Source organism: Colwellia sp. BRX8-5, from assembly GCF_014077325.1.
Taxonomy (GTDB): Bacteria; Pseudomonadota; Gammaproteobacteria; order Enterobacterales; family Alteromonadaceae; genus Colwellia_A.
Map to the genome: position 1 here is coordinate 1 of NZ_JACGVR010000025.1, position 57,626 is coordinate 57,626.

Consider the following 57,626-nt stretch of genomic DNA (forward strand, 5'->3'; position numbering starts at 1 on the left):
AAGGCTTTTCGAACGGTTTGACTACAAATATGATAATACGGCGTATCAGATAAACTAATTTGTTGTGAACGAGGCTTTGGCATAACTATCACCACACTTATAAGAGGGTAAATTAAGTGTAGTTTGTTGTTGAAAAAACAAACAAGTTATTATGGGTGGCTTAATTAGTGTTGTGAACGAGGCTTGGGCATAATAATTACCACACTTAACAGGGGTAAATTAAGTCTAGTTTATTGTTGAAAAAACAAACAAGTTATTATGGGTGGCTTAATAATATTTCAGCATGGCGAAATGACAACCTAAAATCGAGCTTTCATGTGTTACACGCATAATGTCTGAGATTGATCTCTTCAGATCACTTTTACTACAAAGACGACATATCTTAATTTTAATAAGTAGTCCGCTTAGCCACCACAGCGGTCGTTCACGTGATTGTAATGGCATGACTTCAAAGTGCCAACAGTGCTCAAATACTTACTAGTCTTGTTGCTTATAAAATGAAAGCATATCTTGCCTTAGTTTTGCTGCATCAATACTTTTTTCTTTAAAAATCTCATCTAGTTTTATTTGAGCTTCTGCGTCAAAATAATCGTATGAAGCAACAATAAAATATCTACCCCCTAACTTAAAAGCATCTTCTACAGGAATAGAAGTTTCAATTTTAGTAATTAATGATAAGTATGCACCAATAGAATATGCAACCAATTGTTTAGCTTCTTTAACTAATACACCAGATAAAGATTTATCAACATTTAATCTCCATCCATTGTTCGTATTATCAAATGTCAGTGTATTCCCTTCAGCATCCTTTAATGTGAATTGCTCGTTACTTTTTGACTTTAAGGTATAATCACTCAAATCAATGGGAGAGGTGCTGAACTTAAAAGCATCATTAAATTCAAGGAAAGCTTCTTCACCATACGTAGAAGTATATAAAGTTGAGAACTCATTATTAAGTGCCATTAATTTTAAAGTGTCTGCTAATAACAGTTTCGTTTCTGCGGCACCTTTAAGCAAGCTTGTACATGTTAAATGTACCTTTTCTAAGCAAACGGTTTTGAACTGATTGAGGACTTTATGATAATCGGTACTTGCTTGTGTGTAAGTTGAAATAGTAATCAGTAAAGCAATGATAACTCGAATCATATAAGTTCCTTTTTATTAACTTTCTTCAATCAGTATTGAGTTGGGGTTATCGCTCTATGCTGACATTAAGCTTTTCAAGTGGTTACGTCAACTATGAGCATTTCAGAAGACATATATTTCAACTAATCAATAATTCATCTCATGATTGGCAACTCGGCCACCACAGCGGTCATAGAGATTTTAAATCAAGGTTACAACTCCTCTACCAATATAGTCTTTCAATTAGATAATAAATAACTTAGATTATTAAAGATAAAAATAATGGATCTCAATAATGAAAAGTTCATGGATAATATTGTTTGGCCTTTTACTAGTAATGCCGAATTATGCAGTATCAAACACTCTTGATAAAATACTTCAGCCTCAAACTTACGTTTGCCCTCCATGCCCTCATGTGAAAAGCCTTTTTAAAACAGAAGTCTTCGAACATAAAGGCATATGTAGTGTTTGCGGTATGCATTTGGTTGAAGACACTCAATCAAAAATTACAAATGATATTGATATCCATAATGGGTCAGGTAATTTCGTCATTGAAGGAAGCAATCATGCTGAAAACAGACCTATACCTGTTTTCTACTATAAGCCTAAGAGTTTTAAAAAGGATTCTCGTGTTTTAATAGTCATACCAGGAGCAGGTCGGAACGCATGGGATTATCGAGTTGCTTGGATTAAATCTGCTGAAAAACACGGTGTTTTGATTCTTTCACCTCACTATTCTGAGAACCATTACCCAAGGTTTTGGAATTATAATATTGGACGAATGATTTCAGATGTAGCAATAAATAAGTCAAAGTCGGCAATTGAAAGCTTTAAGATGAACAAAAATCAACAAGACTGGATATTCAGTGATTTTGATAGAATGTTTTCCAATGTAGTTATAAAGCTAAATATGAAAGCTAAATCTTATGACTTATTTGGTCACTCTGCTGGAGGTCAAATTTTACATCGCCTCGCATTGTTCAATCCCAATAACAAAGCTAATAGGATATTAGCTTCGAACTCTGGTTGGTACACAGTACCTTCTTTTGAAAAAGATTTTCCTTATGGTTTAAGGAAATCATCACTAACAACCAATGAGTTAGAACAGGCATTCAATCAAAAACTCGTTTTGTTTATTGGAGAGCAAGATAATGGAAATGAAATGAGAGGCCATCTTGTAAGGAATGAAGAATTAGACCAGCAAGGAACTCACAGATTAAGCAGAGCCAAGCACTTTTATACTATGGCAAAGCAAATAGCAAAAGAAAGAAAGTTCGATTTCGACTGGAAATTTAAGGTTGTCGCTAATACAGGCCATGATTATAAAGCCATGAGCAAAGCGGCTTCTAATTACTTATATGAAGATGACATTTAGCTTATTGGATTTAATCATTTAGGCTGTGCGATAAGGGCCGATTTTACCCTTTATTACCATTGGCCGGAAACATTACTAACGGCAGTTCATGACAAAAAACAACCAAAAAATGCTTCTACGATTTTACTTTGTTGATGACACCTTTAGGCTAATAGTTACGTTCAATAATCGAATATGAATGGCAGCAATGAGCTTAAAGCGGACTTAGAAATTAATGAATGACTAACTATAATGTACATAAAATGATTATTAGTATTGCTGGCTGAAGATCAGAGGTTTTCACTAAAATGCAATTTCTAAAAAACAAGATAATCTGTTTATCACCTATTAAAAGTCAACTGTCGTATATGATGCCAATATCAAACATTATACTACGTCTGTGGAGCTTCACTCGGTATCGACATACACGAAAGTAATGATGCCATTGAATGGTCTTGCTGCTATAGGCATCGTCACACCTTATGATGATATACAAGGATGTACTTATGATGTTTCGCAAAAATAATCACCGTTCATCCTGAACATAAAAAAGCCCATGTTTAAATGGGCTTATGATATAACGTTACTCTCTGTGCTTTTACATGCTAGTTTTTAAACACAAATCCTATTTAGGGTCGTAGCAACATCAACAGATACCTTTTGCTGTTGCTCTGCATGCTGGGCAACAGAACTTAAGCCATTAGTGATATCTCGACTCAAAGAGGCAACTTCAGCCATATTGGTATTAACCGCTGCAGTTGATTGCTGTTGCTGTTCAGTGCCACTAGCAATTTGAGAGGTTAAGGCATTAACCTCTTTAAAGACTCGACCTATTTGCTCTAACGCTTCAACCACTTCGGCTGAATGCGTTAAACTGTCTTGCGTCAATGCTTGACCACGCGAAATCGCCGTTACAGCATTAGTTGATTTCTCTTGCAGACCTTCAACCATTGAATGAATTTCAACCGTTGCTTCTTGTGTTCTATGCGCAAGAGCTCTTACTTCATCGGCAACAACTGCGAAACCGCGACCTTGCTCACCTGCTCGCGCTGCTTCTATCGCTGCATTTAATGCGAGTAAGTTTGTTTGGTCGGCAATGCCACGAATAACATCCAGAACAGAACCGATATTTGAACACTCTGTTTGCAGTAGCGCTAAGTCTGTCGCCATTTCGGTAACTTCTTTAGAAAAAGCTTCAATGGTTTGCTGACTGGTATTTGAAGAAGTTGTACCTTGCGATAAAATGTCAATAACTTGATTAGTCGTCTCGCTTACCTGTGAAGCACTCTCTGAAAGTATACTAGACGTTGACGCGACTTCATCAATAGAGTGAGCCATAAGTTCTATTTGACGGGCAGAATCATCAACGGCTCTCACTGAATCAGTCATTTGTGTGGCCAGTAAAAATGACCCCTCTTTTAACGATTCAGACTCGGTTCGCAATTCAGCAAGCACATCGGATAAGTCTCCAATAAAAGCACTAAGCTCATTGGTGACTTGAGCGAGTTCATCATTACCTTCATCAACTAATGGGCCAGGAGGCGCCTGCTTGGTACTCACCACAAGTGTTAAGTAATGAAGTAACTTTGTTAATCGAGAAGACAGCTGACTTTGAGTAAATATATAACCTGATATTAATTGGGCAATCACTAATAGAGACAATATACCGATAACAGACGACTTACTTAACTCATCTGTAAATAGCAAAATAAATAATACAGCTAATAATCCAAAAACAGCAGTCGGTATAAGTAATTTCACGCTTAAGCGAGTAAACATAGAGTATCCATGATGTTAGTTTAAAAAAAATAGCTGAGATTAAAGCTACTTGTCTTTATTTCCTTATAAATTACCTATTATTTAGCAGTTTTGCTAATAATATTTACTAATTTATACCATTCGACAAAAATCAGCTGTTATTTTAACGATACCAAGTAACAATTGATTGTCGAACATTCAACGTTAACCGCCAGCACTTATAATATAATGATAAGTGCTGGCGGATAAATAAAAAGAAAAAGACAATAAATAGTTTAGCTAAAATCAAAGCCAAACTTTATTTTTATTGGGACATAAACCATTTAATTTTCCCTTTATAACGACATGATTAAAAGTATTGGCTATTTGCTTTGCTTAAATTCACCTAAATCGCCCTTTTTTAGCTAATAGATAAGTTGATTTCTTCTTAGTCAGCACACCAAACTCAGCTACTTTGATTGTTTTTCTTTTTAGTACAACTGCTTTAGTTTTTGTATTGCTAAAATTGTCGCTCACATACGGTTGAGATGACTCTGCCTAGTTAAGTTTTCATAATATCGGCAGTTATGGCTAAGTGCCCAACTAAATGGATATACATCATAAATAATTGATATCACATTTATCTTTCACTTTTTGGTGTATTCTCATAAAATCAATGAATAGATTATTTAACAAGGCATTCCGTGACTTCAATTCAACATTTGTTCGACAATAATCAGCAGTGGGCTGAAAAGATAAAAAAAGCAGACCCCGATTTTTTTAAACGCTTGTCAGAACAACAAAAACCGGAATATTTATGGATAGGTTGCTCTGACTCAAGAGTACCAGCCAATGAATTGCTCGGTATGTCTCCAGGCGAAGTGTTTGTTCATCGTAATATTGCTAATCAAGTTATCCATACCGATTTAAATTGCCTTTCTGTGATTCAATTTGCTGTAGAAAACCTAAAAGTTAAACATATAATAGTATGTGGTCACTATGGCTGTGGCGGTATTACAGCATCAATTGATAATAAGCGTCATGGGCTAATCGATAATTGGTTAGGGCATATTAAAGATGTTTATCGTTTTCACAAAGAGCGCCTTGATGCCGTTGAAGACCAGCAAACAAAGGTCAACTTACTTTGTGAACTCAATGTGATTGAGCAGGTAGCCAATGTTTGTCATACCACCACATTAGTCAGTGCCTGGAATGCCAATCAAGATGTCACCGTACACGGCTTTGTCTATAATATACACGACGGTATTTTGAAGAACTTAAACGTTTCTTCTAATGGTAAATAACCAATGACCTTAATAATGCCTGACTCACCTAACAGTAAACAACCTTTTGCTTGTGGCGAAGTCGCTTTAGTTGGCGCGGGTCCTGGCGATCCTGATTTATTAACCATACAAGCTTTTCGTTTTATTAAACAAGCTGAAGTCGCCATTTATGACCGATTAGTAAGTGCTGAAATATTAGCGTTATTACCTGAAAATTGTCAGCGAATTTATGTCGGTAAAAAACAAGCAGAACACAGAGTACCCCAAGATCAAATTAATCAGTTATTAGTTGATTATGCTAAACAAAACAAAAAAGTTTTACGCTTAAAAGGCGGCGATCCTTTTGTTTTTGGTCGAGGAGGTGAAGAAGCACAATATACCTTAAAAAATGGTATCGCTTGTCATATTGTACCAGGAATGACCGCGGCCTCTGCTTGCACTAGCTATGTAGGTATCCCTTTAACGCATAGACAAGTCGCACAAAGTTGCACATTTATTACTGGTAACGTCCAAGACAATGGTGAATTATCACTGCCATGGCACACGCTTAACGATAATAAACAAACCGTTGTCTTTTATATGGGGATCAAAAGCTTACCCATTATCAGTGAGCAACTAATCAAGGCGGGTCGTAAAGCTTCAACACCCGCAGCATTGATTTATAAAGGAACAAATCCAGAACAACAAGTTTACCGTGGTACGTTAGCGGGATTGAACCACTTAGTTGAATTACATGATATAAAACCACCAACATTAGTCATTATTGGTGATGTTATTAACACCTTTGATGAGAAGCGCTTGATGAATTTAGGTTATTTATCACCAGAATAATACTAAACACCCAAAAAATCTTTTAAGAAAATCAAGCTCCGCACTGCGCCAATATTAATCATATTGTTCGGTTTATATTAATAATTATAATAACAATTACCCACTCTTTTGATAATAAAAATAATAGGAATAGCGATTATGCAGGGCACCGAGAATATCCCAGGAACGGTTAACTTTTCAAACACAGATATAACGAGTAACGATTTACCAAGATTAGACTCTCTAAAATTTGAAATGTTATCGCCGCTTTATGCAAAAAGTAACCGCTATATCTCCTTATTTCTCACCCTGTTTATTATAAGTATTTTATTCATCGTTCAGCTACAACACTTTATTACCTTAACTACTGCAGTAAGTAACTTTCAAAGTTATGTTATTTGGATAATAGCACTGGTTGGCTTTATGAGTACCCTTTACACTATAGTTGCTGATAAAAGAAAGTTTTACGCACTTCGCCAACAAGATCTTAGTTATCAAAGTGGCGTTATTTTTCTCAAAACTGTTAGCCAACCCATGCTACGTATTCAACATGTAGAGCTAAAGCGTGGTCCTATTGACCGAAAAATAGGTTTGGCTAAACTGCAAGTTTTCAGCGCTGGTGGTGCACTGCACACTTTTGAAATCCCAGGTTTACCGTTAGAGAAAGCAGAGAGCATTCGCCAATTTATTCTTGATCACAAAGATGTTAACCATCATGGATAAATCAACACCGACGCTAGAGAGCGACGGAGAAGTAACAATTCCCCCTCTTGGCTCGAAACAAAACACCAAAGACTGGCAGCGTATATCACCTATCGCTATTATGTATTTTTTAGCAAAATTTGTGATGGGATTTTTAAGTAATATCGTCGTTTTTTTACCCGCATTATATTTAGGTTACGATAATTTTATTGCACATCCCCATTTGTGGCTACCAATAGGTTTAGCCATACTCGCCATTATTATGATCTCGACCTTTTTAAGTTTCTACTTCTTTCAGTATCGATTATATCAGGATCATATTGAAATACGCTCTGGCGTAATTTCAAAGAAATACGTTAATTTACCCTTTGCTAAAATTCAAAACGTAAAACTAGAGCAGCCGTTGTATTATCGACTATTCGGTTTTACCTGCCTCCAGCTTGATACTGCAGGCTCCGCTATGCAAGAAGCTAAAGTCGTCGCTTTAAAAGTAGACTTTGCCGAACAACTTAAAGTAGAAATTTTAGCTCAGCATAAAATAGCAAGTTCAACAGTCGCCGATGCCGAGACCGAAACAGTTAATGACTTAGCATCTAAGGATCAAAACAACGAAACTATTTTAAACACACGTAGTATTACAGACCTTATTATTCATGGCTTAACTAACAACAGAATCTGGATTTTCCTCGGTGGCTTAGCACCATTTTTTGATGATTTTGGTCGCTATATTGTTGAATTTTTTAATGGCTTAGGTATCGACCTTGAAAAATTCTTAACGTTTGCTGATAAACCCATGTGGCAAGTTGGTTTATACGCACTGACCTTAACTTTTATTATTTTATTACCTTTTACCTTATTTTCTATCGCCGGTTCTATTATTACTTTTTACCAGTTCACCTTAAGTAAAGTCGACGATCGTTATATTCGCCGTAGTGGTCTGTTGACCAAGTATGAAGTGATCATGCGGTTATCCCGCCTGCAAATGGTAGTTCGTCAACAAGATTGGCTTGATGTGATACTCAAACGAATTAACCTTAAATTTGAGCAAAGCAATAGTGCTTTAAATCAGTATCAAGCGAGTGCAGAAAATAATCGTATTATTGTTCCATCAATTAATCCTAGCGAATGTTTGGCGTTGGTTAACAACGTATACCCAACTAATAAAATGATGACTGTTGATTATCAAAGCATTAGTAAACGCTTTCTTTTGCGTAATCTTGGCTATATTCTCACCCCGATATTTATTTCACTGTTAGTCTTTTTCATCACTGTTGATAAAACTAATTTATTAATGGCTATAATTCCGGGTTATTTATTTGTTGGTTTGTTAATTTTTATGCGTTGGTTTCGTTGGGGCTATGCTAAAGATGAAGATTTTATTTATATCCGTAAAGGTTATTTTGGCGTCGACTATTACTGTTTTCCTATTTTTAAAACTCAACAAGTTCAGTTTAAACAAAGTTGGTTTCAAAAGCGCCACCAACTCAGTTCAGTAAGCATAGTATTAGCGGCAGGCGCTCAAGATATTCCTTTTATCAAACAAGAGTTTGCCTACCAATTACTTGATAATGCACTTTACCAAGTAGAAAGCAGCCGCAAATCTTGGATGTAACTAAGAGATGAACAGCACTAAAATATTCATTATCGGCTTACCTCGCACCGGCACCACCAGTATTTGTGCCGCTATGCTTGAACTCGGCTATACCGTCGCACACACAGCTTATACGCAAAAAACTTTTGATCATGCACAAGTGATCGCCGATACGCCCATTTTTGCTGATTTTAAACGTCTAGATACATTTTACCCTAACAGTAAATTTATCTATTTGTCCCGTGAGTCACAAAAATGGTTACCGTCGATTAAGCAATTACTTCAACGAATGTATATCAATGTCACCCGAGATGATGGTGGTTTTAATACGATCATTAAACGCTGTTACCAGAGTACATTTTCACCTTTTACGTCAGATAATATTGAAGATGATAATTTTTTATCATTATGCTACCAGCGGCATAAGAGTGAGGTTGGGCAATATTTTATTGCTCGCCCACAAGACTTACTGACTATAGATGTTAGCGAGTCAGACAGTTATCAGAAATTACTCAACTTTTTATCTTTAGCGCAAGGAAATGAGTCGGCAAGCTTTGAGCGGCTCAATACGGGTGGCAAAGTGACCGCCTGGAAAGATTTAATCAATAAAAATAAAATAGCGTCGACCAAGAATGGTCGAATAAGTTTACTAACTTATTTAGATGTATCAGGCGAATAACAACAGCACGTTGAGCTCTATAATAAAGTCAACATACTGCTTTTTCTAAACGTTACAAAGCTTCAATTTCAGCGAGTGCTTGACTAAACTCGGCTAAATCTAACTCAACATATGTATTATCATCTGTATCACTAGTTTCTTCTTGCCAATTAATACCAACAATAACGCCGTCTTCACTAAGGTCTTCTAACCAAAATTCCAACCAGTCACTTAAAGTTATTTTAGTCGGTACATATTCCTGCCATTCATCAACACAATGCTTCTGAGCGAGTTCTTGGCTTGACCATAATGGCATAACTTCAGTGTTTTCAAAATTAATAGAGTCAAGTACCACCCAATCTTCTGCTGACTTTTCTTGCAGTGCCCAGAACGATTGGTTGTTTTTAACGTCGACTAAAAAGGTGCTTAAGATTGTTGAATTCATGATTATTGGTATCAATTAATTAATGAGCAGTCTTTAATTATCTCACACCATCTCATTTGCTAATATAACAATTTATTGTAAAAGTATAAAAAACAAGCAAGTATGAATGAATATGGAACAATAATAATAAAAATACTATATGACTGAAGAAGTTAGATTGAAGACATTAAGCATTGATGAATTAGAAATTGGTATGTTCGTTACCACCGTAATGCTTAAACACAGCAAAACAAAAGTAAAAAACCAAGGCAGAGTTAACTCTCAAAGCACAATAATGTCTTTAAAAAAACAAGGCGTTACTCAAGTTATTATCAAACTTGAGTCTGATAAGGAACAAAATAAAAATTTAACAGCTAAAGAAGAGAAATTATCAACTGCAGAGTCAGTGACTTTACCTTGCTCATTAAATGAAGAATTTTCACGTTCGTGTGAAATCTATGATGATAGTAATAAAAAAATTCAAGATTTATTCAACCAAGCAAAAAGTCAAAAAAATCTATCACCACAGGCAATCAGTTTGCTCGCGTCAGAGATAACCAATTCGGTTATTCGTAATCAATATGCCATAACTATTTTAACGCGTATTCGCCATCACTCTACCTATCAATGGGAGCATGCCACTAACTGCGCCATCTTAGTCTGTGGCTTTGCACTTTTCCTTGGCTTAAATAAAGAAACCGCTGAAAAAATGGCATTAGGCGCTTTATTACATGATATTGGTGTTGCAAAAATACCCAAAGGGATCATTGAAAAACCAGATAAACTAACAATTAATGAAATGGATATTGTTAAAAAACACCTTGCATGGGGACATCAGCTTTGTAAAAAAGATGGCTTTAATGATCCTATTATTATGGATATGTTGATTAATCACCATGAACGATTAGATGGTTCTGGCTACCCTAGGGGTTTAAAAAAAGAAAAACTTTCTAAACTTGCTCGTATTACTGCAATTATTGATGTTTATGACGCTGTAACAGGTGATAAAGCTTATAAAAAAGGTCAACAACCCATTAACGCGTTACGTTATTTATTAGCAGAAAAAGGCAAGTTTGATCAGCAACTTGTTCAACAGTTTATTAAATATTTAGGTGTCCATCCAGTGGGCTCACTGGTTAAACTATCAAATGATAAAATAGCCATTGTAGTTGAAGGCAACAGAGCTGACCCGCTAAAACCTAAAGTAAAAATTTTTTATAGCTTAAAACTCCAAAATTATATTAATTCAAAAGATTGCGACCTTTCACTTGTCGCTATTACCATCGTTGGCTCGGCCCGAGCTGAAGACTATAATATTAACATTGCTAAAGTGATACACGACATTGCCAATAAAGCCTAACATACCTTAAATGTCCTTTTTTAGGCAAAAAAAAGCCGCGTAAGTTACGCGGCATAAAAACATTTGTAAGGGAATAACAAAAGTTTGGTAAGAGCATCGCCCTTAAGAACTAGAGTAATTATACTAATAAAATATTTAATGTAAATACTATACACTAATAAAATTGAAAATTAGCACAATTTTATTTCAAATATCATCTTAATAGTTATTAATAAGCCCTTTTAAACGGTGCTAATCAGTTAATCTTCTTGATAAGACAATAAAAAGCCGAGTAAGAATACTCGGCTTTTAGTTAACAACTTTTATTATCTGATTGATACGTTAAGGCGTCATCTCTTCTTGATCTGCGCCTTCTTTATCAATCACTTCTGGTATCAAGTCTTCTTTAGAAATACCAAAAGCGAGTGCAACTGAGCTTGCTACATAAATAGATGAATAAGTACCAACAAAGACCCCAAACAATAACGCGGTTGCGAAACCATGAATAAGCTCACCACCTCTAAAAAACAGTGCAGCTAATACTAATAACGTGGTTATTGACGTTATAAAAGTACGACTTAAGGTTTGTGTTAACGAAATATTGATAATATCTGCTGGCCCGCCTTCACGTAATTTACGAAAGTTTTCACGAATACGGTCAGATACAACAATCGTATCATTGAGTGAGTAACCTATAACCGCCAATATCGCTGCAAGCACCGTCAGGTCAAACTCAAGTTTTAATACCGAGAACAAGCCCAGTGTTAACAATACATCATGAAATAAAGCAAACACCGAACCTAAAGCGAAACGCCATTCAAAGCGGAATGCTACGTAAACGAGAATACAAATTAGCGCAGTTAACATCGCTAATCCGCCCTGCTCTGCTAATTCATCGCCGACGCTGCCACCCACAAATTCAATACGGCGCATTTCCATGGTTTGCCCTGTGCCTTCTTGTAAGGCACTAAGTACTTCATTACCGAGCATTTCAACGTTTAAACCTTCGCGCTCTGCTAAACGAATAACCACATCACGGCTAGTACCATATAACTGCACAACCGCATCTGGATAGCCATTACTGTCCATTACCGCACGAATTTTGTTTAAATCAGCCGCTTTTTCAAAACCCACCTCAATTAATGTTCCACCCGTAAAATCTAAGCCGAAGTTTAATTTATTGGTCATTAAAGAAAATACAGAAGCAAGCATCAATAAAACACTAAACATCAATGCTCCCTTGCGGTAACTCATAAAGGCGACAGTTTCTTTTAATTGTAAAATTTGCATAAATATCTACGCCCTATATTGAAAGTTTGTCGAGACGTTTTCCGCCCCAAACAGCATTAACTACGGTTCGTGTACCAACAACCGCTGTAAACATTGAGGTAAGAATACCGATAGATAACGTTATCGCAAAACCCTTAATCGGACCTGTACCAACAGCATACAAAATAAGTGCCGCAATAAGCGTGGTAATATTGGCATCAATAATGGTTGAAAATGCTGCCTCATATCCTTGGTGAATAGATTGTTGAATCGACTTACCTTCACGTATTTCTTCTCGTATACGTTCGAATATAAGTACGTTGGCATCTACTGCCATACCAACTGTTAGTACAATACCTGCCATACCGGGTAACGTTAACGTTGCCCCAGGAATTAACGACATCACCCCAACAATTAAGATTAAGTTAGCACCAAGCGCTAGATTTGCTACCACACCAAAAGCACGGTAATAAATAATCATAAAAATAAACACTAAGCCAAAGCCCATTAAAATAGCTTCAAAACCAAGCCTAACATTTTCAGCACCTAATGTAGGTCCAACCGTTCGCTCTTCAACAATTTGAATAGGTGCGACAAGCGCTCCAGCACGTAATAATAATGCTAAATTATGTGCTTCACTTTGGCTACCCGCACCAGTAATGCGGAAGGTTTTACCTAAACGTGCTTGAATGGTTGCTACTGAGATAACTTCTTCTATTTTTTCAAAAATAGTATTCCCTTCAGCATCTTTACGGTCAGTGGGTTTATATTCAATAAATACGGTCGCCATTGGCTTACCGATATTACTTTTAGTCCCATTGGACATTTTTCCACCGCCGGCAGAATCAAGCGAAATATTTACTTGTGGACGGCTATATTCGTCAAAGCTTGAGCCTGCATCAACAATATGATCACCGGTTAGCATCACACGTTTTTTCAATAAAACAGGTTTGCCGTCACGTTCATATAATAACTTAGAGCTCGCTGGCACTCGGCCATTGAGTGCAGCACTTAAATCGCCGTCGGTATCAACGAGTCTAAATTCGATAGTTGCCGTTGCATTTAAAATTTCTTTTGCTTTAGCTGTATCTTGCACGCCGGGTAATTCAATGATGATGTGTTTTTTGCCTTGGCGTTGCACAAGCGGCTCAGAGACACCCAATTCATTAACACGATTACGAATAATGGTAATGTTTTGTTGCAAGGCATATTCGCGAACTTCTTTAATTTTTTCATCGGTCATTTTTGCAGACAAAGTTAAATTATCCGCATTTTCTGACATTAAAAAGTCACGGTAGCGTTTTTTCAAAAAGTCATGTGCTGTAGTTAAGTCTTCCGCATTACGAAACTGAACATTGATGGAGTCGTTCGATTTTTTGACACTGCGGTAACGAATTTTTTCGCCACGTAAATCAGTACGAAAGTCATCAACTAAGGCGTCTTGCGCTTTAACTATCGCTTCACTCATGTTCACTTCCATTAGAAAGCTAACACCACCACTTAAATCTAAACCTAACTTCATCGGTGTACCACCAACACTTGCTAACCATGCAGGTGTTGCCGGCGTAAGATTTAACGCCACCGAAAATTTATCGCCTAAACTTTCCTCAAGCAAATCACGGGCACGAAGTTGTTGCTCGGTATCACTAAAACGGACAAGTAATTGGCCATTTTCAAGCACAATACTTGAGAATGAAATATTATCTGCAGTCAAATCGCTCTTTACGCTATCAAGCGTTGCAGCATTGGCTTCAACGCCACGTAAACCTGAAACCTGCACGGCAGGGTCTTCAGGGTATAAATTAGGTAAAGCATATAAAGCACCAAAAGCGACTATAAATAGCACCATCAGTGTTTTCCATAAGGGGTATTTGTTTAGCACAAGTTCATCCTTTTTATTAACGTTCTTTTAAATCATTGCAGGTTAGTCATAATGCTAAACTTGTTTAGCAAGAAGCTAAGCAAATAACTAACCCACTACGAATTACAATGACTTCATTGTGCCTTTAGGTAATACCGCATTGATTGCTGCTTTTTGAAGAACAACTTCAGTACCTTCAGCAACACTTACTACGATATAATCTTTTTCGTCTGAAACTTTCACAATTTTACCGACGATGCCGCCTTGTGTTAAAACTTCATCGCCTTTTGATAATGCTGACATTAGGCCTTTATGCTCTTTTACACGCTTAGCTTGTGGGCGGTAAATCATAAAGTAAAAAACTAAACCAAAAACGGCTAGCATGATCAACATTGATGTGCCATCGGCACCTGCTGGTGCGCCGGTTGCTGCGTGTGCTTCACTGATAAATAAACTCATAATTTCCTCTGATTTTTATTGTTAATAAATGGATAATTCTTTTAATTTGTGTAAATAGCTATTTTAGTTCTGGAACGGGTAATCCGCGTAACGCATAAAACTCGCTTACGAAGTCGTCTAACTTACCTTGCTCTATAGCCGCACGCAATCCTTTCATAACACGTTGATAAAAATGTAAGTTATGTAAGGTATTTAATTGTGAGCCTAGAATTTCATTACACTTATCTAAATGATGCAAATAAGCGCGTGAATAATTTTTACAGGTATAACAGTCACATTCGCTGTCTAATGGCCCTGTATCTGTTTTGTGGCTGGCATTACGGATTTTAATAACGCCGTTAGTCACAAATAGATGACCATTTCGGGCATTACGTGTCGGCATAACACAATCAAACATATCAATACCACGACGCACACCTTCAACCAAGTCCTCAGGCTTTCCAACACCCATAAGATATCGGGGTTTATTCTCAGGGATCAAGGGGGTGGTGTGATCAAGAATGCGGATCATATCTTCTTTGGGCTCACCTACTGATAAACCACCGATCGCATAACCATCAAACTCGATGTCTTTTAAACCTTTAACAGAAACTTCACGTAAGTCTTCATACATGCCGCCTTGTACAATACCAAACAAAGCTGATTGATTATCGCCATGAGCAACTTTAGAACGCTGTGCCCAGCGTAGTGATAATTCCATCGAACTTTTTGATTCTTCATGTGATGCAGGATATGGCGTACACTCATCAAAGATCATCACAACATCGGCATCTAAACTGCGCTGAACTTCCATTGAACGTTCAGGGGTTAGCATTATTTTATCACCGTTAATAGGAGAACTAAACTTAACCCCTTCTTCGGTAATCTTACGCATTTTACCTAAACTGAACACCTGAAAACCACCAGAGTCAGTAAGAATTGGTTTTTGCCAATTAATAAAATTATGTAAACCGCCAAACTGTTCAACAATTTCAGTACCAGGACGTAGCATAAGATGAAAAGTGTTGCCTAGAATAATTTCAGCGCCTGTTGCCTCAACATCTTCCATTTTCATGCCTTTAACCGTGCCATAAGTCCCTACTGGCATAAACGCTGGTGTTTCTACTGTGCCACGATCAAACGTTAAACGGCCTCGACGTGCTTTACCGTCAGTATTGATTAATTGATACTTCATCTTGCTTTTTACTGGTTTAGTCACTGGTGCTACTGTTTTATCTGTCATATAGACTTTCTCCAAACCCTCTAGCGAAACAGGCTAGCGGTTGTTTATTATAAATTATTAAACGCTTTGTACGTCATCTTAAATATTGTAATCTTTTTTCGTTAAAAACATCGCATCGCCATAACTGAAAAAACGATATTTTTCATGCACTGCATGTTGATATGCAGACATCATGTGTTCGTAACCCGAGAAGGCGCTAACGAGCATTAACAGTGTTGACTCTGATAAATGAAAATTAGTGATTAAGGCATCAATCACTTGAAATTCATATCCTGGGGTAATAAAAATATCAGTGTCACCATAAAAAGCGCTAAGCGGTAAAGCTTTATCTTTAGCCACCTTAGCGGCACTTTCTATCGAACGTACCGATGTTGTACCAACTGCGATAACGCGACCGCCATTCGCTTTTGTAAGGGCTATCTGTTGAACAACTTCGTCAGATACTTCAACATACTCAGCATGCATAATATGGTCGGCTATTTCATCGACTTTTACTGGCTGAAAAGTACCCGCGCCAACGTGTAAGGTAATAAAAGCGAGATCGACACCCTTAGCTTTTATTTTTTCTAATAAATTTTCATCAAAATGTAAACCTGCGGTAGGTGCAGCAACCGCACCAGGTTTTTCATTATAAACAGTTTGATATCTTTCACGATCGCTGTCTTCATCAGGACGGTCTATGTACGGAGGTAATGGCATATGGCCAATTTCTTCAAGCACAGATAAAACTGATTGTTCACCCTGTATTTCTAATTCAAATAGAGCACCATGGCGACCAAGCATAGTCGCAGAGACTTTGCCTTCTAAAATAAGTTTGTTACCCACTTTTGGTGACTTACTAGCACGAATATGAGCAAGAAAACGTTTTTCGTCGAGGATCCTTTCAACCAAAACTTCAATTTTACCACCACTTTCTTTTTGTCCAAACATACGTGCGGGTATTACGCGGGTATTATTGAAGATAAGTAGATCACCAGCATTAAGTTGTTCAATAATATCGGTAAATCCAAGATCAAGGATTTCACCACTATTACCGTTAACAGACATTAAACGACTTGAGGTACGATCCGCTTTCGGATATCGGGCAATAAGTTCTTCGGGTAAATCAAAAGAAAAGTCAGCTACGCGCATGTAAATACCAATTAGAATATCTATTTTAAGAGAATAAAAAACGCGTAATTTTAGTGTTCAGCGCCAACAATAGCAAGTAATAACGCCGATACAGTGGCAATAAAGGGTCAAGAGACCTTAAATATAAAACAGCTCTGTATTTACCTTGTTTATAATCATCATATTGGAAACTTTATCTCCCCTTTTTGACAATTTACCGTATGCTGAGATTATCGATAAATTTATAGTTGAAAATATCATGAACAATATTGCTTTTGCTCTCGCTAAAACCATCCTGAATGGCTTTGAGCGACATATCTATCTTTTTAGTGAAATTACTCAATCCGCAAAAAAACGCTTTGAACTCTGCCAATGGCAAGCGGTTCAAGATGCAGCAAAAAGTAGAACAGACTTTTATGATAAACGTGTTGAAGAAACACTTGAGACCATTAAAAAAGATTTTTTTGTCTCGAATCTTGATGAGCTTTTATGGCAAAACGTTAAGGTAAGTTACGTCGATTTATTAAAAGAACACCATCAACCAGAACTTGCAGAGAGTTTTTATAACTCTATTTTTTGTCACTTATTTGAACGTAAGTACTACCACAATGCTTTTATTTTTGTAAAAAGTACCGTTGAAAAAATAGAAAACATTGCCAGTCCGGTTATATACACGCGCTATTTGCCAAGTGAGTTAGGCCTAGAGCAAACTATTGCGGCTATTATGAATAATGCCAACTTCAACATTCCCTTTGTTAACTTAGAAAGAGACATGAAAAGTCTTATAAAGTCTTTTCGCGTTCAAGCACATAAAACACGATATAAACTTAGCGAATTGAAGTTCGATATTCTTGATTTTATATTCTATCGTAACAAAGGGGCTTATATTATTGGTCGCGTTATTTCTCCTGGCGGTGAAACACCTTTTATTGTCCCTATTGTTAATAATGAAAAAGAAGGAAAAGCAGCAGGATTATACATAGATGCTTTGTTAACCGAAGGGGCAAACATGGCGGTAGTTTTTGGTTTTGCCCGCGCTTACTTTTTTGTCGACTGTCAGCACCCCTTTGCTTTAGTGCAATTTTTAAAACGCTTAATACCTCATAAAACCTTAGCCGATTTATATTCAGCCATTGGTTTTCATAAACAAGGTAAAACACAGTTTTATCGCGATTTTCTCAATCACCTCGACGCAAGTGATGACAAGTTTGAATTAGCTGCAGGTATTAAAGGTATGGTGATGTCAGTATTTACCTTACCCTCTTACCCTTATGTTTTTAAAATTATAAAAGATAAATTTGCCCCAAGTAAGACCATGACTAAGCAAGAAGTTAAAGGAAAATATCGCTTAGTTAAATTACATGACCGAGTTGGACGAATGGCTGACACCATGGAATACTCTGAAGTTGCTTTTCCCAAAGACCGTTTTAGTGAAGAATTATTAACAGAGCTGCTCAATGTTGCTCAATCTATTATTCGTTTTGAAGATGAATTAATTATCATCAAACATTTATATATTGAGCGTCGTATGACACCGCTCAATTTATATTTAGCTAAAGCGAGTGATGAGGAAATTGAAGAAGCAATGTATGGCTATGGCAGCGCGATCAAACAGTTAATTGCTGCCAATATTTTCCCCGGCGACATGTTACTCAAAAACTTTGGCGTAACCCGACACGGACGAGTCATATTTTACGATTATGATGAAATAACCTATATGGATGAAGTTAACTTTAGGGTGAAACCAGAAGCCATTACCGAGGAACAAATTTATGCAGCAGAACCTTGGTACTCGGTAGCACCTGGCGACATGTTTCCAGAGGAAATTGCGACTTTTGCGTTGGCAAATAAGAAATACCGCAATGCTTTTTTATTACATCATGCCGATTTGTTAGAAGCCAGTTTTTGGCAACAATGCCAAAAAAGTGTGGCTACGGGTAAATTTGAAGATGTATTCCCCTACCCAGAGGCACTACGTTTTTGTAATAATTAATATTGTATCTGTGATTGTTTGCTTTACCTGACAATAATTGAGTTTAAAACAAACGCAATGTTGTTATTTTAAGCAAACAGTCATTTATTTCATTTTTTTTGACTTTAGCGCTTTACCTTTGCTATTGCTTGCGTATAATTCGAATCCGTTGCAGGGGTGTAGTTCCAATTGGTAGAACAGCGGTCTCCAAAACCGACGGTTGGGAGTTCGAATCTCTCCACCCCTGCCAATTATTTTCTTAGCTATTTCTAGCTAAGATCAATAGTATTATCTTTATAAATCATCGTAAACCTAATAGTTACTCAGTCATATCTAAATAAGAGCGGCCGTTATACTTATTAAAGTATAATTTATATTTAGGTGAAGAAATAAAAATATAACCTATAATATATTTATTGCTTCTAATAATATCTGACTGGAATAATTTGACACTTTTTAATACTGTGCCCCAAATAAAATCACCCTCTTTATTATTTTTTTCTTTATATTTTATAATATTTAGCGCTGTTGCTACAGAAATAACCAGCGAAGTAAATTTAGACACCGATTATCAGTCTATCCGTAATAATCCGTCGATTTCATTTCAGGAAAAAGAAAATAGCTATACTAAACTGCTTGAACAAGTAACGCCGTTTGAAAACAAGCGCTTTGAAGCACTAATTATTAATCAGTTGCATTACAATGCTATCCTTCAAGGAGATACTGTTAATGCTCAACGATGGCTAGATCACTATAAAAAAAACCTTAAGCAAATCATTTCAAAAAAATCCTTACTCGCGTTAAATCTTCTATTAAAAAAAAATCAGCTGTTTGAGTTACAAAATGATCAACAACATCTGCCAGCATTAAAAATTTCCTTGGCGTTATTTAATCAGATGAACAACGTAATAATAAAAAAAAATAACAGTATTTTAAATGATGATGTCTACCTGACCAACCGAGATGTTGCTGAAATTAATAATTTAACTGGTATTTCGTATTTCTCAATTGGCGACTATGACCAAGCACAACAGTATTTTATTACTAGTTTGCGTTTATATGAAGACTTGCAGGCTTTAAAAGGTGTCGCGGCGGCGCTTAATAATTTATCCCTAATTAGCTGGGCACAAAAAGATTTTCATGCGGCCTTAAAATATTTAGAGAGACCTATAGAGATATCACAACAGCTTAACGACAGTGCGCTTTACATCATTAACATTTCAAATCAAGGTATTTATTATACTGATCTCAAACAGTTTGAGAATGCAATCGTATCCTATAAAAAAGCGATTAATCATCCTGACAGTAAATATTTTCCTAAAGAGACATTAGGCGCCATTATTGGTCTCGCCGATGCCTACATTACAATTAATGAATTAACATTAGCAAAAAAGCAATTAGAAGAAGCGTTGCAATTAACTGCAGCAACCAAGAATAAAAAATCACAAATTAGTGCGGAAGGCTTTATTGGCGATATCTATCTACTGCAGGGAGAGCCTCTTCGAGCGTTAGCCATTTATAATCGCGCATTACTTTACTATCAGGAGACCAAACTTCAACAACTTGAAGCAGAGACTTATAAACGCATCAGCAAAGCTTATCAAGCGCAGGAAAAATGGCAACAAGCCTTTAATTTTTATGAAAAACATATCCTGTTAATTAATAAACTTAATGACGAAGCACAGCAAAAATCAATCAGGGTCCTACAAAATCAATATAAAGCAGAAGTAAAACAGAAAAAGATCAACTTATTACAAGCAGAAAATCAATTACAAACATTAGAGCTACAGTCAGCAAAAAATCAAAGTGTTGTGACCATTGTTATTAGTCTATTTTCCTTAATCATTTTATTACTTACGGTAAATCGTCATTATATACGAAAAGAAAAAGTACGTTTAACACGCCACAATAATGAAATCAGAGCCAATGAAGAACAGTTGACGTTATTGTCTATTGCTTTTAAGAATACGGCTGATGCGGTATGGATAACCAATAAAGACTTCGAAATTGAAGTAGTAAACAATGCTTACGTGACACATACCCACAAGCATAAATCTGAAGTAATAGGTCAAAAGGTAGTTTTTGCAGAAATAAATGGCCAGCCTGCTGATTTATCTGAAAAATTACGCACTCAGGCTATGGTGCATGGTAGTTGGTTAGGGGAGCTTTTTGATCAAAAATCTACCGGTGAAATTTATAGTTTAGAATTAGAGATTGAAGCGATAACAAACGATAATAATGAAATTATGCATTATCTTGGTGTTTTTAGAGACATTACTGAAAAAGTAAAAATACAACAGCAATTAAGTAAGCTTGCTACCCACGATGATTTAACCGAATTGCCGAATAGAACCCTGTTGCATGAATTGATTGTCCAATCTTCTTTGAACTCTCAGCGCTCTCAAAAATCACCAACCGTACTATTACTCGATGTAAATAGTTTCAAAAAAATTAATGACACTTATGGCCATAGTGCCGGTGATGAAGTTATCCGTGAAATTGCCGATCGTTTAAGTACGGTATTATACCCAAAAGACGTTATTGCACGTATTAATGGTGCTGAATTTTGTATTTTAGTTGAGCTTTCTGACCCTAATTATGGTGCTATCGCTGTTGCACGGAAAATACTGTCTTGTTTTGACACTGCATATGTATTTGATGACCACCAGTTGCCTGTTACAGCAAGCATTGGCATTACTCGATACCCTGAAGATGCTGATGTTCCTCAGGAGCTATTAAGAAAAGCAGCGTTAGCAATCTTTGATATTAAAGCTCAAAAAAAGAATAATTATCAATTTTTTGAACAGCGCATGAACAGTGAAGTTGCAGAACAATTAGCGCAAGAACAAAGGCTACTCACAGCAATAAAAAATGAGACCTTTGAATTTTATTATCAACCCTTTGTTGATACTAAATCTGGCTTGATTTCGGGTGCAGAGGCCTTAATCCGGTGGGTTGAAGCGGACGGTAATATTATTTACCCTGACAGTTTTATTCCCTTTTCTGAAAAGCTTGGTCTAATAGACCAACTTGATAAAATCGCAATAAATAAGGTCTTCGCTCAAGTTGCTTTATGGCAAAAACAAGCGTTAGACTTTGGACCTATTGCCATTAATTTATCAGCAAAAATGTTTTCTGATTCAGCAGCCCTTATTGCACTTTTAAAAGCGAAACTAAACCAATATGGCATCTCTCCCGCCAGGATAAAAATTGAAATTACTGAAGGCATGTTACTGGATAAAATAGATATCGCTATTTTAACCATGCAACAGCTTAAGGCACTTGGCTTTAAGCTTTCATTAGATGATTTTGGTACAGGTTTTTCTTCTTTAAGTTACTTAAAACAATTTCCTATCGACATTCTCAAGATTGACCGTTCGTTTATTATGGGAATGCATGAATCTTCAATCGATCAAAGTATTGTTCGCTCTATTATTAACTTAGCTAATAATTTAAATTTAAGTGTTATCGCAGAAGGCGTGGAATTAAGTGAGCATTTAGCGTTTCTCCAACAATTAAACTGTCAGGAGTATCAAGGTTATTATTTCAGTAAAGCCATTAGTTTTAAAGAGTTAGAGCAACTAGTCATGACTCAAATCAAAACGCTATAAAGTACAATGGCTTTATCTTTTAATTTGCGATTAATTGAGAGTCACAGGATTAATACACCACCAATAATAACGGGTATATTTGGTATTAAGTGAAAATTCTGTCATTATGTGCTTCTTACTTACGCTATGCTTTATCACCTTAATTTATGACCATGACTAAAAGACAGTTTTCGCACTTGCAGGCTATGGGTATTGAACTTTGGCAGTTAAAAAATAGCGAAAAAACGAACAATAGCGACCACCCTCTTTATTTAGACATTGAACTTGCTACATTAGTTGATACTCATATATTTACCGACATCCTGCATTCTTTAGGTTGCTCTATTGGTGAAGTAAGTTGCAATAATAATGCCTTATCGATAGGTTTATTAACCTGGCAATTTAGTGAACAGACTGATATATCACTAACAAAGCATCACTTGGTTACCCCGTCGATTAACGTTTTGAAAAATTCTCCGCTATTAAAACAAACACTTTGGCAAAAACTACAAGAAATTCAATAAAATGACCTTTAGCTATCATAAAATATCAAGTAACGACGTAGACTTATTAATCCCTATAGAGAATGCTTGTCACTCTCACCCATGGAGTGAAAAAACCTTTAACAGCTGTATTGGCGCGCGATATTTTGGTCATTACTTACAAGTGGATAATGAGTTAGTGGGGTTTTATATTGGCGAGCATGTCGCTGGTGAAGCAACGTTAATGGATGTTTGTGTATTACCAACACTGCAGGGCAAGGGTTATGGTAAAGCATTACTAGAACACTTTTTTATGCAATCAAAACAACTTAACAATACAGTTATTTGGTTAGAAGTTCGAGCAAAGAACATCAGTGCTCAAATGATGTATATCAATAGTGGTTTTATTGAAACTGGCAGAAGAACAGGTTACTACCCAAGTGCCTCTGGTTTCGGTTATGAAGACGCTATAGTCATGAAAAAAGTGCTCTAATACCTAATAAAGCAGGCATAAATGAGATTCCAGTTAATAGGGTTCAGTAAAAAAGCTGCTTCAACAATAAGAGCGACAAGAGTTAAAACCATCATACACGAAACAAAATAAAGCCTCTTTAATCATGACAATTAAAGAGGCTTTTACATATCACGGTTTCACGAATAAGCGTTTAAGCTATTCACACAAGTAAGTAAACTACCAATTTTCAACACCTTTCATGTCTGGTAATTCATGGGCGATACCCTTATGGCAATCTATACAGGTTTTTTCGCCAGAAGCCAGTGCACTTGAGTGCATTTTAACACTGCGATTACCTTGTTCTGAAAAGTCCATGTACTCAAAGTTATGGCAATTACGACATTCCAGTGAATCATTCTCTTTCATGCGTTTCCATTCACGTTCTGCCAATTCACGGCGATGATCTTGAAACTTTTCTCTTGTGTCGATCAAGCCAGTAAGCATACCCCAAACTTCTTTACTCGCCGCAATTTTACGAACGATTTTATGAGTCCATTTTTTGGGAACATGGCAGTCAGGACAAGTAGCACGAACGCCAGAACGGTTAGAGTAATGAATAGTTTCTTTGTATTCTTCATAAACATTATCTTCCATTTCATGACAACTAATGCAGAACTCTTCGGTATTGGTCACTTCAAGGGCGGTATTAAATCCCCCCCAAAAGATAACACCGCCAGCAAAGCCGATAGCTAAAATAAACCATAAGGCGGCACTGCTTGGCGACTTTAAATACGAAAGTAAGCTTTTTATTTTTGATTTTTTGGTCATGTTAATCCCCTAAATTACGTTTAGATAAACCATTATTTAATCATTACCTAACGATTCAACGGGTTTAAAAAGATTATCAACTAACTCAGGTGCATCAGCTTGTGTAACATGGCATTGAGAACAAAAGTAGCGACGCGGAGAAACATCTGACAGTGTTTTACCGTCACGTGTTTCAAAGTGCGTTAAACTTATTTTGGTTGCGCCGGTTTCTCTCGCATATTTCCAACCATGACAAGTTAAACACTTATTACTGTCTTTATTGACCCGATAACCACGTGTTTGATGAGGCACAACAGGTGGTTGATGCACATAATTACGCTGAATAGGATTTTTATCTTTAATGACACGTTTAAGCGCTTCTGCACTTTTGGTTTCATTAATTTTAGCTATGCCACGAATAGTCTCTAAACCGCCTGTCGTTACTTCTTGATAAGCTTGTACGCTTAATGCCATGGCTAAACTGGCTGTTATCATTATTATTGATAATATTTTCATTTTTTACCTCTACCCGGTAGATTAAGTAAATTTAATTAGTGCTAAACAGTGACTTTTTTCACTTTCACCGCACATTTTTTGAAGTCAGTTTGTTTAGACAAGGGATCGGTAGCATCTAGGGTTAACTTATTAACCAATTGTTTTGCATCAAACCAAGGCATAAAAACTAAACCTTTCGGGGGTCTATTACGGCCACGAGTTTCAACACGAGATTTCACTTCACCTCGACGAGATTCAATCAAAACCTCATCACCACGGCGTAAACCTCTTGCTTTAGCATCGTCAGGGTGGATAAATAACACCGCATCAGGAAATGCTTTATGAAGTTCAGGTACACGCGCAGTCATAGAGCCTGAATGCCAATGTTCAAGAACACGACCGGTACTCAGCCATAAGTCGAATTCTTCATCAGGTGACTCTGCCGCTGGTTCGTAGGGTAAGGCAAATATATTGGCTTTTTTATCTTTATGGCCATAAAACTGCACTTCACTGCCTTTCTCTACATAAGGGTCGTGCCCCTCACGAAAACGCCACTTAGTTTCTTTACCATTAACAACCGGCCATCTGAGGCCACGCTCTTCGTGATAGCGATCAAAGGGGGCTAAATCATGACCATGTCCTCGACCAAAGGTCGCATATTCTTCAAATAAACCTTTTTGAATATAGAAGCCAAAATAATCACCTTCAAAGTTAGTATCACCTTTGGATTCACTCATTGGGAATTTATCTACGTTACCGTTTGCATAAAGCACGTCAAACATAGTTTTGCCACGGTATTCAGGATTCTTGGCAAGTAATTCTTCAGGCCATACTTCTTCAATTTTAAAACGTTTAGAAAATTCAACTATTTGCCATAAATCTGAACGCGCTTCACCTGGCGCATTCACTTGTTGATGCCAAAACTGTGTACGGCGCTCTGCATTGCCGTACGCTCCCTCTTTTTCTACCCACATAGCAGTAGGTAAAATCAAATCAGCCGCCTGTGCCGTTACCGTTGGGTAAGGGTCTGAAACGACGATGAAATTTTCTGGATTACGATAGCCAGGGATCCCTTCTTCATTAATATTTGGTCCGGCTTGCATGTTGTTATTACACATAACCCAATACGCATTTAATTCTCCATCTTTAAGCATACGATTTTGCAGAACTGCGTGATAACCAGGTTTTGGTGGGATAGTACCTTCAGGTAATTTCCATATTTTTTCAGCTATCGCTCTATGCTTAGGATTTTTAACAACGAGATCGGCAGGTAATCTATGTGAGAAAGTTCCTACTTCACGCGCGGTTCCACAGGCTGACGGCTGTCCGGTTAATGAAAACGGGCTGTTACCCGGTTCAGATATTTTACCCGTTAATAAATGCACGTTGTACATGAGGTTATTTGCCCAAACACCACGAGTATGTTGATTGAAACCCATCGTCCAAAACGAAGTCACTTTAACTTTAGGATCCGCATAAAGTTTAGCCAGCGTTAATAATTTATCTTCAGAAACACCCGAAAGTTTTGATGTATATTCAATACTATAAGTGCTAACAAATTTAGCAAAGTCATCGAAGCTCATCGGTTTAGATGCGCCACTGTCAGGATTTTTAGCCGCTTTTTGTAATGGATGAGTAGGACGTAAACCATAACCAATATCAGTAACACCTTCACGAATATTGACATGCTTTTTCATGAAATCTTCGTTAACGGCGTTATTTTGAATAATATAATTAGCAATAAAGTTTAATATCGCTAAATCTGTTTGTGGTGTAAAAATCATACCGTTATCAGCAAGTTCAAAACTTCGATGCTTATACGTTGATAATACGTTTACTTTTACATGAGGATGACTTAAACGACGGTCAGCTAAACGCGACCATAAAATAGGATGCATTTCCGCCATATTAGAACCCCAAAGTACAAATGCATCGGCGTGCTCTAAATCATCATAACAACCCATAGGTTCGTCGATACCAAAGGTACGCATAAAACCACCCACAGCTGACGCCATACAATGACGAGCATTAGGATCAAGGTTGTTGGTTAAAAAGCCCGCTTTCATTAGTTTTGAAGCAGCATAACCTTCCCAAACAGTCCACTGACCCGAACCAAACATACCAACAGAGGTCGGGCCTTTTTTCTTTAAAGCGGCTTTAAATTTTTCAGCCATAACATCAAAGGCGGTATCCCAGCTTACCGGTGTAAACTCACCTTCTTTGGCATAAACACCATCTTTCATCCGTAATAACGGTTGAGTTAATCGGTCTTTCCCGTACATGATTTTGGATAAAAAGTAACCTTTAATACAGTTAAGACCTTTGTTAACTTCTGCTTGAGGGTCACCTTGAGTCGCCACCACTTTTCCTTCTTGTGTTCCAACAAGCACACTACAACCTGTGCCACAAAAACGACAAGGGGCTTTATCCCATTTAATGGTAGTATCCGACGATTTAGTCAGCAAGTTTGAAGCTGAAGATGGCACGGCGATACCTGCGGCGACAGCTGTTGCTGCAATGGCGTTCGCTTTTATAAAATCACGTCTTGTTAATGTCATACCTTTATCCCCTGATGTTGTGGTAGCCCATAATCATTATGATGAAAAATCAATGATGAAGAGATCACACCCGGTAAATTACTCATATCTGTAATGGTGTTAATAAGGCCTTTGCCTTTTTCACCTCTGTTTAAATCATTTTCTTCTATGGTAACCACCATAGAGCCGTTATCAGCAATCTCATGCACTTCAGCGCCAGGAAATCCGCCCAGTTCTTCGGCCACTTTTGCGGTATTACTTGGCTGAGCAACAAAAAGCACACCAGCAATATTAATAGGTTTTTCTTCTAGTAGATTGATCACGATTATTCCCCAGCAGGCTTAATACCTAACATTTTTAAAAGTGCGATAGCGACTAAAGCGGTACCGGCAAAACCAGCTAAAAAAATAACAGGCATCGATGAATATCCTAAGATATTCCAAATCATTTGTTCAAGAGCGCTCATATAACTCTCCTATTAGTATGTGTGGGTTGCTCACCCACAGAATTTTTTGGTGTTAATTCAATAGATGATTGCGGGCAAATAGCAACACAGGCCCCACAATTTGTGCAGTCACTAAGTTTTATCTGGGGTTGTGGTACTGATGAATTTATATATTTAAAAGATATAGCTTCTGTCTCACAGCTATCTTGACAACTTTGGCAAAACACATCGTTAACCGCTAAGCAATCGCCCTTTATGGAGATATCTAAATCCCAAGCATTAATTTCTGGAGCAAGTGCACGCTCGACAAAAAGTGGCTGCTGACAACTTTCAACGCACGCTTGACAAAAAGTACACTCTCCTTTTAAAAAGTTAACTTCAGGGAAACCGCCATCACCTTTTTGAATGATATTTTCAGGACAAGACGTTAAACAGTCACCACATTGTGTGCAGCCATCAATAAAAGTGGCTTCATTGAGCACCCAAGGCAATCTGATTGCCGAAGCAGTTGTTAATTTTTTTGCTTTAAAAAAGTTTCTTCTAGCTAAATCAACCATGCTATCTCGTTATTTTCACATCATATTTCAGACTTTCTACCCAAGCGTAATTTATCTTATACTCGAAAGTGAGATATTGATTTTGATCAAGACTTTCAAATAATATGACTATTGATGTCTTCATTAAATTCAGAAAAAGCCAGGGTGTATTGAATTTATTATTGAATCTCAACCTTAAAAATAACCAATCAAATAATTATTATCTGCACGATCACTTGCCACTTAATCAAATAACAAAATAAAAAGTGTTAATGTCTAGGATTCTTGCTAAAAATAATCATTTAAAGACAGTCCCCTAATGCGGCTATTTATATTTATGGTACAATGCGCGCAAAATTTAGGATTGTTCATATGTCCTTTCAGTATTTAAAAAAAGCATTTTATGTGCATCAGCATGTACACCAAAGAGAACTTTTAAAACATGACAACGCTACAGGCTAATGAAGTCAATCTAAGACGTACTTTCGCAATTATCTCTCATCCTGATGCGGGTAAAACCACCATCACTGAAAAAGTATTACTTTTTGGTCAGGCTTTACAACGAGCCGGCACGGTAAAAGGTAAGAAATCAGGCCAGCATGCAAAGTCTGACTGGATGGAAATGGAGAAAGAGCGTGGTATTTCTATCACGACCTCTGTAATGCAATTTCCTTATAACGGTTGTTTAGTTAATTTACTGGACACACCTGGTCACGAGGACTTTTCAGAAGATACCTACAGAACACTCACCGCGGTTGATTCATGTTTAATGGTTATCGACGTAGCTAAAGGTGTTGAGGCACGAACAGTTAAGTTAATGGAAGTAACGCGTTTACGTGATACGCCCATCATTACTTTTATGAATAAAATGGATCGTGATGTTCGTGACCCAATGGAAGTTATGGATGAAGTGGAAGATGTGCTGAAAATAAAATGTGCCCCTATTACTTGGCCGATTGGTATGGGTAAAGAATTTAAAGGTGTCTATAACATTTTAACTGACGAAATATTTTTATATAAGTCAGGACTTGGCCATATGATCCAAGAAGAAAGAATTATCAAAGGGCTTGATAACCCAGAGTTAGATAAGGTCATTGGAACTTATGCTGACGATTTACGTGAAGAATTAGAACTGGTTGCGGGTGCATCACATGAATTTAATTTGGAAGAGTTTTTAAAAGGTGAACTAACGCCAGTATTCTTTGGTACGGCTTTAGGTAATTTTGGTGTTGACCATATGCTTAATGGTTTAACTAAATGGGCACCAAAACCTTTACCTCGTTTAACTGATGTTAGAGAAGTAACAGCTCAAGAAGAAAAATTCACTGGCTTTGTTTTTAAAATTCAAGCGAACATGGATCCAAAACACCGTGACCGTATTGCTTTTATGCGTATTTGCTCAGGTAAATACGAAAAAGGCATGAAAATGCGTCAAGTACGTATTAACAAAGATGTAAAAATTGCCGATGCCGTAACGTTTATGGCTGGAGACCGTGCACATGTAGAAGAAGCATATGCCGGCGATATTATCGGTTTACATAACCACGGTAGTATTCAAATCGGTGATACCTTTACTTCAGGCGAAATGATGAAATTTAGTGGTATTCCAAACTTTGCCCCTGAAATGTTTCGTCGTATTCGTTTACGTGATCCATTAAAAGCTAAACAATTACAAAAAGGTTTAATACAACTTTCAGAAGAAGGTGCTGTGCAAGTATTCAGACCTTTCAACTCAAACGAGATGATAGTTGGCGCGGTCGGTGTATTGCAGTTTGAAGTCGTTGTACAACGTTTAAAAACTGAATATAAAGTTGACGCTATATACGAACCGATAAGTGTAGCAACTGCGCGCTGGTGTACTTGTGATAATGAAAGAACACTAGAGCAATTTAGCAAAAAAGCTTATGACAATTTAGCACTAGATGGTGGTAATAACTTAACGTATATTGCTCCAACTATGGTGAATTTGAATTTGGCACAAGAGCGTCATCCTGACATTCAGTTCCACAAGACCCGAGAACACTAAGTTTTTCTGCGTAGTAGGTATTTTACCCGCGTTGTTCGATACTTTTTATTGGCTTATTTAGTAAACTAAACTCACCAATAAAAAGTAACAAACGCTTTGCTAAAATGCCATATACTTGCAAAAAATGAGCAAATAATTTCTATTAAAAGAAAACAGAGATCAAAATGAATATTAAGCAATTACTAAGTGAAAAAGTATCTGCGGCCATGGTTTTGGCTGGATTGCCTGAAGGCACTAACCCAGCGGTAAGCCTGTCAAGTCGCCCTAATTTTGGTGACTACCAAGCAAATGGTGTTATGGGTGCAGCTAAAAAACTGAAAATGAACCCACGCGAATTAGCGACCACCGTTGTTAACCACTTAGATTTAGCTGGTATTGCTGACCATATAGAATTAGCCGGACCGGGGTTTATTAATATTCATTTAGACAAATCATGGTTAGCCGCTCAACTCGCTAAAATGACTGATGATGAAAAATTAGGTGTAACCCAGCGTGGTGCCACTGAAGAAGACAAAAAACAAACGGTTATCGTTGATTATTCAGCACCAAACCTTGCCAAAGAAATGCATGTTGGCCACTTACGTTCAACCATTATCGGTGATGCAGTAGTGCGTGCATTAGAGTTTCGTGGTGACAAAGTCATCCGCCAGAATCACATGGGTGACTGGGGCACACAATTTGGCATGTTATTGGCGCATTTAAGCGATAAACTCAATGCCAACGAAGTTGCTGAAACTGCACTTTCTGATTTAGAAAACTTTTACCGCGAAGCGAAAGTACGTTTTGATAACGAAGAAGGCTTTGCTGACCGTGCTCGTGATTATGTGGTAAAACTGCAAGGTGGCGACAAAGATTGCTTAGTCTTATGGAAATTATTCATTGATATATCTATTGCCCACAGTGAAGATATTTATCAAAAACTTAATGTTACCTTAACCCGCGACGATATCATGGGCGAAAGTGCGTATAACGAAGATTTACCCAAGGTTGTTGATGAATTAATGACTAAGGGTATTGCTGAAGTTAGCGAAGGCGCAAAAGTGGTTTTCATTAATGAAATGGCGAATAAAGACGGTGATGCCCCCGTTTTTATCATCCAAAAAACCGGTGGCGGCTATTTATATGCGACCACAGATTTATCTGCTTGTCGCTACCGTAGCAATGAACTAAAAGCTGACCGTATCATTATTTTTACCGATGCCCGTCAAAGCTTACATTTTAAACAAGTAGAAATTGTAGCGCGTAAAGCAGGGTTACTGCCAGAACATGTTGGTTATGATCACTGCCCGTTTGGTATGATGATGGGTGACGATGGTAAGCCATTTAAAACAAGAACTGGCGGTACTATAAAATTAGCAGAATTACTTGATGAAGCCATTGTTCGTGCAAAAGCGGTCATTAAAGAAAAAAATCCAGATTATCCTGAAGATAAGCTAAATGAAATTGCAGTAAAAGTAGGTATTGGTGCGGTTAAATTTGCTGATTTATCTAAGAATAGAACCAGCGACTATATTTTTAACTGGAAATCCATGTTGAGTTTTGAAGGCGCTACGGCTCCTTACTTGCAGTATGCTTATTCACGTGTTCAAAGTATTTTCAGCAAGGCAAAAATTGAACAAGTAAACTTTAGCGCTGATATCACCATTATTGAACCACAAGAAAAAGCCTTAGCGTTAAAATTACTCCAGCTCGAAGAAGTGCTAGATGCGGTCATTAGCGAATCTATGCCTAACCTATTGTGTAATTATTTATATGAGTTAGCGAGTTTATACATGAGCTTCTACGAGGCTTGCCCTATTCTCAAAGAGGGTATTGACCAAGATGTAAAACAGTCTCGCTTAGCACTTTGTTTGAGTATCTCGAAAACCTTAAAACAAGGCTTAGATATTCTTGGCATTGACGTTATGGAACGCATGTAGTCTGCATAAAAGCACATATGGCATTAGCCCTTGTTTACTCAAGGGTCAATGCCAAAAAATTGAAATAGTTTCAGCATAGAGCAAGTATTAAGGTAGGAAGTGTCAATAAATGAAAGTGCTAATCGTTGATAATACAGACCAAAAACTCTTGCCATTAAAGCAGGCATTTTATAATGGTCCTTGCCAAACCGCTTATGTTGATAACGGCAAACATGCCCTGAAAGCCTTAAAGAAATATAAATTTGACGCTATTATTAGCGTATTGGATTTAGGACAAATAAGTGGCTTAGATCTTCTTAAAGCCATAGCACTTAAACATCCTGCTATGATACGAATAGCAATTACTAATGATAACATTGCACAGAGCCAGCTTAATGGTCAAGCCGCTAATAATTGCCATTACACTTACGCACTGCCGCTTAACGTTGAAAATATTCATCGAACCATCACAGCCCTTGGCGATGATAATAAAGCGATCACCAAAGATCATATTATCAAGGCAGTTGCCAAAGTTAAAACATTACCAAGCCCACCCAAAGTCTATTTACAACTCAATGCAATTTTAGAAGAAAGTAATACCGATTCAGGAAAAATATCAGAGATAATTTCTCAAGACCCAGCATTAGCCGCTAAAGTATTGCAGTTTTCCAATAGTTCCTTTATGAACCAAGGCAAGCCAATCAACGATATTAGCGAAGCAATAACACGTATGGGACTAGAAACACTCTGCTGTATTGTTATGACGGCTGAACTTTTTTCTTATGAACCCGACATTGCTGACTTTTCATTGATCAAAGAACAACTACACTGTTTATCAACGGCCCGCTTGGCCGCTTCAATGGTGAAAGTAGAACTTAAGCGAGATGCTCTACTTGCGGGTTTATTGCACGACATTGGTAAAATTGTACTATTTGAGATGGACCCAACACTTACAAAAACATATTTTGAATATCGGCTTAAAAATGCCAACAATAATGCCTTAGAGCAAAAAATATTTGGCACAGATCATAACCATGTTGGTGGCTATCTCCTGCACCTGTGGAGCTTTTCTTATCATTTAATTGAGGCGGTAGTTATGCATCATCAGCCGGATAAGCTCTTAAAAAAATCATTTGGTATCGCACAAGCCGTTTATCTAGCCGATATATTATTAAGAGAGCAACAACCCGAGCCAAAATTTATCGAGCATTTTAAATTAGAAAATGTGCTTGGCGCTTTGGAAAAAAGAGCAGCAAAGCTAAGACAGTAATCACCAAGCTAAACTTTAGATAAGCTATAATTTCACACATCCATTATTTACACTTCAAGTAAAGCCGATTAATTTATGAAATTTACCGATAGCCACTGTCATTTAGATTTCAAAGCTTTTACCCATAAAGGTAGTGCTTCAACAAATTTACTGCTTGAGCAATGTGCAAAAGAAAGTATTCATCAAATTATTGTTCCTGCGGTTAGACCAGATAACTGGCAAAATGTTTTAGCCTTAGCCCACCATAATAAAAACCAACCTTTGAGTGGTTGCAATGTTTTTGCCTGCTTAGGTATTCATCCTTGGTTTTTAGAGGGATTAGCGCAAAAAAATCTCGATGACTTAGCGCAAAAAATATTAGAGAATAAAACGCAAATAATTGCAATTGGCGAAGCTGGGCTTGATGGCGTTATCGCAAAGCAGCAAGATAATATTAACCAACAAATGTTATTTTTTGAATTCCAACTTAACCTTGCACAACAGCATCAACTGCCGATTATTGTTCATCACCGGCGCACGCACAACGAAACGATCACACTGTTAAAACAAATAAAAGTTTCCCGAGCAGGTATTATTCATGCTTTTTCAGGAAGCTACCAACAGGCTTGCCAATATATAGATTTGGGATTTAAGTTAGGCATCGGTGGCACTATCACCTACCCTAGAGCGGAGAAAACAATAAAAGCCATTAAGCGCTTACCTTTGAGTAGCCTAGTATTAGAAACAGATGCACCTTCGATGCCGCTAAATGGTTTTCAAGGGGAAGATAATTCACCTCTGCGTGTTATTGATGTTTTTGAACGATTAGCCGAATTGCGCCAAGAGAGCAAAGAGGAAATAGCCGAAAAAATTGAAGATAATATTTCAACCCTCTTTCAGTTGGCTCAGCGATGAAACGGATTAACTAGCTCCATCAATGATGCCTACTTAAGTCAGCCTTTTATCTTTATCGACTAATCTAAACCCCTGACGACTAAACCGGTTGAGACCTCTGGTAAGCAGAAAGCCAACGACGCCAGCAATTATCATCATTAAACGTAACAGCGTAAACTGTTGATCATTATTTTTTAATAACTTAGTGGTTAAATAGTTTTTGTCTAGGGTTAAGCGAACGTAGCCAATTAATCTTTCTTTACGGATTTCACTAACGAAAGGCACGGCGAATTCACTCTTATTTAATTTATATTCAGACAGCCCAAAAAGAGCTTTGACGCTTTTTGCATTTTGACTGCTAATAATTAATTGCCCTGATAAATCATAGAGATGAATTTCTTTTATTACCTCAGCCAGTTGCAATTCATCAACGTAGTTTTGCAGTAATTGTCGACTCTCTTTCGTGTTAACCTCGGTGATTAATACAGATAAACCTGCTGAAGCTTGTTGCAAATACTGCTGACCAACATCATAAAAATGTTGATCGATAGTTTGCTTATTTTGTGTCTGGCTGTATATCCATAGATTCATTAGCACGACAATAAAGACAATCGCTATAGCTAATTGCATAATTTTATTATAAATGGATGATAATTTAGGGTATAAAGGCTGTTCTATTTGTGTCATAAGCACTACAAATGTATAAAATTTATCATTACGTTCATTTTTATACTATAGCATTATTCATTGAAAATAATCGCTAAAACTAACATTCACATAAAAGGCGGTACTGTGTCCATTGCTATTAAACGTTTTTCCCTTGAGCATATTCAACAACTTACTTTGGCTGAGTTTATTTCTTCAACAACATCAGAAAAATGTTTACCTTGCTTTACCACTTTCGAAGGTAGTGACTGGTGCGTTGATCAGCGCCTTACCCAACAACAAGGTGGTCAAACGTGTTTAGCCGAGAAGAGACACGCTAAAACAGCCTTAGAGCTTGTAGTTTTCAGTGAAATTAGTCTTAGTATGCTCAGTAATTTAATCAGTCAATGCCAACTGTCAATTTGGGCGGTAAATGCTATAAATCTAAGGAATAATCTTACTAGCTATCGCTTTAGCGTTACTTGTACAAACTTAAAAACTGCAAGAGAAAGCTTAGTCAACTTTACCCTCAGCAATAAAATCGAAGCCGCACTGATTGAAAACGCGCCAAAATTATCAGAACCAGGTATTTTGGTTATGGATATGGACTCCACGACCATAGAAATTGAATGTATCGATGAGATCGCAATACTTGCAGGTGTTGGAGAACAAGTGGCAGCCGTTACTGAACTTGCTATGCTTGGTGAACTTGATTTCACACAAAGCTTGCACCAACGGGTCGCCACCTTAAAAGGTTCCTCAGAAAACATCTTGGCTGAGGTTGCCGAGAATATCCCGTTAATGGCTGGTTTAGAGATACTTGTTAGTACATTACAATCCCATGGTTGGAAAGTTGCGATTGCCTCAGGTGGCTTTACTTACTTTGCCGATCACTTAAAAGCTTTACTGGCACTTGATGCCGCACATGCTAATACTTTAGAAATTATTGATGGCAAGTTAACGGGTAAAGTTTTAGGGGATGTTGTTGATGCACAGGCAAAAGCAGATTGTTTAGTCGCTTTACAAAAGAAATATCACTTAGCTAAGGAGCAAACCGTCGCTATGGGTGATGGTGCCAATGATTTAGTCATGATGGCCGCTGCACATTTGGGCGTAGCATTTCATGCTAAGCCACTAGTTTTAGCAAAGGCAGACAGTGCCATTAATGCCGATGGTCTTGATTGTCTTTTACATTGGCTTGCGTAGAGCCCTTTAAATAACGTTACTTAATAGCTCATGACGAACTAAAGTTTCTTGAGTAATATCAAGAAACTGCATAACGCCAGCAACACTCCAAATATCCTGCTCTATTTGTTTACCACGGTGAATAGCATAGGAACTTATGTAGCTTAATTCTGGGTTAAGATGGTCCATATCGGGGTCATCTGTTCGAGATAATCTAACCTGTACGCAAAAGAATAAACCACGATTTAATGCCCGCGATATAAACATTCGCTGCAACATCGGCGACTCTAATTCGCTTGATGTTTTGGTCGTAACCGCTTGATCAATGATTTCATTATCTAAATTTACAGCAATATATAATGTTTCAAGCACCGGAGTATCATCGGTTTGCATTTTCTTCAATGGTAAGGTTAAGGTACTAGTTGCTTGTAAATTATTGAGTAATGGGTATAGGTTATACTGTGATGGCGAATCACTTAACTGTTTCATAACCGGCAATAACTTATCTTTAACAGTACCACAAACGATAGCTTCTAACTTATAGCGACTGCCACTGGTTTGTACCATTAATGTCGGAATAGTTAAACTTCTACTGTAAATATTTCTTAATGCCTTAGCAAGGCCAGGTATCATTAAGGCATATTCATCTGGCGTTAACTTGTCACGATTTTTTGTAATTAATGCTTTAAAAAATGCTCTTCCCATGTGTTGATGCTTTTCAACATAAACCCGTAAGTTAAGTATGCTTTTCGTTTTATTAACTCGCATAACTTCATAAGGCAAACCTTTTAAATCAAAGGCTGAGGTGATTTTTTGCAAGCCAGGAAAAGTTAAATAGACAACGTCTCCTTTGTTTAATACCGAGGGTTTATCAAGTTCTAGTTTTAAACCTAAAATGGAAAAATCATGCGATTTACCTGAGCAACGAACACCTGCAATTTCAAGTTCAACAGGAGTAACATATTTAAATCTTGACTCTTGTCGTTGATTTTTATAATTAATGCCTACGTCATCCATCAACAACGGTGATGTAAGTCGTTTATGACCAAAGTTTTTTAACCGAATTGTATCAATGTTTTCAAATGATAGTTGTTGATACTGCTTAGTTGATGCTGGGTTGGTTACATCACTAGCGACCACGATACTTTGCAGATTATGAAGGGTTTCTATTGCATCACTAGGGATAGGGAGATTTAAGTATTCATTCTTTTTTGTTAGCGTATTCGATAACGTTAACGGCGAATGCGCTTTATCAATATCAACGTCCATAATCGATAGTTGAGTAATAGCAAAGCTCGGCTTTGACGCAGCAAATCCTAAAAATTGTACCTTAAAATCACTATCATTATTTAATTGCTCCACATCTGCCGTATAAAAAAATGATTTACCTTGGCTTTTGTGCACGAAACTATAGACTAATAATGACTTACCTAATGCATGGGCTTTTCTCATTCTGAGCAAGCGTTCAGGTGTTATCAGACAGTATAAGGTTGAGTGGCGATTTTCATCTTGCCAATATTGAAAAGTGGCTTGGTTATTATGACAGGTGAGCGCGTATCTAGGTAAAAGATCGCCTTTGTTATCTTCTACAAAAATCGGTAATTCATTTAATTTAGGTAAACTATATTGCTCAAAGCTACGTGATTGAATAGCATGAATAGTATTGTCTAGGTTAACTTTATAACGGCGTTTATTCCCTTGGATGAAGCCCTGAAGAAAAGTTTGAAAACCGTCAACGCGTTTATCTTTCGAGTAAACTCTCTGACAGCCAATTAACTGAGTTTTATCAATTTTTTGTATGTTTTTAACTTCAAAATTAAAACTTTTTTCTTTACCAAATTGAAATTCGTCTTCGAGACCTCGAAACCGAATACTTATATGTTGTCCAACCGTAATTGTATTTTTGAAATTAAAGCGAAACTTACACCCTTCAACACTGATATCTGAACTCGTACACTCGTATTCATTTTTATCGTTTTCAAGCAGTATGTCTAAGGTAATAGCGAAATTCATTCGCTCTTCACTACGATTATGATACGGACCAAAAGTAAACAAACTTGCTGGGTACTGCGTTTTTTCAAAGGTCTTACTGGCTTTAGTCGTCTCAACTTGTACCGGTTTACCCATGTTACTTTTTTCTTTTTGATATATAACCCGAAAGTTATTTTCAGTGTTCATTACTGCTTCGTAAACACCAAAAGTATATCCCTGATAAAAACCTATATTTTCTTGATAAACTTTAATCGCAATATCATCAAGATAGTGAACGCGTCCATCATGCTCAAAAGATCGACATTCACCATCAACATGACCACGCAAATCGATTAGACGCGTACATGCAACAGCTAAACGCTTGAGCTCCATTTTAAGCAAAAAGCGCTCTGTTTTGGGGATATGTTGAGTCATCGCAGAAAAATTTGTTTCAAAATCGTTCTTTAAAACCTTCCCACGAAACTGTTCAATTATCTTTTGGTACTTTAAAAAATCTGTAGTCATATCTGCTTTAATTTCTTTTAGTAACACTTGTGATATGCAATGAATTGAAAGAAATAATCATTTACTTTCTATGTAGTAAATCTACTATAAATTAATTTGTAATGAAATAACATCAGTAACAAATATCATTAAAAATAATGTGTTATCTAGATAATAGCTTATATAAAACATAATAAAGCAAAAATTATGCCCAGTAAGGGAAGTGGTGATGAAAAAATAAACTAACATCTATAAGTATAGTTAGTAGGATCGAGTGTATACACGGGCTTGAGCAGTAAATTGACGATGTAGGATACAAGAATAGAGGTGAATTTAATTTGGCTAGGTAAGCCGATCACAATAACAATTTACCGTATTTATCACAAAAAATCGGCAAGAATTAAAAAGTACAAACATTTGACACTATTGCGCCTAGTAAGAGAAGACGATTTTTATCTAAGTCGCCTAATTCTATCCTATGATGATTAAGCGATGGTATTAAACAGTTCGCTGTAAATTTCTAATAACAATAACGCGCATAGACACATCTTCTGACTACAATGATTTACCACTTTTCAACAATCTTGCACTTAGTGTTACACCCATCATAATCGCGACTAAGTAATAACTAAGCACTTCTTTAAGACGTTTACACATGCTAGCTATCACCTAAATTACGCAGTGATTTAACCTATATAGTAATGCTTATCTAAGTTTATAGTTGAGTACTGCAAAAGCGCTCATCACCCCGGGTAACAATGACTTAAAAGATGAATATTCAGGTAAGCTTTGTCGATACTTGTAGTCGTTTATTAACTGCGCATACCTGCAAGTATGCTATCGAGCTTGTTAATCATATAATTTTTAATCGTCGGCGAAATCTCGCATTGGAGGGGATGGTAATTTTTATTATGAATAAGTTAAGTGTGGCTTAGCAAGTTATTGGTGGTGTAAATTAATAACCAATTTTATTAAAATCATTAGTGTTAAACAGTATCCGCAGTTAGCAGATACTGATTATGTTTCTCAAGCTAGGATAAAAGTGTTACTCAGCTAGATAATTTTAATATCAATCATCTGCTCTTTTGCCGCAGCAATACGTTCGCGCTCTTGGCGTTTCTCACAAGGGTTATCGCAATTACACGACTTATCAATACCCACTGTTGCTAATCCGCCGCAACTGCCTGCTAACGACTTTTGTTGAAAGATATAGCCAACCGACATAGCAACAACAACTACAAGGAAAAAACCTAAAGTGATCATAAATATCATCATAAACTAACCTACTTATTTTCTTTATCTATTAAGATGAATAAACAGTAACTCGCTTTAACCAGTTACTTTAAATACTGCATGAATTTTACCGTGCTTTGCTCAACAAAGCCATGCTCTGTCTTAGCAATAATGTAAGCAGCTATACCATTTTTCTCTGCAAAGTCGATGGCTTTTACTTCACCCATAACCATCATCGCGGTAGACAGACCGTCTGCGGTCATAGAAGACGGATGAATGACTGTTACTGAAACTAACTTATGATTGATGGGTTTGCCCGTCGCTGGATCAATAATATGTGAAAAACGTTGACCATCTTTGGCTTGGTGATAATTACGGTAATCGCCTGATGTTGCCACTGCATTGTCTTTTGGAATGATCACTTGATAAACAGAGCGATGCTCACCACTTGCATCCTGAATAGGCTTCTCTATCGCGACATGCCAAAGTTCACCGGTGTGTTTAAAACCTTTTAAACGCATTTCTCCACCAATTTCTATTAGGTAATTATTAATGCCTTTTTCTTCTAAATATTCTGCGACTAAATCGACCCCATAACCTTTGGCAATAGTTGATAAATCAACATAAAGGCTAGGCGTTTTTTTAGAAAGTTTATTCCCGTTTAACACCAGCTTTGACAAACCTATTTGTTGGCGCGCTAACAGTAAATCCTCCGCCGTTGGTATAGTATTTGGCCGATATTCTGGGCCAAATCCCCAAAGGTTGACTAAAGGCCCGACAGTAATATCAAGATTGCCTTCACTTAATTGCCCCAAGCGAATCGCTTCTTTAATAACGCGTTGTAACCCAACAGATATTGCAACAGGCGTAAGTGATGTCGATGTGTTAAATCGTGATAATTCAGAGTCAACGATATAGGTCGACATTTCTTGATTTAATTGCACCAATAGTGCATCAATGCCTGTGTGGACTTGTTTAGTATCAATCGCATTATTCTCGATGACCACTTTAATATTATACGTAGTCCCCATAGTACGACCTTGCAACAAGACTTCTTGCTTACTTAAATCACTACTTGGAAAGCAACCGGCAAAAAACACCAGCATAAAACTGATCATCAATACTTTTACTTTAATCATTTTGATACCTATAAATTTATTATTTAGGTAAAACGTCTAGGGAAAACGTCTTATATAAATAATAAAAGACGACCAAAGTCGTCTTTTATTTGAAGCTTTCATTCATTGAGTAAATGTTTAATTTAAACGCTGTATATTGCCTTTAGTTCGAGAAGGCTGCGCGGAGTTGACGTTAGTCAATGAGCACAGCAGCCGACGAAATAAAGCCATAGGCAAGTTAAAATAAACGATTAGCCGCCGAAGTCATCTAGCATGATGTTCTCGTCTTCTACGCCTAAATCTTTAAGCATATGAATAACAGCAGCATTCATCATTGGAGGACCACACATGTAGTACTCACAATCTTCTGGTGCTTCATGATCTTTTAAGTAGTTTTCATAAAGTACATTATGAATAAAACCTGTCATGCCTTCCCAGTTATCTTCAGCTTGTGGGTCTGATAACGCAACATGCCATTTGAAGTTATCATTATCAGCGGCTAAACCATTGTAATCATCTTCATAGAACATTTCACGTTTAGAGCGAGCGCCATACCAGAACGACATTTTACGTTTAGATTGTAAACGTTTAAGTTGATCAAAGATGTGCGAACGCATTGGCGCCATACCAGCACCACCACCGATAAACACCATTTCATTATCTGTTTCTTTAGCAAAAAACTCACCAAACGGACCAGAAATAGTGACTTTATCGCCAGGCTTAAGGCTAAAGATATATGATGACATTTTACCTGCTGGTAAATGTAAACGTCCTGGAGGAGGCGTAGCAATACGCACGTTAAGCATAATAATGCCTTCTTCCTCTGGATAATTAGCCATTGAGTAAGCACGTAACGTTGGTTCATTAACTTTTGATTCAACATCAAAAAAGCCAAAATGGTTCCAATCGCCTTTGTACTGATCATCAATATCAAAATCACTATATTTCACATGATGAGCTGGAGCTTCTATCTGTATATAACCACCGGCTTTAAACGGAACAGATTCCCCATTGGGTATTTGAAGTTTAAGTTCTTTAATGAAAGTTGCTTGGTTATCATTAGAGATAACTTCACATTCCCATTGTTGAACACCGAAGATTTCATCTTCTACTTCAATAACCATGTCTTGCTTAACAGCAACCTGACAGGCTAAACGACAACCTGTTTTAGCTTCACGCTTAGTGATATGACCCGTTTCAGTTGGTAAAATATCGCCACCACCTGAATGCACGTCAACACGACATTGACCACAAGTACCACCACCACCACAAGCAGAAGGAATAAAAATCCCTTGATCTGCTAAAGCGCCAAGAAGCTTGCCACCAGCAGCGGTTACTACTGATTTATTTGGGTCACCATTTATACTAATTGTTACGTCACCTGAAGAGACTAACTTAGATTTAGCAAACAAAATAACTAAAACTAATGCTAGCACTATCGCGGTAAACATCGATATGCCGAGAATGATTTCCATCGACTTTTCCTTAAATTATCTAGGGCCTAAGTTCAAATTATTTTGGTAATAAGTGACTTAGACCGATATTTTTTAAAGTGAAATACCACCAAAAGAAAGAAAGCCAAAAGCCATCAATCCAGCGGAGATAAACGTGATACCTAAACCTTTCAAACCGTCTGGTACGTCAGAATATTTCATCTTTTCACGTATGGCAGCCAATAGTACAATAGCTAACATCCAACCAACACCAGAGCCAATGCCGTAAACAACACTTTCACCCAAAGTTAAGTTTTTCGCTACCATGAAAGAAACCGCACCAAAAATTGCACAGTTAACAGTGATTAAAGGTAAAAATATACCTAAGGCTTGATACAAAGCAGGAAAATATTTATCTAAAATCATTTCCAAAATTTGTACTAAAGCAGCAATAACACCGATAAAGGTAATAAATGATAAAAAGCTTAAATCAATTGAATCTTTCTGTTCAGTAATTCCCATCATGCTGTCTAAAGCACCTGGCGCTAAAATAGCTTGATAAATAATTTGGTTAGCTGGAACAGCTAAACCTAATACCACCACAACCGCAACACCTAGACCAATGGCTGTACTTACTTTCTTAGACACAGCTAAGAAAGTACACATACCCAAGAAGAAGCTTAACGCCATATTCTCAATAAATATGGTTTTAATAAAAATACTTAAATAATGTTCCATGGGGCTAATCCTTCTCTACTTGTTCTGGTTTCCACTGGCGTACAGCCCAGATGATTAAACCAATAATGAAGAATGAACTAAATGGTAAGACTAATAAGCCATTACCTTGGTACCAACCATCGTTTTGAACTAATTTAAACACTTCAATACCAAAGATCTCACCAAAACCAAATAATTCACGGAAAAAAGCAACAATCATCAAAACTGCGCCGTAACCTAAACCGTTACCAATACCATCTAAAAAGCTAACACCCGGCTTTTCTTTCATAGCAAAGGCTTCTGCACGGCCCATTACAATACAGTTAGTAATGATCAAACCAATGAAAACTGACAACTCTTTCGACAACTGATAAGAGAAGGCTTTTAATACTTGGTCAACCACAATTACTAATGACGCTATAATCGCCATTTGCACAATAATACGCACACTTGATGGAATATGATTACGCACAAGTGAGATAAAAAAGTTAGAAAAGCCAGTAACTAGCATTACCGCTATGGTCATAACCAAAGCGTTTGCCATTGAACTGGTTACCGCTAGAGCAGAACAAACACCTAGTACCTGTAAAGCGATAGGGTTGTTATCTACAATAGGTCCAAATAGTACTTTTTTAGTATCTGAAGACATTAGTTCATCTCTCCTTCGCTAGCAACACTGCGGTATTTAGTAATAAAAGGTCCATAACCTTGCTCACCTAACCAAAAATGTAAGGTGTTTTGCACGCCATTACTGGTTAATGTAGCGCCTGACAATGCGTCAACGCCGTGAACATCACCGGCTTTAGCACCACCTTTAATCACTTTAATAGCCACTTCATCGCTATCATTGTAAATTTTCTTACCTGGCCATAAAGCTTTCCACTTAGGGTTAAGTACTTCAGCGCCTAAACCCGGAGTTTCCTTTAAGTCAGAATAAATAAGACTACGAACGGTATTTAAATCTGGCGCTAAACCAATATAACCGTACATTAAGTCCCACAGCCCTGAACCAACAATAGGTAAAACTAAAGTATTTAGCTGACCTTGCTCGTTATTAACTAAGTAAACAACAGCGCGGTTAGCACGGCGATTAATACCTGCGGTATCGTTAGTAAGCTTTGAGCTTTTAGCAGCATCACGAGCGTCTGCACGTTCGTCAAATATATCGGTGTTACCTTCAATAATTTTCCCTGAATCTAGGTCAATCATTTTAGCAACAACATACTTGTTGTAAGTACCAACAATATCAGTACCTGCTTTTTCTAATAAGCCGGAAGCTTCAAGAATTTTAGTTTGCTTATCAAGTAGTTTATTAGCTTGTTGTAACGGTTTTAAGCTAATCGCAGCAACAGAGACTAACGCAGCACAAACCAGACAAACTAAAAACACAAAGCCGATTGTTTTAATTGGAGTTTCTTTATTACTAGACATTACGAGCGAGCCTCCGTTTGATATTCCCTTGAACAACAAAATAGTCGAAAAGAGGGGCGAATAAATTAGCGAATAAAATAGCTAACATAATTCCTTCAGGGTATGCCGGGTTAACTACACGTATGAGTACAACCATTACACCAACTAATGCACCAAACCAGTATTTACCCGTATTAGTAAAAGACATAGTGACAGGGTCAGTAGCCATAAACATCATACCAAAAGCAAAACCACCGGTGACTAAATGCCAGTACCATGGCATAGCAAACATTGCGTTAGTATCGCTACCAATACTGTTAAACAGTAATGAAGTGAACACCATTCCGGCGAAAACACTTAAAACAATACGCCACGAAGCAATACCTTTATACAGAATGTATGCACCACCTAGGAAAATAGCAGCTGTTGATACTTCACCCATAGAACCTGGGATAAAGCCCAAGAATGCATTCCACCAGTTAGTATTGATTGCAAAATCAACCGATCCTGGAATGGCTGCTGCTGCTGCACTTAATGGTGTCGCACCTGAGTAACCATCAATAGCAACCCAAACAGCATCACCTGATAATTCACCTGGATAAGCAAAAAACAGAAATGCACGACCCGCTAGCGCAGGGTTCAAGAAGTTTTTACCTGTACCACCAAAGATTTCTTTAGCAATAACAATACCGAAAGTAATACCAATAGCAACTTGCCATAATGGAATTGTTGCAGGTAAGATCAAGGCAAACAAGATTGAACTAACAAAGAAACCTTCGTTAACTTCATGCTTGCGTACTGAAGCAAAGAGAACTTCCCAAAAGCCACCAACAATAAAGGTAGTCGCATAAATAGGTAAGAAGAACATTGCTCCATAAAGCATCATACCGAAGACACTCGAGTCAGCAGATAAGCTACCTCCAAGGAATTCGAACAAGCCTACTTGCCAAGTATCAGGTAAAGCATAACCAGCAGCTAAGGCATCAGCTGCTTGAAAACCAATGTTGTACATACCAAAAAACATAGCAGGAAAAACAGCTAACCATACCGTTATCATGATGCGTTTTAAGTCAATACTGTCACGAACGTGAGTAGCACCTTTGTTCACTTGACCAGGAGTAAATAAACCGGTGGCTACAGCTTCATACAAAGCGTACCACGTTTCTAGCTTACCGCCTTTTTCAAATTGCGGTTCAATATCTTCAATAAACTTTTTCAAGCCCATGTCTAACCTTCCTTCTCTATTGTGGTTAGGCATTCACGAAGAATAACGCCGTAATCTGTTTTGCCAGGGCAAACAAATGTACACAAGGCTAAATCTTCTTCATCAAGCTCTAAAGCACCAAGTTGCTGCGCGCTGTCGGTATCACCGGCACATAAATCACGCAATAACATTGTTGGGAGAATATCTAATGGCATCACACGTTCAAAGTTACCAATTGGCACCATGGCACGAGGACTACCGTTAGTTGTTGTGGTCATATTGAATAATTTCTTTGGGAAGAAATGAGACATATATGCACGTGTTACCGAGAATTTATTAGGTCCAGGATACATGTAACCAATAAACTCTTTCTCGCGACCTTCTAAAATCAACGAAATTTGCACATGGTAACGACCTAAATAAGCGTGAACACCTTTTGCTTTTGCTCCTGAAAGTAAAGAGCCCGATATAATACGTAATTCACCGTCGGCAAATTCACCAGCGATTAATTCGTCAGTATTTGCACCTAAAATAGTACGCACTAAACGAGGGTTCTTAGCAGCAGGACCAGCAAGTGAAATAATACGGGTGTTATTTAATTCACCAGTAGTAAATAACTGTCCAAAAGCAATCACGTCTTGATAGCCTAAGTTCCATGAAGACTTCTCTGCACTAACCGGCTTTAAAAAGTGCATGTGTGTGCCAACTAAACCAGCAGGATGTTTTCCTGCAAATTCGTTAACTTGCACATTAGCTTCGACGGGAATATTAGCACCCGGCGCTTTACTAACAAACACTTCACCACTCGTTAAACGAGTAAGTATTGTTAAGCCATTTTTAAAGGCTTCACTTTGTTCATTAATAATCACTTCAGGGTTAGCGGCTAGCGGATTAGTATCCATTGCACTAACAAAAATGGCGGTTGGCGTTGAATCAACGGCAGGAACTTTACTAAATGGACGTGTACGCAATGCTGTCCACAAACCTGAATTAACAAGGTTATCAACAACATCTTGACGTTTTATTGAGTTAAGTTCATTCGCTGTGTATGAAGGAAATGTAATTTGCTCATCGCCGTCAATTTTAATAACGACTGATTGCAAAACACGTTTTTCACCACGGTTGATTTCTTTAACAACACCGGCAGCATGAGCTGTGAATTTAACGCCAGGGTTCTTTTTATCTTCAAAAAGAATCTGACCTTTTTTAACACGATCATCCACTTTAACAAACATGGTTGGTCGCATACCCACAAACTCTTCACCTAATGCTGCAACGGTTTTGATGGCGTTGCCATCATGGATTACCTGCTGGGGAGAACCAACGACAGGAACATCCAGACCTTTTTTTATTGTAATCATAAACACATGCACTACTTTTGATGGGAGTATCAAAACCAATCATCTACTTACCTAAACAAACTATTTTACGATGACTTGTAATCAATATTATTTAGGTAAAGCAAATTATCGATTTCAGTGTATTTCAGTAAGTACTTCTTTCTTGGCAACAAAGGAAGTTGCTTAAGAATAAAAAAGACCCACTGGCTCTAAGTTAAAATTTCTAGCGCGATTTTAACACAAAAACTCTAAGGCTATCTACGATCTCAGTTACTTAAATTACAAATTAGTTGAATATTATTGATTTCGCTCATTTATCAGCCAAAAATTTTGTCAGACCTAAAAAAACCGACATTTTATGTCGGCTTTTTATTATTGATGCTAATCGTAAATAATGAAAGTTAATCGTTATAAAAGATGCTTAATTTCTGCCATTGTATCGACATCAGCTTCGTAATCAACACCTGCAACACTAAAGCCAAATAACTTTAAAAACTCTTGATGATAGCCAACATAGTCAGTTAACTCATCAATATTATCAGAATCAACGGTATTCCAAATGTCTGTCACGCGTTTTTGAACGCTATCTTCAAGCTCTTTATGATTTTGACGGTAACGATTTTTATCATCTAAGCGAGGTGTTTCACTGTAGATGTTATCAACAAATAGGTTCTGAATTTGTTCGATACACCCTTCATAAGTGCCATCTGCCTTCATCACCTTAAACATTGCTGAAATATAAAGTGGCATGATAGGTATTGCTGAACTCGCCTGCGTAACGACCGCATTTAATGAGGTAACATGGGCTTCGCCCTTAAGGTTAGCAGTAGCTTTGTTAATTGCCGATGCAGCACGGTCTAAATCTTCTTTCGCTTTACCTATGGTCGCTTTTCCGTATATTGGCCAAGTTAATTCTTTACCAATATAGGTATAAGCTACTGATTTAAATCCTTCTGAAAGAACGCCAGCCTCATTCAATGCCTTAATCCATAGTTCCCAGTCAGCGCCTCCCATTACATCAATGGTACCTTGTATCTCAGCTTCATTTGCTGCTTCAACAGAAATTTCATCAATAACACGCTTTGAGGTATTTAGGTTTTTAGTGGTTACACTTTGACCAATAGGTTTAAGCGTCGATGAATAAACTTCACCGGTATCTGGATCAGTTCGACGAGGCGAAGCAAGTGAGTAAACGATTAGATCAATTTCACCTAATTCAGCTTTAATTGTTTCAATAGCCTTTGCTTTAATTTCATGTGAAAACGCATCACCATTAATATTTTTAGACCAAAGCCCCTCTTGTTCAGCAGCCTTTTGAAACGCCGAAGTATTGTACCAACCTGCACTGGCTGTTTTCTTTTCAGTGGGCGGTTTCTCAAAGAAAATACCTAATGTTTTAGCATTATTACCAAATGCGGCGGTTATACGTGACGATAAGCCATAACCAGTAGATGAACCAATAACCAAAACATTTTTTGGCTTGGCATTAGCCTGTTGATGAGATTTTACATAAGAAATCTGCTCATTGACATGAGCTTCACAGCCCGCTGGGTGTGCATTTGTACAAATAAAACCACGAATTTTAGGTTTAATAACCATAAGAAGACCTTTTAATTAATACTATTTTTATCGCCAAACGACTCGGCAATTTAGTAATTATTCAATATTTATTGCGACATAAATTTAAAAATTGTCGCATAGTTTACGCTACTAAAAAGAATACGAGGTATGACCAGTAAACATTTACCTCAAAATAAAGGATTAAAGCCGCTAGCTATTTTAATAAAAAACATCTGCCTAAACCCGGCCATCAGCTTTTAACGTATAAACAGCGCCTAACATAATGACCCTAGCATGGAAGTACAATGCAAAATATTGTACCGTATCCCACCAACATTAAAGTTAAATCGCAACACCACAATGAGCAAAGTAAATCACACCATCAGTCATAATAATCCTGAAATGATTGTTTCGGGTTATCGGTGACCCATCAATAACCTTGTTAGCTAAATTAACCCATTAAGTAACATAGCTGTTGCCAAATATTATTCATTTTACATAGATAATGATAAGAGTAAATAACAGGTATTTCACGAAAAGTGAATACAATTATGAGGGTAGAATAAATTAGGGGGAAAATCGCGAATCATGGTTAGCTAGCGTTTTACCCCATTTATTTGCAAAAGTTACGCTGTTTTTTTACCACCGCCTAAGCATTTAGGCGACAAAGGGGTATTATCTGCATAATACTTGTCCCACTCATCTTTAGTATAAGTATGAAGCGCTAACGCATGTATTTTTTCGGCAAGCTCTGTTGAAAGCAACGAATTAATGGCTCGGTGACGTTTAATTAAGCGCTCTCCGATAAAGTCGTCGGTAACAATAATCACTTTAAAATGAGATTCACTGCCCGGTGCAACATTATGCTGATGGCTTTCATTAATAACATCGAGATGTATTGGAGAAAATGCGGAAAGAAGTTTTTGTTCTATTACAGCTTCAATGGTCATTATTAAATCCCTGATGTGTTTTTCTGTAGTGGAGTAATTTTAGTTTGTTACAGACAATATGCCATCAGTCTGGATGGCTATAGTCGTTTCATTGGCATTAATGGCGAGTAAACAGTTGCCATTATTGATAAAAAAAAATTCATTTATTTATAAAATAGTTTTTAAGCGCTCGAGGCAACTATCACTGGCTCAATTCCCTATATTTTGTCACAATAGCTGACATTCTTCTAGGTGAAAATCGAACCTCTTTATTATGATCAGCCCTTTTATTGTTAACGCAGATGGCGTTTATGACAAGAACCTTTTTTTAGATCGCTACCCCGTTGGTCAAGTTAACCGTGCACTAGTTGCTTGGGATTCAGCCGACGAGTATTTAATTAATTATGTTAATGAGCAAAGTTTAGCGGATAGCCAGCACAACTTACTAATTTTCAATGATAGCTTTGGCGCTATTACCGCTAACTTTACTCAGTCAAATGTGACTACGGTTTCCGATTCTTGGATAAGCCACCAAGGGTTAAAATATAATATTGAGCAAAACGGTTTGTCGCTTGACAATATTAGCCAAATAACGAGTTTGGATGACCTACCCGATAATATTACCGTGGTGTTGTACAAGATACCTAAAAGTAAGTCATTAATGATCGATCAACTTTTATCGATTAAAGCTAAATATAATCAAGAGCTTATTTTTATTGCTAGCGATAAAGCCAAAGATATCCATAGCTCGACGTTAAAATTATTTGAAAAATATTTAGGGACAACAAAAACGTCTTTAGCGGTAAAGAAAGCACGTTTAGTATTCTCTCAACTTGATAACAAGCAAGTTTTATCTTCACCTTTTCCAACAGTTTGGCCGTTAGAAGATAGCGCTTTTATTATCAGTAATCATTCAGGGGTTTATGCTCGTGAAAAACTTGATATTGGTGCTCGCCACTTTATTAAGCACCTTCCTGAAGTCAAAGCAGGTAGTCGTGTTATTGACTTAGGCTGCGGCAATGGTGTGATTGGTTTAGCCGTACTGGCAGAGCAACCCCAGGCATTAGTTACTTTTGTTGATGAATCTTATATGGCTGTTGATTCTGCTAAGACTAATATCAGTAAAAACTTACCAGAGCAACTCGAACAGTGTCAGTTCATGATAAATGACTGCTTAGCCGATATGGAGCCTAATAGTGTTGATTTGATTTTGTGTAACCCTCCTTTTCACCAGCAAAATGCAACCACAGACCATATCGCTTGGCAGATGTTTCGCGATAGCCATAGAGCATTAAAGAACGGTGGTGAGTTACGCATTATTGGTAATCGGCAACTCGGATACCATATTAAACTTAAACGACTTTTTGGTAATGAAAAACTCATTGCCAGCAATGATAAATTTGTCACGCTTTCATCAATAAAATAATGGAGTTAATCAGATCATGAAAAATATATTCATTAACAATAAAATTAAAACATTAGCCGCAACAACTTTACTGCTTGTACTGACGGCTTGTGCCAACAAACCCACTTACGTGGTTATTGCTCCAGATTTAAGCATAAATAATGGTGCATCTAGCCAAAGTGCTTATCAAAATAAACAAGCGAGTTTAACGGTCACTGATTTGCGAAGTGCCCAGCATGTTGTGCAAGTATTAAGAAAAGATGAAGCAGCAGAGGTTTATTCTAGTCAGCAACCATTAAACCGTATTGTTGAGGAAGCGTTAGCCGCTGAATTTAAAAAACAGGGCTTAGACATTAACGCTCAAGCGGGTAATGCAATTGAAATAATTATTGATAATGGCTTGAGCAGCGTGCAACAAGAAATGATGAAATATCAAGTTAACAATGAACTTGTGATCCGCGTAACTGTAAACAATGGCTCACAAACGTTGAGCAACACCTTTAAAGTTCGCGGAACTAGTGAAGGCCCATTGGGCGCAGATATTGCGGTATTAGAGCGAGACTTTAGTCAACAACTTACTCAGTTATTATCTCAAGTTATTAATAACATTGAAATTCAGCGTTTTATAAAGTAATTTTTAACAGCTCCTTTAAAAGAAGAAATGATAATGAAAGGTTTATTTTTTTTACTTATATTTTTATCTGGCACTCTATCAGCGAATAATATTGCCATTGATCCTAATAACTTATTTCCAAAAGTGAAATTAGAAACATCAAAAGGAGTCATCATTGTTGAATTAGACCGCATTCGTGCGCCATTAACTGTTGATAATTTTTTAATGTATGTGGTTAAAGGTGAATACAACAATACGATTTTTCATCGTATTGTCTCAGACTTTATCGTACAAGGCGGTGGCTATGATGAGGACTTCAATTTTAAAAAAGTCACTGGAAATATTGTTAATGAATCAGGTAATGGTTTAAAAAATGAACGTGGCACTATTGCTATGGCAAAAGAAAATCGCCCACACACCGCAAATCGTCAATTCTTTTTTAATATGGCTGACAATAAAAGTTTAGATCCAGGCCGTCGCTGGGGATATACCGTATTCGGCGCCATTATTGAAGGTCAGGCAGTTGTTGATGCTATGAATTTAGCTAAAACACACTATAGCGATGCGATGGGCTGGGACGATGTGCCCGTAGAACCTATTACCTTAATTAAAGCCACTTTATTACCAGAAGAATAAATTTATCCAATAAAATTTCAGCTGTAAATTATAGTCAGGAGTCAATATTTCTGACTATAATAATGCCATAATAAACATTCTTTTTTGTACGTTCTTACAATTAAATGAAAATTAAATTGCCTACACCTTTGACAAACTGTTTTTAATCTACGATATATAAGGTAGTAAATAAACAATAACAACTATTTTCACCATTTCAATAAAGTGGTAGCTACTTTCCTACTTGAATGATTTAAATACGAAAGTGAACTGAGGATGCCATGATAATTGAGCCGTTTATCAACGAAAAAACACAACAAATAGCTTACTATATTAAAGCTGTGATTAACCAATCATTGCATTATACCGAACTCGACACATTCATCCTTGATACCATGGAGGAATGGACATTGCTCAAGGTAAATGATGAAATGCCGAGTAGTGCAAAAGAGCGCGTTTTTTGGCACTTAGTCCATGAGATGAGTTTACATGGAGCACAATCACTGAGCCATGATTTGTATTTTAAAAGTGAAATAACGACCTGTTTAGATTTCTTCACAGGTACTGGCAGTTATCCTATTGACTGTATTGGCTGGCGTCCGTTACCTTAGGCTAACGTTAGTAAAATCCTCGACACTTGGTCACAGAACTCAAGAATAAACTTCTGTTTTCAATAACATTTTGATAGCCTATGCCTACTAAGATTTTTGTAGGCAATTGCATGACCACTCAACAAACATTCAAAGAAGCTATTCTCAATAAAAGAATGTTGATTTGTATCTTCACCGGATTCACTTCGGGCTTGCCGTTATTTATTTTATATCAACTGGTACCTGGTTGGTTAAGATCAGAAGGAGTAAGTCTAGTTGAGATAGGTTTATTCTCATTAATTGGCATTCCTTATGTTTGGAAGTTTATTTGGTCGCCATTGATGGACAGGTATTCTTTTCCGATGTTAGGTCGACGTCGAAGTTGGATGTTCGCTACGCAAGTTTTATTACTCTTCTCTATCGCTGGTTTTGGTTTTATAGACCCTACTATAAATATTTGGTCTGTCGCTTATCTTGCCGCTGCTGTTGCTTTTTTTAGTGCAAGCCAAGATATTGTTCTTGATGCTTATCGCAGGGAGTTATTGCAAGAACACGAACTGGGCTTAGGTAATTCTATCCATGTACAGGCTTATCGTCTATCTGGCTTAGTGCCGGGCTCGTTAGCTTTTATATTGGCTGACCATATCAGCTGGCAATCAGTTTTTCTTATTGTTGCTGCGTTTATGCTCATCGGTATTTTACTGACCTTATGTATTAAAGAGAGTAAAAGCGAACATCTTGCTCCTAAAACATTACATGATGCTGTTGTATTGCCTTTTAGAGATTTTATTTCACGAAAAGGTTTTAAAAGTGCCTTACAAATTCTCATTTTTTTATTTTTATACAAATTAGGCGACAGTATGGCTACAGCCCTGCAAACTCCCTTTTTTATAGACTTAGGCTTTACTAAAACAGAAATTGGTGTGGTTGCTAAAACAGCGTCGCTTATTGCGATGACTATCGGGCTTGCTGTTGGCGGCATTGTAATGATAAAGCTCAGTATAAATAAGGCATTATGGTTGTTTGGCTTTGTGCAAATCATCAGCATATTAGGCTTTGCCGCTTTAGCAGAAATAGGTCATAATACTTACGCTCTAGCTTTTGCGATGGGCTTTGAATACTTAGGTGTTGGTTTAGGTACAGCTGCATTTACTGCCTTTATAGCAAGAACAACCAACCCCGCTTTTGCTGCAACGCAATTTGCACTCTTTACGGCGCTAACCGCTTTGCCTAGAACCTTTGCCAATGCAACAACTGGCCTTATTGTAGAGCAAATAGGTTGGACATCGTTCTACTTTCTTTGTACTTTCCTCGCGATCCCAGGAATGCTTATGTTATTTAAAGTTGCTCCTTGGAGCGAAAAAGTCCCTTTCGAAACAAAAAATAAAACCGAGGAATTAATATGATTAAACTGTTCTTTCTACTCCCTATTATCATGTGCCTTTTTTGGTGGCGATATCTAGATGCTAAAGGCTTTAGTGTAAAAGAAGGTGTGAAAGGTTTTGCTTATATTATTGCTTTAAATACCGTACTCATTGGATTTTTAGTGGTAATGATATACGTTACTCACGGATGACGACTGCTGATATCCTGATACCAAATCCATCGTTATGAGACCACCTCAGTCAACCAGATACCGCCTCAGTCATTCTGATAACTCATCCATCAACCTGAATTTGTTTCAGGACTCGTCGTTAACAACACAAAAGCAGATACTGAAATGAATTCAGTATGACGGAAAAGGGATAAGCCTCAGTCATCCTGATAACACCTCCGTCATCCTGATACCACCTCCGTCATCCTGAACTTGTTTCAGGATCTCGTCGTTAACAACACAAAAGCAGATACTGAAATAAATTCAGCATGACGGCAAAGGGATAAACCTCAGTCATTCGGATAACACCTTCGTCATCCTAATAACACACCCATCATCCTGATAACAACTCCGTCATCCTAATACCACCTCCGTCATCCTGAACTTGTTTCAGGATCTCATCGTTGACAACACAAAAGCAGATACTGAAATAAATTCAGCATGACGGTAAAGGGATAAGCCTCAGTCCTTTTGATAACACCTCCGTCATCCTGATAACAACTCCGTCATCCTGAACTTGTTTCAGGATCTCGTCGTTAACAACACAAAAGCAGATACTGAAATAAATTCAGCATGACGGCAAAGGGATAAGCCTCAGTCATTCTGATACCCCCTCCTTCATCCTGATACCACACCCGTCATCCTGAACTTGTTTCAGGATCTCCTCGTTAACAACACATAAAAAAAGCTTACTCAAAAAATGAGTAAGCTTTTAGAATTCAATGTTTTTAAAGTAGTGTTTAAAAAACTGAACGAAATGATGAGCGACCGCTACGACGAGTAGAGCGTCGGTTTCTCATACGACTATGAAGTTCGCGACGTTTAGAATCTAGCCACTCTTCACGAGTCACTGTAGCATCACCACTACGACCTTCTTCTCGGCTACGATAAGCACAAAACTCTAGAAACGCTTCAATATCGTCTTTCAGTTCTTCGGCAACTAATTCAATCATGATGGCGTCGTCTAAAAAGCCTAATACAGGAATATGGTCAGGTACTAAATCTTCTGGATCACTAAAATAGGCCAATGCACTTAGCACATCACTGCGCTCTTCTGCTGGAATTTTCCATTCAGAGTCTTCTATCATCGCCACTAAAGTTTCTAGTTTTTTAATGCGCTCGCTGACAAATTCTGGAACACTTCCTTTAATATCTTGGCTAATACTCTTAGCGTTACTTAAAATAACTGCTTCACTAAGTTTTGCAGCTCCTGATTGTGCTTTACGCATTACATCACGGAAGTGGTCTAAGTCTGACTCTGTTAATTCAAATTTAACTTCAAACGCCATTATAATTCTCCTGTATTTGGCTTTTCTATTACTACACTTTGTTTATTATTTACTTTTTTGCATAATAGTAAACATAGTACATTCAACCCTATTTTTCTTATTAGAGTAAATTTAGCAGATAGTTATACAAACAGCACGCAGTTAACTCAATTAATTTGTAAATATTTATAACTTTTCATTCACACTTTTATAAACATAATGCTATGATTTTGTTCTATTGTTTGTATTTATTCTGAAACTTTTATGCAAAATACCGAGTTAGTTAAAAAAAATAGTGATCTTGATATCACGCCATCAGTCTCTGAACAGCCTGATACCATGAGAAGTTCAGCAAATAACAATTGTGATAATTGTCATCAGCCACTCAACGGTCCTTTTTGTGGTCAGTGTGGTCAACAAGCAGAATCAACATTGAAATATTTTTGGGTGGTGATATTACACCTTCTTGATGATATTTTTAGTTTTGATTCTCGTGCCGCCCGAACTATATTGCCATTAGTTGCTCGTCCTGGTTTTTTAACTAATGAGTATATTGCCGGAAAACGCGTGCATTACGTGCCTCCGCTACGTTTATACCTTTTTGTGAGTATTGTCTTTTTTATTACCTTAAAATTTTTTGTGCTCTCAGACAGTAATACTCTTCTCGCGGTAAGCGACAATCAGACATCAATCACTCAAATCAAAGATCAGCTTGTTTTACTTGAAAAAAACAAGCTTAAAGCCATTGATGGCTCACCAGATAATACCGTTGATTTGTCAGAAACAACAAAAAGTATCGCAAAATTTGAGACCTATTTAACCGATATTAATAAAGATTACAGTATTGAAAAAAATAAACGGTTAATTGATATGACCAAAACACTTGTCGATTTAGAATTAAGACAATTTAAAGATGGACAAGCACTTAGCGGGAATAAAAAAGAACGTTATGATTTATTAACCTCAAATATTGCAAAATTTAAAAATGGTGAGGAACTAGATAATGTAGAAAAAACTTCTACGACCATAGGCAATAATGCCGATGGTACCTTGTCTTTTGATTTCTTGAGTGACGAGAATAATAAAAGCCTTAATGTGTTTACAAAGTCTTTGATCAAGAAAGCAGAAAATGCCTTCCGCTCTGATGCAACGCCATTAGTGCAAGAAGTTATTGGAAAATTACCGCAATTAATGTTTGTTTTACTACCTCTTTTTGCTGTTTTATTAAAAATAATGTTTATATTTTCCAAACGACTGTATATGGAACATTTAACGGTTGCCTTGCACAGCCATAGTTTTATTTTCTTTACTATATTGTTGGTAGAGTTACTAGATGTGTTTGCTGGCTATAGTGAAACAGTCCTCCCTTTACTTACTGGCTCGATTGAATTTGCCAGTAAAGCCTTATTAATTTGGATCCCGATATATTTATTTATCATGCAAAAGCGCGTCTATAAACAGGGTTATTTTTTGACCTTTATCAAATATTCGTTTATCGGCACCGCCTATATGATACTTATTGGCTTCACAGGTGTAATTGCCTTCGTTTGGGGCTTAACAGATATTTAACTAACAGTTTCAGTTACCCTGCCCTGATACAAGCCCGTTATGCTGATCTGGATTCCGTCAACCAGATACCGTATCCGTCGTCATCCTGATACCACCTACGTCATCCTGATAACTCACCCGTCATCCTGAACTTGTTTCAGGATCTCGTCGTTAACAACACAAAAGCAGATACTGAAATAAATTCAGCATGACGGTAAAGGGATAAGCCTCAGTCATCCTGATAACACCTCCGTCATCCTGATACCACATCCGTCATCCTGATAATACATCCGCCATCCTGCTACAACATCCTTCGTCATCCTGATACAACACCCGTCATCCTGAACTTGTTTCAGGATCTCGTAGTTAACAAAACAAAAACATATACTGAAATAAATTAAGTATGACGGTGAAG

The 57,626-nt window shown here is 37.2% G+C and carries 50 protein-coding genes and 1 tRNA gene; 24 read left to right on the top strand and 27 right to left on the bottom strand.

Annotated features, from left to right (window positions below; genetic code table 11):
- Positions 1–477 precede the first annotated feature (477 nt).
- A complete protein-coding gene (locus H4J62_RS14650; RefSeq protein WP_182218335.1) occupies positions 478–1,146 on the bottom strand; it encodes a hypothetical protein in 669 nt (222 codons plus the stop codon).
- Between the two features lie 274 nt (positions 1,147–1,420).
- On the opposite strand from H4J62_RS14650, the gene H4J62_RS14655 reads away from it, so the two are divergent.
- Positions 1,421–2,500: a hypothetical protein gene (locus tag H4J62_RS14655; protein WP_259364943.1), complete on the top strand. Its 1,080-nt coding sequence runs from the start codon at positions 1,421–1,423 to the stop codon at positions 2,498–2,500.
- A 591-nt stretch (positions 2,501–3,091) separates the two neighbouring features.
- Here the strand turns inward: H4J62_RS14655 and H4J62_RS14660 are convergent.
- The gene (locus H4J62_RS14660) at positions 3,092–4,258 is read right to left on the bottom strand and encodes a methyl-accepting chemotaxis protein (protein ID WP_182218333.1); all 1,167 of its coding nucleotides are present in this window, start codon (positions 4,256–4,258) and stop codon (positions 3,092–3,094) included.
- A gap of 662 nt (positions 4,259–4,920) precedes the next feature.
- On the opposite strand from H4J62_RS14660, the gene can reads away from it, so the two are divergent.
- From can to H4J62_RS14685, 5 genes are all read left to right on the top strand, one after another.
- Complete coding sequence (can, locus tag H4J62_RS14665; protein WP_070376043.1) at positions 4,921–5,520, top strand: carbonate dehydratase; 600 nt, start codon at positions 4,921–4,923, stop codon at positions 5,518–5,520.
- 3 nt (positions 5,521–5,523) lie between these two features.
- A complete protein-coding gene (gene cobA / locus H4J62_RS14670) occupies positions 5,524–6,330 on the top strand; it encodes a uroporphyrinogen-III C-methyltransferase (RefSeq protein ID WP_182218332.1) in 807 nt (268 codons plus the stop codon).
- 138 nt (positions 6,331–6,468) lie between these two features.
- A complete protein-coding gene (locus H4J62_RS14675) occupies positions 6,469–7,032 on the top strand; it encodes a PH domain-containing protein (RefSeq protein WP_182218330.1) in 564 nt (187 codons plus the stop codon).
- A complete protein-coding gene (locus tag H4J62_RS14680) occupies positions 7,025–8,623 on the top strand; it encodes a PH domain-containing protein (protein WP_259364945.1) in 1,599 nt (532 codons plus the stop codon). Before H4J62_RS14675 ends, H4J62_RS14680 begins: the two co-directional genes overlap by 8 nt.
- A gap of 7 nt (positions 8,624–8,630) precedes the next feature.
- Positions 8,631–9,281 (top strand): sulfotransferase, encoded by a 651-nt coding sequence (locus H4J62_RS14685; RefSeq protein ID WP_182218318.1) that lies wholly within the window; start codon positions 8,631–8,633, stop codon positions 9,279–9,281.
- A 52-nt stretch (positions 9,282–9,333) separates the two neighbouring features.
- Here H4J62_RS14685 and H4J62_RS14690 read toward each other — a convergent pair whose 3' ends face one another.
- Positions 9,334–9,705: a DUF2750 domain-containing protein gene (locus tag H4J62_RS14690; protein ID WP_070376038.1), complete on the bottom strand. Its 372-nt coding sequence runs from the start codon at positions 9,703–9,705 to the stop codon at positions 9,334–9,336.
- A 139-nt stretch (positions 9,706–9,844) separates the two neighbouring features.
- Here H4J62_RS14690 and H4J62_RS14695 point away from each other — a divergent pair, with 139 nt between their 5' ends.
- Complete coding sequence (locus H4J62_RS14695) at positions 9,845–11,044, top strand: HD-GYP domain-containing protein (RefSeq protein ID WP_182218317.1); 1,200 nt, start codon at positions 9,845–9,847, stop codon at positions 11,042–11,044.
- A 321-nt stretch (positions 11,045–11,365) separates the two neighbouring features.
- Here H4J62_RS14695 and secF read toward each other — a convergent pair whose 3' ends face one another.
- The 5 genes from secF to queA all read right to left on the bottom strand — a co-directional run bounded on the left by secF (position 11,366) and on the right by queA (position 16,965).
- The gene (secF, locus tag H4J62_RS14700) at positions 11,366–12,313 is read right to left on the bottom strand and encodes a protein translocase subunit SecF (protein ID WP_070376037.1); all 948 of its coding nucleotides are present in this window, start codon (positions 12,311–12,313) and stop codon (positions 11,366–11,368) included.
- Between the two features lie 13 nt (positions 12,314–12,326).
- Positions 12,327–14,174 carry a protein translocase subunit SecD gene (secD, locus tag H4J62_RS14705; RefSeq protein ID WP_182218315.1) on the bottom strand — a complete coding sequence of 616 codons (1,848 nt, stop codon included), beginning with the start codon at positions 14,172–14,174 and terminating at the stop codon, positions 12,327–12,329.
- A 102-nt stretch (positions 14,175–14,276) separates the two neighbouring features.
- Positions 14,277–14,612: a preprotein translocase subunit YajC gene (yajC, locus tag H4J62_RS14710; RefSeq protein ID WP_182171028.1), complete on the bottom strand. Its 336-nt coding sequence runs from the start codon at positions 14,610–14,612 to the stop codon at positions 14,277–14,279.
- Between the two features lie 58 nt (positions 14,613–14,670).
- Positions 14,671–15,786, bottom strand: coding sequence for a tRNA guanosine(34) transglycosylase Tgt (gene tgt / locus H4J62_RS14715; RefSeq protein ID WP_182171367.1), 1,116 nt, complete (start codon positions 15,784–15,786; stop codon positions 14,671–14,673).
- A 126-nt stretch (positions 15,787–15,912) separates the two neighbouring features.
- A complete protein-coding gene (gene queA / locus H4J62_RS14720) occupies positions 15,913–16,965 on the bottom strand; it encodes a tRNA preQ1(34) S-adenosylmethionine ribosyltransferase-isomerase QueA (protein ID WP_182218313.1) in 1,053 nt (350 codons plus the stop codon).
- Positions 16,966–17,203: 238 nt separating this feature from the next.
- Here queA and aceK point away from each other — a divergent pair, with 238 nt between their 5' ends.
- The 5 genes from aceK (at position 17,204) to rimI (ending at position 23,481) form a co-directional block, all read left to right on the top strand.
- Positions 17,204–18,937: a bifunctional isocitrate dehydrogenase kinase/phosphatase gene (gene aceK / locus H4J62_RS14725; protein WP_182218311.1), complete on the top strand. Its 1,734-nt coding sequence runs from the start codon at positions 17,204–17,206 to the stop codon at positions 18,935–18,937.
- A gap of 152 nt (positions 18,938–19,089) precedes the next feature.
- Positions 19,090–19,166 (top strand) — tRNA-Trp (locus H4J62_RS14730).
- 196 nt (positions 19,167–19,362) lie between these two features.
- Positions 19,363–22,527: an EAL domain-containing protein gene (locus H4J62_RS14735; RefSeq protein ID WP_182217606.1), complete on the top strand. Its 3,165-nt coding sequence runs from the start codon at positions 19,363–19,365 to the stop codon at positions 22,525–22,527.
- Positions 22,528–22,679: 152 nt separating this feature from the next.
- A complete protein-coding gene (locus H4J62_RS14740) occupies positions 22,680–23,030 on the top strand; it encodes a DNA polymerase III subunit psi (RefSeq protein WP_182217604.1) in 351 nt (116 codons plus the stop codon).
- A 1-nt stretch (position 23,031) separates the two neighbouring features.
- Entirely contained in the window at positions 23,032–23,481 is a 450-nt protein-coding gene (gene rimI, locus H4J62_RS14745; protein ID WP_182217602.1) for a ribosomal protein S18-alanine N-acetyltransferase, read from the top strand.
- Between the two features lie 198 nt (positions 23,482–23,679).
- On the opposite strand, the gene H4J62_RS14750 is transcribed toward rimI, so the two are convergent.
- The 6 genes from H4J62_RS14750 to napF are packed head-to-tail and all read right to left on the bottom strand — an operon-like array spanning position 23,680 to position 28,283.
- The gene (locus tag H4J62_RS14750) at positions 23,680–24,270 is read right to left on the bottom strand and encodes a NapC/NirT family cytochrome c (RefSeq protein ID WP_182217601.1); all 591 of its coding nucleotides are present in this window, start codon (positions 24,268–24,270) and stop codon (positions 23,680–23,682) included.
- Positions 24,271–24,306: 36 nt separating this feature from the next.
- Positions 24,307–24,765 carry a nitrate reductase cytochrome c-type subunit gene (locus H4J62_RS14755; protein ID WP_182217599.1) on the bottom strand — a complete coding sequence of 153 codons (459 nt, stop codon included), beginning with the start codon at positions 24,763–24,765 and terminating at the stop codon, positions 24,307–24,309.
- Positions 24,766–24,806: 41 nt separating this feature from the next.
- Positions 24,807–27,302, bottom strand: a complete 2,496-nt coding sequence (napA, locus tag H4J62_RS14760) for a nitrate reductase catalytic subunit NapA (RefSeq protein WP_182217597.1) — start codon at positions 27,300–27,302, stop codon at positions 24,807–24,809.
- Positions 27,299–27,604: a chaperone NapD gene (locus H4J62_RS14765; protein ID WP_182217595.1), complete on the bottom strand. Its 306-nt coding sequence runs from the start codon at positions 27,602–27,604 to the stop codon at positions 27,299–27,301. Before H4J62_RS14765 ends, napA begins: the two co-directional genes overlap by 4 nt.
- A gap of 2 nt (positions 27,605–27,606) precedes the next feature.
- Positions 27,607–27,747: a TIGR02808 family protein gene (locus H4J62_RS14770; RefSeq protein ID WP_070376027.1), complete on the bottom strand. Its 141-nt coding sequence runs from the start codon at positions 27,745–27,747 to the stop codon at positions 27,607–27,609.
- Positions 27,744–28,283 carry a ferredoxin-type protein NapF gene (gene napF / locus H4J62_RS14775; protein WP_182217593.1) on the bottom strand — a complete coding sequence of 180 codons (540 nt, stop codon included), beginning with the start codon at positions 28,281–28,283 and terminating at the stop codon, positions 27,744–27,746. Before napF ends, H4J62_RS14770 begins: the two co-directional genes overlap by 4 nt.
- A 421-nt stretch (positions 28,284–28,704) precedes the next feature.
- On the opposite strand from napF, the gene prfC reads away from it, so the two are divergent.
- The 4 genes from prfC (at position 28,705) to H4J62_RS14795 (ending at position 34,350) form a co-directional block, all read left to right on the top strand.
- The gene (gene prfC / locus H4J62_RS14780) at positions 28,705–30,288 is read left to right on the top strand and encodes a peptide chain release factor 3 (RefSeq protein ID WP_070376025.1); all 1,584 of its coding nucleotides are present in this window, start codon (positions 28,705–28,707) and stop codon (positions 30,286–30,288) included.
- Positions 30,289–30,452: 164 nt separating this feature from the next.
- Complete coding sequence (gene argS, locus H4J62_RS14785; RefSeq protein ID WP_182217592.1) at positions 30,453–32,207, top strand: arginine--tRNA ligase; 1,755 nt, start codon at positions 30,453–30,455, stop codon at positions 32,205–32,207.
- A gap of 109 nt (positions 32,208–32,316) precedes the next feature.
- Positions 32,317–33,456, top strand: a complete 1,140-nt coding sequence (locus H4J62_RS14790) for an HDOD domain-containing protein (RefSeq protein WP_182217590.1) — start codon at positions 32,317–32,319, stop codon at positions 33,454–33,456.
- A gap of 75 nt (positions 33,457–33,531) precedes the next feature.
- Positions 33,532–34,350: a TatD family hydrolase gene (locus H4J62_RS14795; RefSeq protein ID WP_182217589.1), complete on the top strand. Its 819-nt coding sequence runs from the start codon at positions 33,532–33,534 to the stop codon at positions 34,348–34,350.
- Positions 34,351–34,383: 33 nt separating this feature from the next.
- Here H4J62_RS14795 and H4J62_RS14800 read toward each other — a convergent pair whose 3' ends face one another.
- The gene (locus tag H4J62_RS14800) at positions 34,384–35,016 is read right to left on the bottom strand and encodes an AhpA/YtjB family protein (RefSeq protein WP_182217587.1); all 633 of its coding nucleotides are present in this window, start codon (positions 35,014–35,016) and stop codon (positions 34,384–34,386) included.
- Between the two features lie 105 nt (positions 35,017–35,121).
- Here H4J62_RS14800 and serB point away from each other — a divergent pair, with 105 nt between their 5' ends.
- Complete coding sequence (serB, locus tag H4J62_RS14805) at positions 35,122–36,180, top strand: phosphoserine phosphatase SerB (RefSeq protein WP_310733543.1); 1,059 nt, start codon at positions 35,122–35,124, stop codon at positions 36,178–36,180.
- Positions 36,181–36,186: 6 nt separating this feature from the next.
- On the opposite strand, the gene H4J62_RS14810 is transcribed toward serB, so the two are convergent.
- The 11 genes from H4J62_RS14810 to H4J62_RS14860 form a co-directional block, all read right to left on the bottom strand.
- The gene (locus H4J62_RS14810; RefSeq protein ID WP_182217586.1) at positions 36,187–38,655 is read right to left on the bottom strand and encodes a PilZ domain-containing protein; all 2,469 of its coding nucleotides are present in this window, start codon (positions 38,653–38,655) and stop codon (positions 36,187–36,189) included.
- 1,032 nt (positions 38,656–39,687) lie between these two features.
- The gene (nqrM, locus tag H4J62_RS14815; RefSeq protein WP_070376020.1) at positions 39,688–39,909 is read right to left on the bottom strand and encodes a (Na+)-NQR maturation NqrM; all 222 of its coding nucleotides are present in this window, start codon (positions 39,907–39,909) and stop codon (positions 39,688–39,690) included.
- Between the two features lie 62 nt (positions 39,910–39,971).
- Positions 39,972–41,006: an FAD:protein FMN transferase gene (locus tag H4J62_RS14820; RefSeq protein WP_182217584.1), complete on the bottom strand. Its 1,035-nt coding sequence runs from the start codon at positions 41,004–41,006 to the stop codon at positions 39,972–39,974.
- A gap of 230 nt (positions 41,007–41,236) precedes the next feature.
- On the bottom strand, positions 41,237–42,460 hold the full coding sequence (nqrF, locus tag H4J62_RS14825; protein WP_070376018.1) for an NADH:ubiquinone reductase (Na(+)-transporting) subunit F: 1,224 nt from the start codon (positions 42,458–42,460) through the stop codon (positions 41,237–41,239).
- A gap of 72 nt (positions 42,461–42,532) precedes the next feature.
- On the bottom strand, positions 42,533–43,156 hold the full coding sequence (gene nqrE, locus H4J62_RS14830) for an NADH:ubiquinone reductase (Na(+)-transporting) subunit E (RefSeq protein WP_182175777.1): 624 nt from the start codon (positions 43,154–43,156) through the stop codon (positions 42,533–42,535).
- A gap of 4 nt (positions 43,157–43,160) precedes the next feature.
- Positions 43,161–43,784 (bottom strand): NADH:ubiquinone reductase (Na(+)-transporting) subunit D, encoded by a 624-nt coding sequence (locus tag H4J62_RS14835; RefSeq protein ID WP_146800034.1) that lies wholly within the window; start codon positions 43,782–43,784, stop codon positions 43,161–43,163.
- Positions 43,784–44,566 (bottom strand): Na(+)-translocating NADH-quinone reductase subunit C, encoded by a 783-nt coding sequence (locus H4J62_RS14840; RefSeq protein WP_182217583.1) that lies wholly within the window; start codon positions 44,564–44,566, stop codon positions 43,784–43,786. Before H4J62_RS14840 ends, H4J62_RS14835 begins: the two co-directional genes overlap by 1 nt.
- Positions 44,559–45,770 (bottom strand): NADH:ubiquinone reductase (Na(+)-transporting) subunit B, encoded by a 1,212-nt coding sequence (locus H4J62_RS14845; protein WP_182217581.1) that lies wholly within the window; start codon positions 45,768–45,770, stop codon positions 44,559–44,561. Before H4J62_RS14845 ends, H4J62_RS14840 begins: the two co-directional genes overlap by 8 nt.
- Before the next feature lie 2 nt (positions 45,771–45,772).
- Positions 45,773–47,110 carry a Na(+)-translocating NADH-quinone reductase subunit A gene (locus tag H4J62_RS14850; protein WP_182217580.1) on the bottom strand — a complete coding sequence of 446 codons (1,338 nt, stop codon included), beginning with the start codon at positions 47,108–47,110 and terminating at the stop codon, positions 45,773–45,775.
- Between the two features lie 387 nt (positions 47,111–47,497).
- Entirely contained in the window at positions 47,498–48,688 is a 1,191-nt protein-coding gene (gene fabV / locus H4J62_RS14855; protein WP_182217578.1) for an enoyl-ACP reductase FabV, read from the bottom strand.
- A gap of 587 nt (positions 48,689–49,275) precedes the next feature.
- Positions 49,276–49,599 (bottom strand): BolA/IbaG family iron-sulfur metabolism protein, encoded by a 324-nt coding sequence (locus H4J62_RS14860; protein WP_182217577.1) that lies wholly within the window; start codon positions 49,597–49,599, stop codon positions 49,276–49,278.
- A gap of 253 nt (positions 49,600–49,852) precedes the next feature.
- Here H4J62_RS14860 and H4J62_RS14865 point away from each other — a divergent pair, with 253 nt between their 5' ends.
- The 6 genes from H4J62_RS14865 to H4J62_RS14890 all read left to right on the top strand — a co-directional run bounded on the left by H4J62_RS14865 (position 49,853) and on the right by H4J62_RS14890 (position 54,377).
- Positions 49,853–51,004, top strand: coding sequence for a methyltransferase (locus H4J62_RS14865; RefSeq protein ID WP_182217575.1), 1,152 nt, complete (start codon positions 49,853–49,855; stop codon positions 51,002–51,004).
- Between the two features lie 16 nt (positions 51,005–51,020).
- Positions 51,021–51,617, top strand: coding sequence for a YajG family lipoprotein (locus tag H4J62_RS14870; protein ID WP_182217573.1), 597 nt, complete (start codon positions 51,021–51,023; stop codon positions 51,615–51,617).
- A gap of 33 nt (positions 51,618–51,650) precedes the next feature.
- A complete protein-coding gene (locus H4J62_RS14875; RefSeq protein ID WP_182217571.1) occupies positions 51,651–52,232 on the top strand; it encodes a peptidylprolyl isomerase in 582 nt (193 codons plus the stop codon).
- A 260-nt stretch (positions 52,233–52,492) separates the two neighbouring features.
- Positions 52,493–52,822, top strand: coding sequence for a hypothetical protein (locus H4J62_RS14880; protein WP_182217569.1), 330 nt, complete (start codon positions 52,493–52,495; stop codon positions 52,820–52,822).
- 110 nt (positions 52,823–52,932) lie between these two features.
- A complete protein-coding gene (locus H4J62_RS14885; RefSeq protein ID WP_182217568.1) occupies positions 52,933–54,207 on the top strand; it encodes an AmpG family muropeptide MFS transporter in 1,275 nt (424 codons plus the stop codon).
- Positions 54,204–54,377, top strand: coding sequence for a hypothetical protein (locus H4J62_RS14890; RefSeq protein WP_170246384.1), 174 nt, complete (start codon positions 54,204–54,206; stop codon positions 54,375–54,377). Before H4J62_RS14885 ends, H4J62_RS14890 begins: the two co-directional genes overlap by 4 nt.
- Positions 54,378–55,135: 758 nt before the next feature.
- On the opposite strand, the gene H4J62_RS14895 is transcribed toward H4J62_RS14890, so the two are convergent.
- Positions 55,136–55,684, bottom strand: a complete 549-nt coding sequence (locus H4J62_RS14895) for a YkvA family protein (RefSeq protein ID WP_182217566.1) — start codon at positions 55,682–55,684, stop codon at positions 55,136–55,138.
- A 243-nt stretch (positions 55,685–55,927) separates the two neighbouring features.
- On the opposite strand from H4J62_RS14895, the gene H4J62_RS14900 reads away from it, so the two are divergent.
- Positions 55,928–57,232, top strand: a complete 1,305-nt coding sequence (locus H4J62_RS14900) for a DUF3667 domain-containing protein (protein ID WP_182217565.1) — start codon at positions 55,928–55,930, stop codon at positions 57,230–57,232.
- Positions 57,233–57,626: the final 394 nt, after the last annotated feature.

What these genes read in the sequence shown, in the direction of transcription:
- H4J62_RS14650 (WP_182218335.1), bottom strand. Translation starts at nt 1,146, where the DNA reads ATGATTCGAGTTATCATTGCTTTACTGATTACTATTTCAACTTACACA.
- H4J62_RS14655 (WP_259364943.1), top strand. Translation starts at nt 1,421, where the DNA reads ATGAAAAGTTCATGGATAATATTGTTTGGCCTTTTACTAGTAATGCCG.
- H4J62_RS14660 (WP_182218333.1), bottom strand. Translation starts at nt 4,258, where the DNA reads ATGTTTACTCGCTTAAGCGTGAAATTACTTATACCGACTGCTGTTTTT.
- cobA (WP_182218332.1), top strand. Translation starts at nt 5,524, where the DNA reads ATGACCTTAATAATGCCTGACTCACCTAACAGTAAACAACCTTTTGCT.
- H4J62_RS14675 (WP_182218330.1), top strand. Translation starts at nt 6,469, where the DNA reads ATGCAGGGCACCGAGAATATCCCAGGAACGGTTAACTTTTCAAACACA.
- H4J62_RS14680 (WP_259364945.1), top strand. Translation starts at nt 7,025, where the DNA reads ATGGATAAATCAACACCGACGCTAGAGAGCGACGGAGAAGTAACAATT.
- H4J62_RS14685 (WP_182218318.1), top strand. Translation starts at nt 8,631, where the DNA reads ATGAACAGCACTAAAATATTCATTATCGGCTTACCTCGCACCGGCACC.
- H4J62_RS14690 (WP_070376038.1), bottom strand. Translation starts at nt 9,705, where the DNA reads ATGAATTCAACAATCTTAAGCACCTTTTTAGTCGACGTTAAAAACAAC.
- H4J62_RS14695 (WP_182218317.1), top strand. Translation starts at nt 9,845, where the DNA reads ATGACTGAAGAAGTTAGATTGAAGACATTAAGCATTGATGAATTAGAA.
- secF (WP_070376037.1), bottom strand. Translation starts at nt 12,313, where the DNA reads ATGCAAATTTTACAATTAAAAGAAACTGTCGCCTTTATGAGTTACCGC.
- yajC (WP_182171028.1), bottom strand. Translation starts at nt 14,612, where the DNA reads ATGAGTTTATTTATCAGTGAAGCACACGCAGCAACCGGCGCACCAGCA.
- tgt (WP_182171367.1), bottom strand. Translation starts at nt 15,786, where the DNA reads ATGAAGTATCAATTAATCAATACTGACGGTAAAGCACGTCGAGGCCGT.
- queA (WP_182218313.1), bottom strand. Translation starts at nt 16,965, where the DNA reads ATGCGCGTAGCTGACTTTTCTTTTGATTTACCCGAAGAACTTATTGCC.
- aceK (WP_182218311.1), top strand. Translation starts at nt 17,204, where the DNA reads ATGAACAATATTGCTTTTGCTCTCGCTAAAACCATCCTGAATGGCTTT.
- H4J62_RS14740 (WP_182217604.1), top strand. Translation starts at nt 22,680, where the DNA reads ATGACTAAAAGACAGTTTTCGCACTTGCAGGCTATGGGTATTGAACTT.
- rimI (WP_182217602.1), top strand. Translation starts at nt 23,032, where the DNA reads ATGACCTTTAGCTATCATAAAATATCAAGTAACGACGTAGACTTATTA.
- H4J62_RS14750 (WP_182217601.1), bottom strand. Translation starts at nt 24,270, where the DNA reads ATGACCAAAAAATCAAAAATAAAAAGCTTACTTTCGTATTTAAAGTCG.
- H4J62_RS14755 (WP_182217599.1), bottom strand. Translation starts at nt 24,765, where the DNA reads ATGAAAATATTATCAATAATAATGATAACAGCCAGTTTAGCCATGGCA.
- napA (WP_182217597.1), bottom strand. Translation starts at nt 27,302, where the DNA reads ATGACATTAACAAGACGTGATTTTATAAAAGCGAACGCCATTGCAGCA.
- H4J62_RS14770 (WP_070376027.1), bottom strand. Translation starts at nt 27,747, where the DNA reads ATGAGCGCTCTTGAACAAATGATTTGGAATATCTTAGGATATTCATCG.
- napF (WP_182217593.1), bottom strand. Translation starts at nt 28,283, where the DNA reads ATGGTTGATTTAGCTAGAAGAAACTTTTTTAAAGCAAAAAAATTAACA.
- prfC (WP_070376025.1), top strand. Translation starts at nt 28,705, where the DNA reads ATGACAACGCTACAGGCTAATGAAGTCAATCTAAGACGTACTTTCGCA.
- argS (WP_182217592.1), top strand. Translation starts at nt 30,453, where the DNA reads ATGAATATTAAGCAATTACTAAGTGAAAAAGTATCTGCGGCCATGGTT.
- H4J62_RS14790 (WP_182217590.1), top strand. Translation starts at nt 32,317, where the DNA reads ATGAAAGTGCTAATCGTTGATAATACAGACCAAAAACTCTTGCCATTA.
- H4J62_RS14795 (WP_182217589.1), top strand. Translation starts at nt 33,532, where the DNA reads ATGAAATTTACCGATAGCCACTGTCATTTAGATTTCAAAGCTTTTACC.
- H4J62_RS14800 (WP_182217587.1), bottom strand. Translation starts at nt 35,016, where the DNA reads ATGACACAAATAGAACAGCCTTTATACCCTAAATTATCATCCATTTAT.
- H4J62_RS14810 (WP_182217586.1), bottom strand. Translation starts at nt 38,655, where the DNA reads ATGACTACAGATTTTTTAAAGTACCAAAAGATAATTGAACAGTTTCGT.
- nqrM (WP_070376020.1), bottom strand. Translation starts at nt 39,909, where the DNA reads ATGATGATATTTATGATCACTTTAGGTTTTTTCCTTGTAGTTGTTGTT.
- H4J62_RS14820 (WP_182217584.1), bottom strand. Translation starts at nt 41,006, where the DNA reads ATGATTAAAGTAAAAGTATTGATGATCAGTTTTATGCTGGTGTTTTTT.
- nqrF (WP_070376018.1), bottom strand. Translation starts at nt 42,460, where the DNA reads ATGGAAATCATTCTCGGCATATCGATGTTTACCGCGATAGTGCTAGCA.
- nqrE (WP_182175777.1), bottom strand. Translation starts at nt 43,156, where the DNA reads ATGGAACATTATTTAAGTATTTTTATTAAAACCATATTTATTGAGAAT.
- H4J62_RS14835 (WP_146800034.1), bottom strand. Translation starts at nt 43,784, where the DNA reads ATGTCTTCAGATACTAAAAAAGTACTATTTGGACCTATTGTAGATAAC.
- H4J62_RS14840 (WP_182217583.1), bottom strand. Translation starts at nt 44,566, where the DNA reads ATGTCTAGTAATAAAGAAACTCCAATTAAAACAATCGGCTTTGTGTTT.
- H4J62_RS14845 (WP_182217581.1), bottom strand. Translation starts at nt 45,770, where the DNA reads ATGGGCTTGAAAAAGTTTATTGAAGATATTGAACCGCAATTTGAAAAA.
- H4J62_RS14850 (WP_182217580.1), bottom strand. Translation starts at nt 47,110, where the DNA reads ATGATTACAATAAAAAAAGGTCTGGATGTTCCTGTCGTTGGTTCTCCC.
- fabV (WP_182217578.1), bottom strand. Translation starts at nt 48,688, where the DNA reads ATGGTTATTAAACCTAAAATTCGTGGTTTTATTTGTACAAATGCACAC.
- H4J62_RS14860 (WP_182217577.1), bottom strand. Translation starts at nt 49,599, where the DNA reads ATGACCATTGAAGCTGTAATAGAACAAAAACTTCTTTCCGCATTTTCT.
- H4J62_RS14865 (WP_182217575.1), top strand. Translation starts at nt 49,853, where the DNA reads ATGATCAGCCCTTTTATTGTTAACGCAGATGGCGTTTATGACAAGAAC.
- H4J62_RS14870 (WP_182217573.1), top strand. Translation starts at nt 51,021, where the DNA reads ATGAAAAATATATTCATTAACAATAAAATTAAAACATTAGCCGCAACA.
- H4J62_RS14875 (WP_182217571.1), top strand. Translation starts at nt 51,651, where the DNA reads ATGAAAGGTTTATTTTTTTTACTTATATTTTTATCTGGCACTCTATCA.
- H4J62_RS14880 (WP_182217569.1), top strand. Translation starts at nt 52,493, where the DNA reads ATGATAATTGAGCCGTTTATCAACGAAAAAACACAACAAATAGCTTAC.
- H4J62_RS14885 (WP_182217568.1), top strand. Translation starts at nt 52,933, where the DNA reads ATGACCACTCAACAAACATTCAAAGAAGCTATTCTCAATAAAAGAATG.
- H4J62_RS14890 (WP_170246384.1), top strand. Translation starts at nt 54,204, where the DNA reads ATGATTAAACTGTTCTTTCTACTCCCTATTATCATGTGCCTTTTTTGG.
- H4J62_RS14895 (WP_182217566.1), bottom strand. Translation starts at nt 55,684, where the DNA reads ATGGCGTTTGAAGTTAAATTTGAATTAACAGAGTCAGACTTAGACCAC.
- H4J62_RS14900 (WP_182217565.1), top strand. Translation starts at nt 55,928, where the DNA reads ATGCAAAATACCGAGTTAGTTAAAAAAAATAGTGATCTTGATATCACG.